The 56200-nt window shown below is 67.8% G+C and carries 52 protein-coding genes and 1 tRNA gene (2 of these 53 cut by a window edge); 32 read left to right on the top strand and 21 right to left on the bottom strand.

Going from position 1 to position 56200, the window contains the following annotated elements; translation table 11 throughout:
* A protein-coding gene (locus GLA29479_RS09510) for a hypothetical protein (protein ID WP_057971441.1) crosses the window boundary here: on the bottom strand, positions 1-677 show its 5' portion. It extends 184 nt beyond the left edge of the window; the window shows 677 of its 861 coding nt (coding positions 1-677); the start codon lies at positions 675-677; the stop codon falls past the left edge of the window.
* Between the two features lie 200 nt (positions 678-877).
* Between GLA29479_RS09510 and GLA29479_RS09505 the strand changes: the two genes are divergently transcribed.
* The 3 genes from GLA29479_RS09505 (at position 878) to GLA29479_RS09495 (ending at position 3653) form a co-directional block, all read left to right on the top strand.
* Positions 878-2209 carry a tryptophan--tRNA ligase gene (locus tag GLA29479_RS09505; protein WP_057916814.1) on the top strand — a complete coding sequence of 444 codons (1332 nt, stop codon included), beginning with the start codon at positions 878-880 and terminating at the stop codon, positions 2207-2209.
* Entirely contained in the window at positions 2206-2529 is a 324-nt protein-coding gene (locus tag GLA29479_RS09500) for a hypothetical protein (protein ID WP_057971440.1), read from the top strand. Before GLA29479_RS09505 ends, GLA29479_RS09500 begins: the two co-directional genes overlap by 4 nt.
* A gap of 161 nt (positions 2530-2690) precedes the next feature.
* Positions 2691-3653, top strand: coding sequence for an MBL fold metallo-hydrolase (locus GLA29479_RS09495; protein WP_057971439.1), 963 nt, complete (start codon positions 2691-2693; stop codon positions 3651-3653).
* A gap of 91 nt (positions 3654-3744) precedes the next feature.
* Here the strand turns inward: GLA29479_RS09495 and GLA29479_RS09490 are convergent, their stop codons facing one another.
* From GLA29479_RS09490 to GLA29479_RS09455, 8 genes are all read right to left on the bottom strand, one after another.
* On the bottom strand, positions 3745-4128 hold the full coding sequence (locus tag GLA29479_RS09490) for a VOC family protein (RefSeq protein ID WP_057971438.1): 384 nt from the start codon (positions 4126-4128) through the stop codon (positions 3745-3747).
* A 114-nt stretch (positions 4129-4242) separates the two neighbouring features.
* Positions 4243-5175: a hypothetical protein gene (locus tag GLA29479_RS09485; RefSeq protein ID WP_144436430.1), complete on the bottom strand. Its 933-nt coding sequence runs from the start codon at positions 5173-5175 to the stop codon at positions 4243-4245.
* Positions 5176-5271: 96 nt separating this feature from the next.
* Entirely contained in the window at positions 5272-6078 is an 807-nt protein-coding gene (locus tag GLA29479_RS09480; RefSeq protein WP_082638465.1) for a M23 family metallopeptidase, read from the bottom strand.
* A 435-nt stretch (positions 6079-6513) separates the two neighbouring features.
* Positions 6514-7869, bottom strand: a complete 1356-nt coding sequence (locus GLA29479_RS09475) for a dihydrolipoamide acetyltransferase family protein (RefSeq protein ID WP_057971436.1) — start codon at positions 7867-7869, stop codon at positions 6514-6516.
* Between the two features lie 126 nt (positions 7870-7995).
* Positions 7996-9027, bottom strand: a complete 1032-nt coding sequence (locus GLA29479_RS09470) for an alpha-ketoacid dehydrogenase subunit beta (protein WP_051885130.1) — start codon at positions 9025-9027, stop codon at positions 7996-7998.
* A complete protein-coding gene (gene pdhA, locus GLA29479_RS09465) occupies positions 9024-10097 on the bottom strand; it encodes a pyruvate dehydrogenase (acetyl-transferring) E1 component subunit alpha (protein ID WP_057971435.1) in 1074 nt (357 codons plus the stop codon). Before pdhA ends, GLA29479_RS09470 begins: the two co-directional genes overlap by 4 nt.
* Positions 10098-10818: 721 nt before the next feature.
* The gene (locus GLA29479_RS09460) at positions 10819-14382 is read right to left on the bottom strand and encodes a Calx-beta domain-containing protein (protein WP_057971434.1); all 3564 of its coding nucleotides are present in this window, start codon (positions 14380-14382) and stop codon (positions 10819-10821) included.
* Positions 14383-14581: 199 nt separating this feature from the next.
* Positions 14582-18148 (bottom strand): lamin tail domain-containing protein, encoded by a 3567-nt coding sequence (locus GLA29479_RS09455; RefSeq protein ID WP_057971433.1) that lies wholly within the window; start codon positions 18146-18148, stop codon positions 14582-14584.
* 171 nt (positions 18149-18319) lie between these two features.
* On the opposite strand from GLA29479_RS09455, the gene GLA29479_RS09450 reads away from it, so the two are divergent.
* Both GLA29479_RS09450 and GLA29479_RS09445 read left to right on the top strand, forming a co-directional pair.
* Positions 18320-19198, top strand: a complete 879-nt coding sequence (locus GLA29479_RS09450; protein ID WP_057916823.1) for a tryptophan 2,3-dioxygenase — start codon at positions 18320-18322, stop codon at positions 19196-19198.
* 504 nt (positions 19199-19702) lie between these two features.
* Complete coding sequence (locus tag GLA29479_RS09445; protein ID WP_057971432.1) at positions 19703-21205, top strand: peptide MFS transporter; 1503 nt, start codon at positions 19703-19705, stop codon at positions 21203-21205.
* An 835-nt stretch (positions 21206-22040) separates the two neighbouring features.
* Here the strand turns inward: GLA29479_RS09445 and GLA29479_RS09440 are convergent.
* Entirely contained in the window at positions 22041-22598 is a 558-nt protein-coding gene (locus GLA29479_RS09440) for a MarR family winged helix-turn-helix transcriptional regulator (protein ID WP_082638464.1), read from the bottom strand.
* 98 nt (positions 22599-22696) lie between these two features.
* On the opposite strand from GLA29479_RS09440, the gene hppD reads away from it, so the two are divergent.
* From hppD to GLA29479_RS09405, 7 genes are all read left to right on the top strand, one after another.
* Entirely contained in the window at positions 22697-23788 is a 1092-nt protein-coding gene (gene hppD / locus GLA29479_RS09435) for a 4-hydroxyphenylpyruvate dioxygenase (protein ID WP_057916825.1), read from the top strand.
* Between the two features lie 38 nt (positions 23789-23826).
* Positions 23827-24324 carry a hypothetical protein gene (locus GLA29479_RS09430; protein WP_057916826.1) on the top strand — a complete coding sequence of 166 codons (498 nt, stop codon included), beginning with the start codon at positions 23827-23829 and terminating at the stop codon, positions 24322-24324.
* A gap of 177 nt (positions 24325-24501) precedes the next feature.
* Positions 24502-25827: a homogentisate 1,2-dioxygenase gene (gene hmgA / locus GLA29479_RS09425; protein ID WP_057919910.1), complete on the top strand. Its 1326-nt coding sequence runs from the start codon at positions 24502-24504 to the stop codon at positions 25825-25827.
* A gap of 152 nt (positions 25828-25979) precedes the next feature.
* Complete coding sequence (locus GLA29479_RS09420) at positions 25980-26612, top strand: hypothetical protein (protein WP_057916827.1); 633 nt, start codon at positions 25980-25982, stop codon at positions 26610-26612.
* Between the two features lie 99 nt (positions 26613-26711).
* Entirely contained in the window at positions 26712-27725 is a 1014-nt protein-coding gene (locus GLA29479_RS09415; RefSeq protein ID WP_057919911.1) for a sodium:calcium antiporter, read from the top strand.
* A 47-nt stretch (positions 27726-27772) separates the two neighbouring features.
* Positions 27773-28999: a Na+/H+ antiporter NhaA gene (gene nhaA / locus GLA29479_RS09410; protein ID WP_144436428.1), complete on the top strand. Its 1227-nt coding sequence runs from the start codon at positions 27773-27775 to the stop codon at positions 28997-28999.
* Between the two features lie 4 nt (positions 29000-29003).
* Positions 29004-29870, top strand: coding sequence for an SDR family oxidoreductase (locus tag GLA29479_RS09405; RefSeq protein WP_057916828.1), 867 nt, complete (start codon positions 29004-29006; stop codon positions 29868-29870).
* A 1012-nt stretch (positions 29871-30882) separates the two neighbouring features.
* Here the strand turns inward: GLA29479_RS09405 and GLA29479_RS09400 are convergent.
* Positions 30883-31770 (bottom strand): DMT family transporter, encoded by an 888-nt coding sequence (locus GLA29479_RS09400; RefSeq protein WP_057916829.1) that lies wholly within the window; start codon positions 31768-31770, stop codon positions 30883-30885.
* A gap of 70 nt (positions 31771-31840) precedes the next feature.
* On the opposite strand from GLA29479_RS09400, the gene GLA29479_RS09395 reads away from it, so the two are divergent.
* Entirely contained in the window at positions 31841-32266 is a 426-nt protein-coding gene (locus tag GLA29479_RS09395; RefSeq protein WP_057916830.1) for a hypothetical protein, read from the top strand.
* 175 nt (positions 32267-32441) lie between these two features.
* Here the strand turns inward: GLA29479_RS09395 and GLA29479_RS09390 are convergent, their stop codons facing one another.
* From GLA29479_RS09390 to GLA29479_RS09380, 3 genes are all read right to left on the bottom strand, one after another.
* Positions 32442-32930, bottom strand: a complete 489-nt coding sequence (locus GLA29479_RS09390; protein WP_057971429.1) for an Mpo1 family 2-hydroxy fatty acid dioxygenase — start codon at positions 32928-32930, stop codon at positions 32442-32444.
* A 55-nt stretch (positions 32931-32985) separates the two neighbouring features.
* Entirely contained in the window at positions 32986-33321 is a 336-nt protein-coding gene (locus tag GLA29479_RS09385) for a DMT family transporter (protein ID WP_057971428.1), read from the bottom strand.
* A gap of 210 nt (positions 33322-33531) precedes the next feature.
* A complete protein-coding gene (locus GLA29479_RS09380; protein WP_057916832.1) occupies positions 33532-34461 on the bottom strand; it encodes a phosphoribosylaminoimidazolesuccinocarboxamide synthase in 930 nt (309 codons plus the stop codon).
* Positions 34462-34657: 196 nt separating this feature from the next.
* On the opposite strand from GLA29479_RS09380, the gene GLA29479_RS09375 reads away from it, so the two are divergent.
* The 5 genes from GLA29479_RS09375 to trpE all read left to right on the top strand — a co-directional run bounded on the left by GLA29479_RS09375 (position 34658) and on the right by trpE (position 39868).
* Entirely contained in the window at positions 34658-34993 is a 336-nt protein-coding gene (locus GLA29479_RS09375) for a J domain-containing protein (RefSeq protein ID WP_057971427.1), read from the top strand.
* Between the two features lie 68 nt (positions 34994-35061).
* A complete protein-coding gene (gene rpe, locus GLA29479_RS09370; protein ID WP_187308471.1) occupies positions 35062-35742 on the top strand; it encodes a ribulose-phosphate 3-epimerase in 681 nt (226 codons plus the stop codon).
* Entirely contained in the window at positions 35739-36212 is a 474-nt protein-coding gene (gene rraA / locus GLA29479_RS09365) for a ribonuclease E activity regulator RraA (RefSeq protein WP_057971426.1), read from the top strand. The genes rpe and rraA overlap by 4 nt, the downstream gene beginning before the upstream one ends.
* 1046 nt (positions 36213-37258) lie before the next feature.
* The gene (gene yegS, locus GLA29479_RS09360; protein WP_057971425.1) at positions 37259-38230 is read left to right on the top strand and encodes a lipid kinase YegS; all 972 of its coding nucleotides are present in this window, start codon (positions 37259-37261) and stop codon (positions 38228-38230) included.
* Between the two features lie 147 nt (positions 38231-38377).
* A complete protein-coding gene (gene trpE, locus GLA29479_RS09355) occupies positions 38378-39868 on the top strand; it encodes an anthranilate synthase component I (RefSeq protein ID WP_057971424.1) in 1491 nt (496 codons plus the stop codon).
* A 392-nt stretch (positions 39869-40260) separates the two neighbouring features.
* Here the strand turns inward: trpE and GLA29479_RS09350 are convergent, their stop codons facing one another.
* Positions 40261-40557: an antibiotic biosynthesis monooxygenase family protein gene (locus tag GLA29479_RS09350; RefSeq protein WP_057971423.1), complete on the bottom strand. Its 297-nt coding sequence runs from the start codon at positions 40555-40557 to the stop codon at positions 40261-40263.
* Between the two features lie 249 nt (positions 40558-40806).
* Here GLA29479_RS09350 and GLA29479_RS09345 point away from each other — a divergent pair, with 249 nt between their 5' ends.
* From GLA29479_RS09345 to GLA29479_RS09335, 3 genes are all read left to right on the top strand, one after another.
* Positions 40807-40992, top strand: coding sequence for a hypothetical protein (locus tag GLA29479_RS09345; RefSeq protein WP_057916838.1), 186 nt, complete (start codon positions 40807-40809; stop codon positions 40990-40992).
* 124 nt (positions 40993-41116) lie between these two features.
* The gene (locus GLA29479_RS09340; RefSeq protein WP_057971422.1) at positions 41117-41791 is read left to right on the top strand and encodes a winged helix-turn-helix domain-containing protein; all 675 of its coding nucleotides are present in this window, start codon (positions 41117-41119) and stop codon (positions 41789-41791) included.
* 97 nt (positions 41792-41888) lie between these two features.
* Positions 41889-43256 (top strand): sensor histidine kinase, encoded by a 1368-nt coding sequence (locus GLA29479_RS09335; RefSeq protein WP_057971421.1) that lies wholly within the window; start codon positions 41889-41891, stop codon positions 43254-43256.
* A gap of 78 nt (positions 43257-43334) precedes the next feature.
* Here GLA29479_RS09335 and GLA29479_RS09330 read toward each other — a convergent pair whose 3' ends face one another.
* Positions 43335-44903, bottom strand: a complete 1569-nt coding sequence (locus GLA29479_RS09330; protein WP_169795637.1) for an endo-1,3-alpha-glucanase family glycosylhydrolase — start codon at positions 44901-44903, stop codon at positions 43335-43337.
* 193 nt (positions 44904-45096) lie between these two features.
* Here GLA29479_RS09330 and GLA29479_RS09325 point away from each other — a divergent pair, with 193 nt between their 5' ends.
* From GLA29479_RS09325 to GLA29479_RS09300, 6 genes are all read left to right on the top strand, one after another.
* Positions 45097-45453, top strand: a complete 357-nt coding sequence (locus GLA29479_RS09325; protein ID WP_144436427.1) for a hypothetical protein — start codon at positions 45097-45099, stop codon at positions 45451-45453.
* A 598-nt stretch (positions 45454-46051) separates the two neighbouring features.
* Positions 46052-46633: an anthranilate synthase component II gene (locus tag GLA29479_RS09320; RefSeq protein WP_057916843.1), complete on the top strand. Its 582-nt coding sequence runs from the start codon at positions 46052-46054 to the stop codon at positions 46631-46633.
* Positions 46634-46675: 42 nt separating this feature from the next.
* Entirely contained in the window at positions 46676-47710 is a 1035-nt protein-coding gene (gene trpD, locus GLA29479_RS09315; protein ID WP_057916844.1) for an anthranilate phosphoribosyltransferase, read from the top strand.
* Between the two features lie 51 nt (positions 47711-47761).
* A complete protein-coding gene (locus GLA29479_RS09310; protein WP_057916845.1) occupies positions 47762-48103 on the top strand; it encodes an antibiotic biosynthesis monooxygenase family protein in 342 nt (113 codons plus the stop codon).
* The gene (gene trpC / locus GLA29479_RS09305; protein ID WP_057916846.1) at positions 48100-48891 is read left to right on the top strand and encodes an indole-3-glycerol phosphate synthase TrpC; all 792 of its coding nucleotides are present in this window, start codon (positions 48100-48102) and stop codon (positions 48889-48891) included. The genes GLA29479_RS09310 and trpC overlap by 4 nt, the downstream gene beginning before the upstream one ends.
* Positions 48888-49634 (top strand): haloacid dehalogenase-like hydrolase, encoded by a 747-nt coding sequence (locus GLA29479_RS09300; RefSeq protein ID WP_057916847.1) that lies wholly within the window; start codon positions 48888-48890, stop codon positions 49632-49634. Before trpC ends, GLA29479_RS09300 begins: the two co-directional genes overlap by 4 nt.
* A gap of 176 nt (positions 49635-49810) precedes the next feature.
* On the opposite strand, the gene GLA29479_RS09295 is transcribed toward GLA29479_RS09300, so the two are convergent.
* Positions 49811-50275, bottom strand: coding sequence for a global regulator CLP-associated N-acetyltransferase (locus GLA29479_RS09295; protein ID WP_169795636.1), 465 nt, complete (start codon positions 50273-50275; stop codon positions 49811-49813).
* 8 nt (positions 50276-50283) lie between these two features.
* Positions 50284-50973 carry a cAMP-activated global transcriptional regulator CRP gene (gene crp, locus GLA29479_RS09290; protein ID WP_082638457.1) on the bottom strand — a complete coding sequence of 230 codons (690 nt, stop codon included), beginning with the start codon at positions 50971-50973 and terminating at the stop codon, positions 50284-50286.
* A 216-nt stretch (positions 50974-51189) separates the two neighbouring features.
* On the opposite strand from crp, the gene speD reads away from it, so the two are divergent.
* Positions 51190-51984, top strand: coding sequence for an adenosylmethionine decarboxylase (gene speD, locus GLA29479_RS09285; RefSeq protein ID WP_031371493.1), 795 nt, complete (start codon positions 51190-51192; stop codon positions 51982-51984).
* A 212-nt stretch (positions 51985-52196) separates the two neighbouring features.
* Here the strand turns inward: speD and coq7 are convergent, their stop codons facing one another.
* Positions 52197-52838 (bottom strand): 2-polyprenyl-3-methyl-6-methoxy-1,4-benzoquinone monooxygenase, encoded by a 642-nt coding sequence (coq7, locus tag GLA29479_RS09280; RefSeq protein WP_057916849.1) that lies wholly within the window; start codon positions 52836-52838, stop codon positions 52197-52199.
* A gap of 37 nt (positions 52839-52875) precedes the next feature.
* A complete protein-coding gene (locus GLA29479_RS09275; protein WP_169795635.1) occupies positions 52876-54048 on the bottom strand; it encodes a (Fe-S)-binding protein in 1173 nt (390 codons plus the stop codon).
* Positions 54049-54219: 171 nt separating this feature from the next.
* Between GLA29479_RS09275 and rplM the strand changes: the two genes are divergently transcribed.
* From rplM to GLA29479_RS09260, 3 genes are all read left to right on the top strand, one after another.
* Positions 54220-54648 carry a 50S ribosomal protein L13 gene (gene rplM, locus GLA29479_RS09270; protein WP_031371496.1) on the top strand — a complete coding sequence of 143 codons (429 nt, stop codon included), beginning with the start codon at positions 54220-54222 and terminating at the stop codon, positions 54646-54648.
* Positions 54649-54658: 10 nt separating this feature from the next.
* Complete coding sequence (gene rpsI / locus GLA29479_RS09265; RefSeq protein WP_031371497.1) at positions 54659-55051, top strand: 30S ribosomal protein S9; 393 nt, start codon at positions 54659-54661, stop codon at positions 55049-55051.
* Between the two features lie 45 nt (positions 55052-55096).
* Positions 55097-55171 (top strand) — tRNA-Gln (locus tag GLA29479_RS09260).
* A gap of 235 nt (positions 55172-55406) precedes the next feature.
* Here GLA29479_RS09260 and GLA29479_RS09255 read toward each other — a convergent pair.
* Positions 55407-55895 (bottom strand): GNAT family N-acetyltransferase, encoded by a 489-nt coding sequence (locus GLA29479_RS09255; protein WP_057971417.1) that lies wholly within the window; start codon positions 55893-55895, stop codon positions 55407-55409.
* A 222-nt stretch (positions 55896-56117) separates the two neighbouring features.
* On the opposite strand from GLA29479_RS09255, the gene GLA29479_RS09250 reads away from it, so the two are divergent.
* A protein-coding gene (locus GLA29479_RS09250; RefSeq protein WP_057971416.1) for an ECF-type sigma factor crosses the window boundary here: on the top strand, positions 56118-56200 show its 5' portion. The gene runs 469 nt beyond the window's last position; the window shows 83 of its 552 coding nt (coding positions 1-83); it begins with the start codon at positions 56118-56120; its stop codon lies beyond the right edge, outside the window.

Here is a 56200-nt window from a genome sequence, read left to right as displayed (position 1 = left end):
AGCGGCGACCATTCGCGCGCGCCGTGGCCGGTGCCGATGGATTGCGCGGCGGCACTGTCGGCGACGGCTTCGCGCGCCTTGCCGGCGGCGGATGCGGGCGCAGCGGGCGCGGCGGCGCCATTGGAGGCGCGGCGTTCGGCTTCGGCCCTGCCCTGGTCGCGGCCGTAGGGTGGCTGCGGGTTGGGGTAGGGATACGGACGCGGCGGCTCGCGATAGATTTCGCGATAAATCGGACGCTCCTCGAACACCGCCACGCCGATCACGCCGACGTTGTCGGGACGCCCGGTGCGCGCGGCGTAACTGTCGGGCAGGTCGGTGAAGACGAACTGGGCGACATCGTCGAGCGATTTGCGCCAGCCGTTGATCTCGGTCGATTGCCAGGCATCGAGCACGTAGCCGGCCTGCGAGGGGCTGGCGGTCTGGCCGCTGACCGCATTGACGCCGTCGACCGAGAGTACGACCAGCACGCGTTGGCCGCTGGTGTTGGTCAAGCGCACCGAGTAGCGGTGGCCGGGCGTGCCGGCGATCCACTGCTGGCCGCGGTGCGGATAGGCCGGCAGCCAGTCGCCGCTGTCGCGGTCGATCACCGCGAGGTCGACCAGCGGACGGCCGTAGGCCGGAGTGCAGGCGGTGGCGGTCAACACGGCACCGGCGAGCAGGGCGAGGGTGCGGAACATGGCGGTGTCTCCTGGGTGGTCGTGCATGCAAACGCACCGGTTCCCGCAATGGGGTTGCTCCGCCCCGGCCGGGGCGACGTGCGGCGCTCAGCTGCCGCTCATGCGCGGCTCATCCACGGCTCAGGCTGGGACCTCCGGACGAGGCGGGCCCCGCCGGGCAGCGGGTACACTGACCGGCCACGTTCCACCCACGATCGGCAATGACCCAGACCCGCATCCTGACCGGCATCACCACCTCCGGCACCCCGCACCTCGGCAACTACGTCGGCGCGATCCGCCCGGCGATCGCCGCCAGCCTCGCCCCGGACGTGGAGAGCTTCTATTTCCTCGCCGACCTGCACGCGCTGATCAAGGTGCAGGAACCCGAGCGCGTGCAGCGTTCGACCCTGGAGATCGCGGCGGCGTGGCTGGCCTGCGGGCTCGATCCGGCCAAGGTCTGGTTCTATCGCCAGAGCGAGATCGTCGAGATCCCGGAACTGTCCTGGTTCCTGACCTGCGTCGCCGGCAAGGGCATGCTCAACCGCGCCCATGCCTACAAGGCCGCGGTCGACAAGAACCGCGCCGAAGGCGAGGACGACGATGCAGCGATCACCGCCGGCCTCTTCATGTACCCGGTGCTGATGTCGGCCGACATCCTGGCGTTCAACGCCAACCAGGTGCCGGTCGGCCGCGACCAGATCCAGCACATCGAAATGGCGCGCGACGTCGGCCAGCGCTTCAATCATCTCTACGGCGAGCATTTCGTCCTGCCCGAGGCGCTGATCGAAGAGAGCGTGGCGACCTTGCCGGGCCTGGACGGCCGCAAGATGAGCAAGAGCTACGACAACACCATCCCCTTGTTCGCGCCGCGCGAAACGCTGAAGAAGCTGATCTATTCGATCGTCACCGACTCGCGCGCGCCGGGCGAGGCCAAGGACACCGAAGGTTCGGCCCTGTTCCAGATCTACCAGGCCTTCGCCAGCGTCGAGGAAACGCAAGCGATGCGTCGCGCCTTCGCCGAGGGCATCGGCTGGGGCGAGGCCAAGCAGGCGCTGTTCGAGCGCATCGACGGCGAAATCGCGCCGCTGCGCGCGAAGTACGAAACCTTGATGGCGCGTCCGCAGGACATCGAAGCGATTTTGGTCGACGGCGCCCGCCGGGTGCGCGCGCAGCACGTCAGCCCACGCATGAAGGCGCTGCGCGAAGCGGTGGGCTTGCGCGACCTGTCGCAGACCGCGACGAAGGCCTCGGCCAAGGCCGAGAGCAAGACGACGTTGCCGGTGTTCAAGCAATACCGCGAAGCCGACGGGCAGTTCTACTTCAAGCTCGCCGACGGCGACGAGGTGCTGCTGCAGAGCCGCGGCTTCGCCTCGCCGAAAGACGCCGGGCAGTTGATCGCCGCGCTCAAAGCCGGCAAGAGCGATGTCGCGGCCTTGCTGGCCGCCGCCGATGCGGTCGACGACGCGCGCCGCGATGCCGTCGCCGCGGCCCTGGCGGCGATCGTCCAAGCCGAAGCCGAGGCGCAGGCGGCGAAGGACAGCGCGACGTCGTGAGTCGGTTCGTCGAACTCAACCTGGCGCTGATCCTGTTCCTGCCCTGGTTCGCGATTCTCGGCGCGCTGTTCTGGTTGTACCCGCGGCAGCCGCGCAATGCCGCGCGGCGCTTGTTCGATGCGGTGTCGTTGGCCGCATCGGTATGCGCGTTCGTGCTGGCGATCCGCTGGGCGCATCGCTACGCCGGCGATGCCTATGGGGCGATGTGGCCGCAGATCTTCGCCACCTCGCTGGGCTACGGCGTGTTCCTGGCGACGCTGAGCATCGCCGGCGTGGTGCGTTGGCGTTGGCTCAGGCGTTTGTCCGACTTCCTCGATTGAAGACGCGCGGCTGAAGGTTTGCACTGCAACGGCAGGTCTGGGCTGCAACCGCGCGGGTCGGACCGGCCTGCCGCGCAAAGTACTGCGACCAAAGCCGCATGCCGCTGCGGCGCCCAGCGCATAGACTGAGCTTCGACTCCGCAGCGCAGTGCAATGCCGTCATGAGCGAATCCCTGGGCATCGTCACCATCGACACCGGCTTCCAGCGGCCGATCTTCGACGCCGCGTATCTGGTCGTCGACAACGGTCGCGGCGCTTTCATCGACTGCGGCACCCAGCATTCGATTCCGGCCTTGCTCGCCGCCTTGCCGGCGCAAGGCCTGACGCCGGCCGACATCGATTGGCTGATCCTGACCCACGTCCATCTCGATCACGCCGGCGGCGCCGGCGCGCTGATGCGGCAGTTGCCGAACGCGCGCCTGGTGGTGCATCCGCGCGGCGCGCCGCACATGATCGACCCGGCGCGCCTGGTCGCCGGCGCGACCGCGGTCTACGGCGCAGAGGAAATGGCCCGCAGCTACGGCGAAATCGTGCCGATCGCGGCCGAGCGCGTGGTCATCGCCCGCGACGGCCACATCGTGCCTCTCGGCGGACGGCCGTTGTTGTGCGTCGACACGCCGGGGCATGCGCGCCATCACCTGTGCGTGTGGGACGAGCGCAGCCGCAGTTGGTTCACCGGCGACACCTTCGGCCTGTCCTATCGCGAATTCGATTCGGCGCGCGGGCCCTTCATCCTGCCGACTTCCTCGCCGGTGCAGTTCGAGCCGGAACCGCTCAAGGCCTCGATCCGCACCTTGCTGGCCAGCGATCCCGAAGCGATGTACCTGACCCACTACGGCCGCGTCGGCGACGTGCAGCGGCTCGGCGCGGAGTTGATCGAACAGATCGACGCGATGGTGCGGATCGGACAAGCGCAGGCCGCCGACGGCGAACGCCATGCGCGCCTGAGCGAGGCGCTGAGGGCGCTGTACACCGAGCGCGCCCTGGCCCACGGCAGCCCGCTCAGCGAGGCGCAGATCCATGCCGCGCTCGCGGTCGATATCGAACTCAATGCCCAGGGCCTGGGGGTGTGGCTGGATCGCCAGGCCGAGCGCTCGGTCTCGACGGCCGACGCGACGGGCTGAACCGCATCCGTGCACCGGGCGAAATCCAGCGGACGCGACCGTCTGGTCGTCGTCGGCCGCTGATTCGTCCCAGCGGGCGCACTCGCTCGCGTCAATCCCAGACGTTCGGCGGCGCGCCCTGCTCGGGATGCTTCATGCGCACGATGCAGAAGCGGTGGCCGGTCGGCGCTTGCATCACCCACCAGCGTTTGACGAAGGCGATGCGCTTGGCGCCAAGCGCTTCCAGGCGCGCGGCTTCGGCGTCGAGATCGTCGCTTTCGATGTCCAGGTGCACGCGCGAGGGATGCGCGACCTTCTGCACTTCGATGTGCAGTTCGGCCGGGCCGTTGGCGAGTTGGGCGTATTGCGCGCCGTCGTCGTCGTAGGTTTCGACCCGGGCCAGGCCGAGCGCGCCGCTCCAGAAATTCGCGGCGTCGTCGAGGTCGTCGGTTTCGCAATCGATGATGAATCCGGCCAGGCGGCTGCGATGGGCCATGGCAGTGCTCCGTGGGAAGGTCGACCGACAGGCAGGGTGCCGCGGCGACCGCGGGCGGGGAAGTGCCGGCGAGGCGACGCGGCGCTCAATCCTGCAGCGAGCGGCCGTCGCGATTCAGTGCAAGGGCAGCGCCTGGCCCCGATCGTCGGCGCGGGCGAGCGCATCCCGATACAAGGCGTATTCGTCGCGATCGAGCGCGAAATTTTGCAAGGCGAACGCGGCCGAGCGGCGCAGGTCGGATTCGGTGCGGGCATCGCCGGCGATATCGAGCAAGGCGATCTTGAGCCGATCCGAACGCGCGCCGGAGGCTTCGATGCCGGCGATGGCGGCGCGGCGCACGGCGATGTCCGGATCGAGCAGAGCCGCCTCGAGGATGGCTGCGTCGTCGCCGCGCTTGTTCCAGCGCACCGATTGCAGCACGGCGCTGGCGCGCACCTCGGCATTGGCATGGCCGCGCAGAGCGGCGAGACGTTCGAGCAAGGGCGCGGCGTCTTCGCTGGCCACGACCGCCGGCGCCAGCATGTCGATGCTTTCCTTCAGCAGGGCCGGGTCGCGTTCGTCGCGCAACTGCTGCGCCAGCGTGTCGCGCACTTCGGCAACGTCTAGAGGAAACGCCTTGAGCAGGGCCAGTCCGCTGCGACGCATGTCCGGGTCGGGGTTGCCGGCGAGTTGCCGGCCGAGTTGCAGCACCTCGTCGTTGGCCACGCCCTGCAGGATCGCGAGCAAGGCGCCGCGCCGGTCGAGATCGGTCTCGAAGCTGTAGCGGCGCAGCAGGTCGCGCAGATAGCCCGGGTCCTGCCCGGCGCGGCGGATATTGCGGTCGAGATCGTCGGCGCCACGGCTGCGCGGGCCGTCGCCGGCCAGAGCGTCGGCCAGGGCCGAGTGCTGCGGCGGCTTCCCGCTGCGGCCCGAGGTTGGCGATGCCGTGGCGCCTTCGCGGCTCCGGGGCGTCGCAGGCGTCATCCACGAGCGGGTGATGGCCGCGCCGAGCAAGCCTCCGATCAGTGCGGACGTCAGCAACGCCACGCCTAGCCGGGCGGGGGTCATATCTGCGAATGCCTGGCGTGGGTCATCGTCGTCCTCGATGCGAAGGAGATAACGGGACGGCGGCCTTGCCGCCGCCCCGTCGTGCTTATCGCCCAATCAACAATCCGGCGCGACGCGGCCGTCGGAACCGGTGTAGGTGTAGGCATCCGGAATATAGCGGTTGCTGCCGCTGGCGCCGATGTTGTTCCACAGATTGCTGGTGCCGTAAGTGCCGCTGACCGATTCGCCGGTTTTCTGGCAACGGATGGTGACGCTGGCGCCGTTGGCGAGCGAGCCGAGGATGCTGTAGCCGGTGCCCGGGCCCGAGCGCACGTTGAGCGGCGAGCCGCTGGTCTTGACCGTGCCGGTGGCGCCGCCGGCGCTGCAGCTGTTGCGGCTCTTGTAGGCGACTTCGTATTGGTCGTAGACGATGGTCGCGCCGTTCCAGACGATCTTCTGGTCGTCGCCGTTGAGGCGCTGCTCGTAGTGCAGGTGCGCGGAGATGCTGTTGCCGGGCCGGGTGGTCTTGCCGAGCGTGCCGATCTTCTGGCCTTGCGACACGCTGGCGCCGTTGCCGACCGAGATGCTGTTGAGGTGGGCGTAGTAGGTCTGCCAGCCGCCGCCGTGGTCGATCACCACCAACCTGCCGTAACCGGTGCCGGGATGCGGGTTGTAGGTGTGGGCGGTGCCGCCGGCCGAGGCGACCACGGTCGAGCCGAGGTCGGCGTCGCTGAGCGGACGCGGCTTGTGGTTGAGGTCGACCGCATAGCGCAGGCCGTGGCCGGGATAGGTGTCGCCGTACCAGGTCTGGCCGCAGGGGAAGGGCATCTGGAAGGCCGGCCGGGCCGCGTTGGCGGCCGGCGCGATCAGGCCGAACGCCACGACTGAAATGCACGACAGCATCGTGCGCAGGGAACGCTTCATTCTGGAACCTCTCGACTGACGATGAGGACGGGAAGGACGGGCCGGGGTTCCGATTGCAGGCGCCCGGCGCCGGGATTGCGGGCCGACGCTAACGTGATTCCTGGTTAATTTATTTAGGGAATTATTTATTCCTAAACGCAATCGAAGCCGCGAGCGTGATGCCTATCGCGATTGCGGGATGAGGGTTTCGGCCGGGCCCCGGGAGGACAGCGGGCAGGCGGCAGCGAGGGCGACCTCGTAGGCGCGGCCGGAAGGTCGGCAGATGGGCTCAGGCGGCCCGGAGCGGGTCAGGGCGGCCATGGGGGGCGCCGCTGCGAAGGCGAGGCCCGATCCGCCAGCACCGCGCGCATGGCCGGCGCCGTGGTGGCCGACGCAGGGGCTTGCAGTGGCCGAACCGCTCCCGCGCGATGCGGGAGCGGTGTTTGTCCGGTGGACTCAGTTCGGACGCGCGAGGTCGTCGATCATCGCCTTGAGGAAGCGCGCGGCTTCGCCGCCGGTGCAGGCGCGGTGATCGAAGGTCAGCGACAGCGGAATCACCTTGTGCGATTCGAAGCCGCCCATCACCGGGGTCATCTGGTGACGGCCCTTGCCGGCGGCGACGATCGCGACCGTCGGCGGCACCACCACCGGCGTCGCGTAGCGGCCGGCGAACATGCCGAAGTTCGACAGCGAGATGGTGTAGCCGCTGAGTTCCGAAGCCGGAATGCTGCGGTCCTCGACCTGCGCGCGCAAGCGGTTGATCGCCTCGCGCACGCCGCGCGAATCGAGCACGTCGGCATTGCGCAGCGCCGGCACGAACAGGCCATCGTCGGTATCGACGGCGATGCCGATGTCGACCTGCGGATGCAGGGTGCGGGTGAGTTTGTCGCCGTCGAACCAGGCGTTGAGCGCGGGCACGGTCTTGCAGGCGACGACGATCGCGCGCACTAGGCGGCCGGTGATGTCGTTGCCGGGCTGCCAGGCGTTGATGTCGGCGTCGTCGGCGAGCGTGGTCGGCACGACCTTGCTGTGCGCATCGGCCATCACCCGCGCCATGTTGCGGCGCACGCCCTTGAGCTGCTCGGGCTGACCGGTGACGGCGACGCCCGGCGGCTGGGTACGCATCGGCCGGCCTGCCTGCGACAGGGTGCTGCGCGACGCGACCGGCGCTTCGGCGACCGGTTCGCGCGCGGCGACGGGTGCTGCAACCGCGGCGGGCGGCGCCGAACCGACCTTGGCCGAACCGTCGGCGGCGGCGCGCTTGACGTCGTCGTTGGTGACCACGCCGTCGTTGCCGGTCGCGCGCACGCGGCTCAGATCGACGCCGAGCTTGCGCGCCAGCGCGCGCACCGCCGGCATCGCCTTGACGCCGCCTACCGCGACCGCCTGTTCGCTGCGCACCGCATCGGAGGACTGCATCGCCCCGACCACGGTACCGCTGTCGGCGCGCTCGGCGGCTTCGGCGGGCTTGGCCGCCGCGGCAGCGGGTTCGGCCTGCGGCGCCGGTGCATGGCCGCCGCCGTGGTGATGGCCGGTGTCCTGGCCATCGGCGCGCTGCGGCAGGTTCGGGTCGATCTCGAACTCGGCCAGCATGGTGCCGGTGACGATCACATCGCCGGCGCCGCCGGCGAGCTTGAGCACCTTGCCCGACACGGGCGAAGGCACTTCGACCACGGCCTTGGCGGTTTCCATCGACACCAGGGTGTCGTCGAGACGGACGGTGTCGCCGACCTTGACCGACCATTCGACGATGGTCGCGTCGGGCAGGCCTTCGCCGAGGTCGGGGAGCAGGAAGGTCTTGGTATCGCTCATGACTCGTTCTCTAGAAGAGGGTGATGAACGAAGGCCCGCACTCGGCCTTCGTCTTGCATGCTGCGCATCGCCGGTCGGCGACCGGACGATGCGATCGTGGGAGCCCGTCGTGTCGAAGCGCGCGCGTCAGCCGTTGGCCATCGCGCGCTTGGCCGCGGCGACGATCTTGTCGACGCTCGGCAGGTACTTCATTTCCAGACGGAACAGCGGGATGTGGGTGTCGTAGCCGGTGACGCGCTCGACCGGTGCGAGCAGGTCGTACATCGACTCCTCGGCCAGGCGCGCGGCGATCTCGGCGCCGAAACCGGCGGTCTTGGGCGCCTCGTGCACGATCACGCAGCGGCCGGTCTTGCTGACCGATTCGGCGATGGTGGCGAAGTCCAGCGGCTTGAGCGTGGCGACGTCGATGACTTCGGCGCTGATGCCTTCGCCGGCGAGCTTGTCGGCCGCTTCCAGCGCTTCCTTGACCTGCGCGCCCCAGGTGACCAGGGTGATGTCGGTGCCGTCGCGCAGGACGTAGCACACGTCCAGCGGCAAGGCTTCGCCGTCGTCGGCGACGACTTCCTTGTACTGGCGGTAGATGCGCTTGGGTTCGTAGAAGATCACCGGGTCGGGATCGCGGATCGCCGCGAGCAGCAGGCCGTAGGCGCGCGCCGGCGACGACGGCAGCACCACGCGCAGGCCCGGCACGTTGGTGAACAACGCTTCGTTGGCTTCGCTGTGGTGTTCCGGCGCGCGGATGCCGCCGCCCCACGGCACGCGCAACACCATCGGGCAGGTCAGGCGGCCGCGGGTGCGGTGACGGAAGCGCGCGGCGTGGCAGATGATGTGGTCGAGCATCGGATAAACGAAGCCGTCGAACTGGGCTTCGGCGACCGGCTTCATGCCCTGCGCGGCCAGGCCGACGGTGAGGCCGGCGATGGTGGTTTCGTCGAGCGGCGTATCCAGCACGCGTTCCGGGCCGAACACCTGCTGCAGGCCGGCGGTGGCGCGGAACACGCCGCCGTTGACGCCGACGTCTTCGCCGAGCACCAGCACGCTGTCGTCGTGGCGCATCTCATAGGCGAGCGCCTGGGTAATCGCTTCGATCAGGGTGATCGCGGCGGGCGTGGCGACCGGCTGCGCGGTATCGACGGTGGTCTTGGTGGCGACGTTCATCGACGGCCCTCCAGAGCGAGTACGGCGGCACGTTGGGCGAGCAGGTCCGCCGGCATGTCGGCATAGAGGTAATCGAACATGGCTTCGACCGGTTGCACCGGCGTTTCCAGATAGGCGTTGATTTCGATGTCGACCTTCTTGCCGCATTCCTCGGCCCAGGCCTTCTCCAGTTCTTCGTTCCACACGCCCTGTTCGGTGAGGTAGGTGCGCAGGCGCGGCATCGGGTCGCGCGTCCACGCGTCCTTGACCTCGGCCTCGTCGCGGTAACGGCGCGCGTCGTCGGCGGTGGTGTGGTCGTGCAGGCGGTAGGTCATGAATTCGATCACGCTGCCGCCTTGTCCGCTGCGCGCCAGTTCGGCGGCGCGGCGCATGCCTTCGAGCACTGCGATCAGGTCGTTGCCGTCGACCTGCAGGCAGTGCAGGCCGCCGGCCAGGCCCTTCTGGGCCAGGGTCTTGGCGCCGGTCTGGGCCGAACGCGGTACTGAGATCGCCCAACCGTTGTTGATCACGCACAGGATCAACGGAAGCTGATAGGCGCCGGCCGAATTGAGCGCGGCGTAGAAGTCGGTCTTGGACGAACCGCCGTCGCCGCAGCAGGCGACCGCGAGATTGGTTTCCTTGCGCAGCTTGAACGCGAGCGCGGCGCCGGCGGCGTGCAGGCACTGGGTCGAGATCGGCACCGACCAGGCGAAGTCCTTGCGCGGACCGGCGAAGTCGTTGCCGCGTTCGTCGCCGCCCCAGTACATCAGCACTTCGCGCGGCTGTACGCCGCGCATGAACTGCGCGCCGTATTCGCGATAGCTCGGCGCGAACACGTCGTCGGGCAACATCGATGCGCCGATGCCGACATGGGTGGCTTCGTGGCCCAGGCAGGCGGCGTAGGTGCCGAGCTTGCCGGTGCGCTGCAGGGCGATGGCCTTGGTGTCGAAGGTGCGCACGAACAGCATTTGCTTGAACAACGGCAGCAGCGTATTGGCGTCCTTGAACGCGGCCGGAATCTCGGCGACGGGTCGACCGTCTGCGCCGAGGTATTGGAGATATTCGATTTCGAACGTCGCGGCGACGGTCATCGGGGGAAGGTCCTCACAGAATAGGGATGAGGTCCGAATCATTCCGGTCCCGGATCCAGTGCCGGGCGCGCTGGTCAGCTTCAGACTGGCTGGGTCCGGATTCTCCATGCGAACGAGGGGATTCCGGGCCGGGCTAAAGCCGCGGCGCCCGGCGGGCCGGGCACTGCGTCATGGCGCGGATGATACCGAAACGCTTGTTAAGCGCCGTTGCGCGCTGCGACATGCATTGCGAGGCGAAACCGGCTAGGCGTCGCACTCGCCGTGTGCGGCGCGCGGGGGTTTCGGCGATCGGATCGGCATCCCCGCGCGCGCGCGCGGCGGTGTTTTTCCGTTGCCGGGTGCGTACTTGCGTGGCCATCCATGCATATGGCCGGGTGGATCGGCGCGGCATCGGTCGCGTGCGCCGCAGTGGGTTGCGGAAACGAAACATCGACCGAGACGAGACGCGCGCCGCGATGGCGTTCACGACTTTGTGCGCCGGCTGGCGCACGAAACGGCGCAGTACGGAGTGTGCCGCGCGCGCTTGCGGCGGTCATTCGCGCAGACGCCCATTCCGGCAAAGCCGCCCGGCCTTGCACCTGCGTCGCGTGCTTGCCTGCTAGCGGCGATACCGGTCGAGTTCATCGCGAGCGCAAACGCCGGGCAAAAAAAAGCGCGGCCGAAGCCGCGCTTTTCTGTTGCCGATCGAATCACCTCGGGCGGCGTGGCGCCGCCCGCGGACTTACCACCACCACGGTCCGGCGAGTTGGACGTGGTGCAGGGCGAAGTCGTTGAACGGATTCGGATCTTCCACGGCCGATGCGGCGAAGCCCAGCAGGGTCAGGCTGCGGTCCCACAGGCGCGGACGCGGTGCGACGATGACGAAGTCGAAACGCTGTTCGCTGCGCGCGGCGAGGCGGGTGCCGTTACAGGTCGCTTCGAAACCATTGCCGTGCGCGGCGACGGTGCAGGTCCAGCCGCTCGGCGCCGCGATCGAGACATTGCCCGCCGGCGCATCGCCGTACAGGTTCAGGCTCGGCAGCACCGCGACGTCGCCGCCGCGGTTGCGCACGGTGACGGCGAACTGGCCGCTCTGGCCGCCACGCAGGGCGCGCGGACCGTCGACGTCGATGGCCAGGTCGGCGCGTGCGGTGGTTTCGATGCTGACGCTGGCGCCGTCGTTGCCCGGCACCGGGTCCAGCGACTGCGACTGCGCCGCGACCGCCAGGGTGGTGGTCTTGCCGATCATCGCTTCGCTGGCGACGGCCGACAGCGCGAACGTCGCCGTTTCGCCGTTGGCCATGCTGCTGCGGTTACAGGCGACGCTGGTCGAACCGTCGACGACGGCCGGGGCATCGCAGCTCCAGCCGGCCGGGGCGAGCACGCTCAAGGCCGGCAGTTCGGCGTTGATGGCGAAGCCGATGCCCGGGTAGTCGGCCTGTTCCGGGCCGGCGTTGTTCAGCGCGGCGCTGAAGTTCACCGGCTGGCCGACGCGCACCGATGCGGTCGAGGTCGAAGCGGTCACCGCGAGATCCGCGCGGCGGCGGAAGTCGATGTAGGTGATGACCGGATCGTGGTCCGACAGGCGCGACGGCGAATCGCCGAGGCTGCGGTTGATCTCCGGGAAGTCGGCGTTGATGCGCGCGTGATCCAGCTTGAGGCCGGTCGCCGCGGCGATCAGGGCCTGGTTGGCCAGGACTTGGTCGATGGTCTGCGCATTGCCGCCGAAGGTGTAGGAGTAACGCTGGTCCGGCGTGGCCAGCTCGCCGAGGTTGCTCAGGTTCGGCTCGACCAGGTCGGCGCCGTCGCCGGGCACCGCGGTCTGGTCGTCCGGCGTCGGCGTGCCGGCGACGGTGTTGATCACGTCGACCAGGCCGTCGTTGAACTCGAACGCGTTGAAGTCGCCGAGGGTGACGATGCGTTCGCCCGGATTGGCCAACTGGCGCTGCTGGATGAAGTTGGCGAGGAACACCGCCTGGGCCTGGCGCTTCATGCGCACGCGATGGCCGGCGTCGGTGTCGAGTTCGCTGTCGATCAGCGAGCGCTGGTGGACCAGGATCACGGTGATCGGGAAGCTGCGTCCGTCGCCGTTATGCACCACCGCTTCGAGCACCAGCGGGGGACGATCGTTGAGCAGGGCGCTGTTGCCGTCCGGCTGGGTCCAGGTGGCGGTCTTGCCGGCCTGGGTGACCGACAACACTTCCACGCGGGCGGTGCCGGTCGCGATGTCGGCGGTCTTGATCAGATAACCGACGTCGATGCCGCCGATGTCGTTGCCTTCCAGCAGGTAAGCGACGTACTTCGGATCGTCCAGGCCGGCGGCCACCGCATCGGCGTTGACGCGCGCGGCGATGTCCTGAGCGGCGCTGATGTTCTCCACTTCGACCAGGCCGAGGATGTCCGGGCGCTGCAGGTAACCGATGCCGAGCGAGATCTTGTTGAGACGGCGCGCATAGGCCTCCGGCGTCAGCACCGGTTCGCCGATCGCCGGGTCGTTGGCGGCGTCGAAGAAGCGCTCGACGTTGTAGGCCGCGACCGTGAACTCGCTCATCTCCGGCAGACGGGCCGCGGTCGGCTGGCGTTCCTGGGTGATCGTGGTCAGTGCGTTCGGATCGCGCAGGATCGTGTAGCGGCGGAAGCCGTAATCGAGCGGGCCGGTCAGGTCGGTCAGCACGGTGCCGCTGGACAGATTGAACGCGGTGCCGCCGATCGCGTCGCTGTCGACGGTGATCAGTTCCGGGTTGAAGTCCCAACGCGGGATCGGCGGAATGCTGCCGCCGCCCGGGGCGTTGTCCGGCGCCTGGATACCGGGTTCGCGGAACGGACGCGCCACGCCGGTGACCACGACGTTGAAGATGCCGTTACCGCTGCCGGTGGCATTGGTTTCGTTCTTCGAGCCCTGGGTCGGCGAGACCACGGTCGCGCTCGGGATGGTCACGCGCATGCCTTCGAGGCGTTCGAGCTGGTCGAGACCGCCGGACGGGTCCGGGAAGGTCGGGCTCAGCGCGATCGCGGCGGGCAAGGTGTTCGGCCCGATCACCGGCGGCACCGAGATCAGCACCACCTGCGGCGCATTGCCGAGCTCGGTGAGCGGCGCCTGGCCGGGGTCGGCGCCGGGTACGAACTCGATCACCGTGGCGTTGACGCGCACGACGTTGCCGACGGCGGCGATGGCCGGCGGCGCGCTGCCGACGAACACGAACACGCCTTCGGAGGTGGCCGGATCGGCGTCGATCTGGTTGTCCGGCGTCTGCAGGAAGAAGCCGTTGCTCTTGCGGCCGGTGACGATGCCGGTGGTGTAGATGCGCTGGCCGAGCAGCGGCGATTGCGCGCCATTGCCCTGGATCGCATGGATCGGCGTGATCGCGACATCGTCGGTGACGATGGTGGCGAGCGCCTCGGCATCGCCGAGGTTGGCGCCGACCGGCGCGCTGAGGCGGACGAAGAAGGTCTCGTCGTTCTCGTTAACGTCGTCGACGGTGACGTGGATGACGATCGTCGCCGAGCTGGCGCCTTCCGGAATCGTCAGCGTGCCGGCGATCGAGGAGTAGTCGTCGCCGCCGGTCGCGGTGCCGTCGGCGGTGGTGTAGGACACGCTGACGCCGCCCGGGCCGGCCGGTTCCGACAAGCTCACGGTGAAGACGAAGTCCGGCGAGGACTCGATCTGGGTGACGTCGGCGATGCTCAGCACCGGCAGGTTGGCGCCGGCGCAGGAGAACGCGACGCTGGCGCGGTTGCGCGGCGCCGGTGCGGCGGTGTCGAAGTCGGCACCGTTGACGTTGTTGTCGGTGCAGCCCTTGCCGGCGCGCACCGCGGCGAGCACCGCGCTGATCGTCGCGGTCGGCTGGCTGCCTTCGGCGCAATTGGCGGCGGTGCCGTAGCCGACGAAGTCGACGTTGCCGAGCGGGCAACTGCCGCTCAAGGCGGTGTTGTGGTTGACCAGCGCGACCTTGCCGGCGCCGGCGGCCATCGGAATCGTGCCGACCGTATCCGGCGTCGGCAGATCGATCGATCCGCCGGTGCCGTCGGCCTGCTTGACCAAGTAGTAGGCGCCTGGCGCGAGGCTGCCACTCAATGCGGTGCGCTGCCAGGTGGTGCCGGCGCTGGAGGCGTACTGCACGCTCCAGCCGCTGAGATCGACGGCGGTGCTGCCGTTGTTGTGCAACTCGATGAAATCGCTTTTCAGTGTGGCGCCGGAATTGCCGCCGCCGCCGTAGACCTGACTGATGACCACTTGCGCCTGCGCCGAACCGGCCGCCGCAAAGGCCAATACCGCCGCCAACAGGCGGCCCCCTAACTTATCCATGTTTTTCCCCATGTGGACGCCTGGATCCCCCCGGAAGCAGACGGAGGGGATTGTGCATCAATGCTCACTTTTTGGCGTTGCAAGGGCATGACGGGCCGGAAAATCGCGACCTGGGTCACTCTCGGCAGGCCCCATCGCCGCCCGGGACGGCCCGGACGGCGGGGAAGCCCACGGCTTGCGCCGGGGCGGGCGATGCGACTCAGGGCTGAGGCGCGCCGCCAGGTGCGAGGATCCGCAGCGTGGTCCGGGCGGCGTTGTCGGCCGGGTCCGGATCGGCCGACGAGGACGTCACCGAGGCGGCGAGCTCGACCGTGCGCCCGGCCATCGAGGCGTCGGTAGCGGCGCGCAGATGGAACCATTGCGAGACATGGCCGCTGCTGTCGACCAGTTCGCCGGTGCAGGCGAGGCTGGTGTGGTCGCCCTCGACCACCGGCGCGCCGCAGCGCCAGCCCGGCGCGACCGCGCTGACCTCCAGGCTCGGCCAGGCCCCGGACAGGGCCAGGCCGAGGCCGATCTGGCGCGCCCAGTCCGGACCGGCGTTGTCGACCGACACCGACAGCTCCAGCGGACGGCCGGCCTCCAGCGTCTCGCCGCCGTTCGTGGGCCCGGCCCAGACCGACAGATCGGCCTGGGTGCGCGGCACCAGCCGCAGATGCAGCGGGTCGACGTCGCCGGCGCGCATCGGCACGCCTTCCGCATCGCGCAGCACCACCGGATAGCCGGCATTGCTGCGCAGGCGCTGGACCTCGATCCGGTCGGTGGCGCCGATCAGGCGCTCGTCGGCGAAGGCGTGCTGCAGTTCCTGGCGGCTGCCTTCGTCGATCGAGGAATAGCGCTCGGATCCGGGCTCGGTCGCGGTGAGGTTGAGCAGATCAGGATCGAAACGGTCGACACCGTCGCCCAGCACCATCGTGCTCACGCCCTCGGTCGGACGGCCGGTCAAGGTACCGACCGGGTCGACCAGGCCGTCGTTGAACGCGTGCGCATCGAAACGGCCGAGCAACAACAGCGGCGGCGCTTCGGGATCGTCTTGCTGTTGCCGCACCCAGCCGGCGATGAACTCGGCCTGCAGATGACGGCGATCGCGCTGGCGTTCGGCCTGTGGCGTGTCGGCCTCGCTGCCGGCCATCGGCGCCAGTTGCACCAGCAGCAAACGCTGGCGGAAACGGTGGCCGTCGATGGACTGGGTGGTGGCATCGACGCTCAGCGGCGCTTGATCGAACAACGGCTCCGAGGGATTGCCGCCGCCGTTCGGCAGCGGCACATCGCGGCCGATCTGGGCGACGCGTTCGACGATCACCCGCGAGCCCCAGCCGCCGACTTGTTCGCTGCGGGCGAGTAGGCCGATATGCGGCTTGAGCGGATCGACGTTGGGCAGAACGATGGCGCGGTATTGCGGGTTGACGCTGCCCGACAGGCTCGCGTCGCGGTTGATGCGCTCGGCCAGGCGCTGCAGCAGGGCCTCGTTCTCGACGCCGGTGATCGCGACCAGGTCCGGCATCAGCAGGTTCTCGCGAAGGCTGCGCGAGATCTTGCCGAGGCGGCGTTCCAACGCCGGCAACGGCGTGCTCGGTTGAGCGGAGTTGGGCGGGCTGTACTCGTCGAAGAGGTCGCCGAGGTCGTAGCTGACCAGCGCGGTCTGGCGCTGCTGCGGGTCGCCCGGTTCGATGCGCGGCGGCGCCGGCAGCGATTCGCGCACGAGCAACTGCGCATCGTGCTGCAGGGCCACGGTATAGCGCCCGCTGCGCTGATCGAGCGGACCGATCACCCCGTCGATGCGGGTGTCGATCGCGACATCGACCGGCGCATGGCCGTCGGCATCGCTGTCGACGCCGATAGCCTCCGGATTGCCGTCCCAACGCGGCAGCCAATCCTGCGGCTGGCCGTGGAAGCTCGACGGGTAGCGTGTGCCCGGCTCGCGCATCGGCGCCGGCTGGTCGTAGGGGCCGAGCGCGACATGGAAGCGGCCGTCGCTGCGGGTACGTTCTTGCATCGCATCGAAACTGCCGCCGGTCGGGCCGACCACGCGCACCTCCGGCAAGCCCACCCGCATGCCTTCGAAGGCTTCGTAGTCGGGCGCGCCGTAGAGCGACGGCCAGGGCAGCAACGGCGCCGGCGGCAGCGGTCGCGGCGAAGTCGTCAGCAGGACGATCGCCGGCGAGCCCGCGATCGCGGTCATGCTGCCGCGCAGCGGATGACTGCCGCTGTCGGACAATTCCGTCACCGTGCCGGTCGCACGCACGCGCAAACCGCGCCATTTCGGATCGGGACGATGGCCGGTCTGCACGAACAGGCCCTGCGAGGTCTGCGGATCGTTGTCGCTCTCGAACTCCTCGCTCTGCAGGTAGAAGCCGTCGTCGCTCAGCGCGGTGACGATGCCTTCGACCGAGACGAATTCGCCGCGCAACGGCGAAACCGCCTCGCGGCCCTGCACGGCCGGAATCGGCACGACACGCAGATCGTCGTCGACGATCGTGGCCAGGCCTTCGAGGTCGATGCCGCCGTTGTCGGCGATCGCGCCGGACAGGATCTGTCCCTTGATCTCGACCGTCTCGTCGCCTTCGTAACGCGTGTCGCCGCGCACGCCGAAGCTGACGTGAGCGCGATCCTGGCCCGGAGCGATCACCGCTTCGTAATCGAACGGCAGATAGTCCTCATGGATCGTCGCCGAACCGCCATCGACCGAACTCAGCCGGACCCGCACGCCGTCGCTGCCGGCGGGACGGTCCAGGCGCAGTTCGATCGGGAACGGCGCGATGTCGGCGTCCGTTTCATTGAGCGCATTGGTATGCAGGGACAGACGCGGCGGCGGTTGTTGCGGATCGTCGTTGACGATGGTCGCCTGGAGGTTGAGGTAGTCGCCGTTGGCGGTGACCGCGCCGGAATGGACTTTGATCTGCAGGTTCACGGTTTCGTCGCCTTCGATCAAGGTGTCGCCCTTGATCTGCAGCACGAAGCTCGCCTCGCTCTGGCCCGGCGCGATGTGTCCAGACGTGTCGATGTAGAGGTAGTCGACATCCGGCGTGGCGCTGCCGCCGTTGGTGAATATGCTCCACGCCACCCCGTCGGGGCCGGCCGGACGATCGAGACGCAAGGTGAACACCAGGTCGGTATAACCGCTATCGCCTTCGTTGCCTGCGCGGGCTTCGACCGATAGCACCGGCGGCGCCGAGGGCATGCACAGCCGCTTGGGCGAAGTCGAATTGCGCGGCGCCGCGGCGGCGACGGCGAAGTCGGCGACATTGAGCTGGGTATCGCTGCAGCCGCCGTTGTTGCGCAGCAGTGCGGTGGCGGCGGCGAGGGGCGAGGCCGGGCGGCCGCCCTCGGCGCAGTCGGCCGGGCCGTAGCCGACGAAGTCGGGCAATCCGGTCGGGCAGGCTGCGGTCAGGGTGGTGTTGTGAGGGACCAAGGCGATCTTGCCGCGCTGGGTGCTCATGGCGACGGTGCCGCCGGCGTTGGCGACGGGCAGGCTGAGGCCGTTGTTGCCGCTGCTTTGGCGGATCAAGTAGTAACCGCCGGCGGCGATGCTGCCGCCGAGCGGAGTGCGCAACCAGGCGCTGCCGCTGGAGGCGTATTGTACGCTCCAGCCGTTGAGGCTGACGGCGTTGCTGCTGTTGTTGTGCAGTTCGATGAAGTCGGTTCGGTAGCGTGCATCGGTGAGGCCGCCGCCGGCGTAGACCTGGCTGACGACGACTTGCGCGTGCCCGGAGCCGGACACGGCCAAAGCGATACCCGCCGCGAGGGCGCGGCTTGCGAGTTTCTGCATGGATTCCCCTGATGGATGCGCCTGCGGGACGTGCTTGGCAGGCCCGGTTATTGTGCGTTTTGGGCGTCGCACAGGCCGCGATTGACGGCGTAACTGCTTGCCGCGATTACGAAAGCCGACCCCGGTGCAGGCGATGCGTTACGCTTTGCGCCCCTGCCGTGAGTGCCGCCGATGTCCGTCGAGAAGAACCAGCGCGAACTGGAAGCCGGTATCCATACCGACCTGTCCGGACGCATCAGCTACGGCGGCTATCTGCAACTCGACCGGTTGCTGTCGGCGCAGCGCGCGCTGTCGGACCCGGCCCACCACGACGAGATGCTGTTCATCATCCAGCACCAGGTCTCGGAGCTGTGGATGAAGCTGATCATCCACGAGCTGAGCGCCGCGCTCGAACATCTGCGCCACGACCAGGTCTGGCAATGCCAGAAAGTCCTGGCGCGCTGCAAGCAGGTGCTGCGTCAGCTGACCGAGCAGTGGTCGGTGCTGGAGACGCTGACGCCGTCGGAGTACATGGGCTTCCGCGAAACCCTGGGGCCGTCGTCGGGTTTCCAGTCGCTGCAGTACCGCACCATCGAGTTCATGCTCGGCAACAAGAACGAAGCCATGCTGCGGGTGTTCGCGCACGACCCGCAGGGCCAGGTCTCGCTGGAGAAGGCGCTGTCGGCGCCGAGCCTGTACGACGAGTTCCTGATGTATCTGTCGCGCTTCGGCCACCCGATCCCGGCGATCCACCTCGACCGCGATCGGCGCCAGCCGCACGTCAGCGACCCGGCGCTGCAGCCGGTGTTCGAGCGCATTTACGAAAACACCGACCTGTACTGGCGCGAGTACGCCTTGTGCGAGGACCTGGTCGACCTGGAAACCCAATTCCAGCTGTGGCGCTTCCGCCACATGCGCACGGTCATGCGCATCATCGGCTTCAAGCGCGGCACCGGCGGCTCCAGCGGCGTGGGCTTCCTCAAGCAAGCGCTGGAACTGACCTTCTTCCCGGAGCTGTTCGAGGTGCGGACCACGATCGGCCCCGCCGACGGCTACGGCGCAGGGACCTGAGGCGGCACGGTTTCGATACCACTGCGTATCGAGTAAGCGTTCTCAAAGGCTGGGAGCCGCGTCACCGGAACGACCGGGCGGCCTTCGGCGGATCGCGCTGTCGTCCCCGCCAGCGCGGGAATGACGCTCGGAGGTTCGCGGCGATTGGAGTTCGGCGGGCCTCGCCGCGCCGCAGCTTCCGGGTAGGAGCGGCGCCCTGTTGGATTTCCCGCGGTCACAAGCCGTGACCGCGAACTCACAGTAATTGCGCCGGCAACATCGACCCGGAGCGCCCAAGCCCTGGTCTCCCAAGAAGCCCAGACCGCCGCAAACCGGCACTTCCAACCGCCGCATCGCGCAAAATTCTCCCCCGTTCAGGGGTTTGTAAGCGTGATTGTTGCGTCGCAGCAAAGCGCAATGCGTGGAATAAAGGTTTGACGGGACCGGTCCGTGCCGGTAAATCTCCCCGACCCGTGCCGTAGGCGTGGGATTTTCATTCAGTTTCGACACGACAGGGGACACCGCATGAGCGGAGCCGCGATACCGACCCAGGGCCAGACGCCCATACCCGAGTTCAAGCAGATGCTGGGGCATCCCAAGCCCTTGTGGATGCTGTTCATGACGGAGTTCTGGGAGCGCTTCGCGTTCTACGGCATCCGCTGGGCGCTGGTGCTGTACATCGTGGCCCAGTTCCACGGCGGCGATGCCGCCGGGGAAGCGCCGGCCAACCGCACCTACGGCGCTTACCTGGCCTTGGTCTATGCCGCGGCGATCTTCGGCGGCTACATCGCCGACCGGGTGCTCGGCTACCAACGCTCGATCCTGCTCGGCGCGGTCATCATGGCCACCGGCCTGTTCCTGATCGCGATCCCGAACGACCAGATCTTCAAGCTCGGCCTGGCCACGATCGTGGTCGGCAACGGCCTGTTCAAGCCGAACATCTCGACCATGGTCGGCAAGCTCTACAGCGTCAGCGATGGGCGCCGCGACTCGGGCTTCACCATTTTCTATATGGGCATCAACGCCGGCGCCTTCATCTCGCCGATCCTGACCGGCCTGCTGGCCGAAAAGGTATTCGGCACCGCGGCCATGCCGGTCTACAAGATGGTGTTCATCGCCTCGGGCCTGGGCATGATCGCCAGCCTGGTGTGGTTCTGGTTCGGTCGCCGCCAGCTCGAAGGCATCGGCCGCCCGCCGAACGACAGCGCCGGTAAGCAGAAAGTGCTGTACGTGTTCCTCGGCGCGTTGGCCGCGATCCCGGTGGTGTACTTCCTGCTCGCCGTCGGCGCGACCACCCTGCAGTGGGTGCTGCTGGCGATGTTCATCGCCCTGTGCGCCCTGTTGCTGGTCGAAGGCTTCCGCGAGGGCAAGGTGCAACGCGACAAAGTGATCGCGATGCTGATCATCTTCACCTTCAACATCCTGTTCTGGATGTTCTTCGAGCAGGCCGGCAGCTCCTTCACCTTCCTCGCCGACAAGATCGTGGATCGCCAGCTCGGCGACTTCCTGTTCCCGAACGCCTGGTTCCAGTCGGTGAACTCGCTGGCGATCATCACCCTGGCGCCGATCATCGCCCTGATCTGGGTCAAGATGGGCTCGGCCAATCCGTCGATTCCGCGCAAGTTCGGCCTCGGCCTGATCTTCAACGGCCTGGCGTTCGCGCTGTTGATGTTCGCCCTGTCGAGCCTGGTCAACGACGCCGGCAAGATCCCGTTCTGGACCTTGTTCATGGTCTACGTGATCCAGTCCGTCGGCGAGCTGTGCCTGTCGCCGATCGGCTTGTCGATGGTGACCAAGCTGGCGCCGGTGCGCCTGGTCGGTTTCGGCATGGGCGGCTGGTTCCTCTCGACCGGCATCGGCAACAACCTGTCGGGCATTTTCGCCGGCGCGGTCAGCGGCGAAGGCGGCATGACCACGACCTCGGCCCTGAGCGGTTACACCTTCGGCTTCTACGCCCTGGTAGGCGCGGGCGTGCTGTTGTTCCTGATCGCGCCGTTGGTGCAGAAGTTGATGCACGGCGTGAAGTGATCGCTCTGCCGCGCTTGGCGCGCGGCGATACGGCGAACGAAAGACGACGGCTACGGCCGTCGTCTTTTTTTGTGGGTCGCCGGCGGCGATGTTTGGGCAGCGATCGCGATGCGATTGGGCGTTGTCGCAAACCGTTCGGCTTAACGGCTGCTGCTGCCGTTGCCGCCGTTGCTGTCGTTGCTGTTGCTGTTGCTGTTGCTGTGCGCCGAGCCGCACTCGCGAAGGCAACAGAAGACCCGGAGGGCGGCGCGCAAGGATGCGCGCCGTTTTTCATCGGGACAGGGATGTCCCGTATGAAAAAGCCCTGCGTCAGCACCGCTCGTGCGGGCCTGTGATTCAAAGAAAAGCATTTTTCTTTGGTTACCTTTCTTTTGTTGCTTATGACAAAAGAAAGTAACCCGCCGCTTTAGTGGCGGAAGCTTTTGGCGTTTGATCTAGATCTTTGAGAAGCCTCAAGCAAGAGCAGAGCTTCCGTCCGCTGACGCGGCCGGGTTACTTTCTTTTGCTGGCCCAAAAGAAAGATAACCAAAGAAAAGGCCTTCCTTGCAAGGGCACAGGCCACGAGTGCGGTGCTGTCGCCGGGATTTTCCGATAAGACGTCCCTGTCTTATCGGAAAACGGCGCACGTCCTGTGCGCCGCCCTCCGGGTCTCCACTTGACCGGTAAAGCGGCAAAGCAGATCAAAATCTCGGCAACGGCAACGGGGTGCTCCTAGGGTAGGAGCGGCGCAAGCCGCGACCGCGGGACTGCGGGCTTGCCGCGCAAACGACCGCGCAGCGCTGCGCAACGGCACCAACCCGCCCCAAGACCACCGCGACCTACGACATCGACCCGCCTACCGCGTCGTCGCCGCCATCTCCGCCTCGGCCTGCATCTCCAACTCGTCGAGACGGTCCAGCAACCGGAACAACGCCTCGCGCTCGGGGGCCTCGATGCCGATCAGCAGGCGCTGCTCGAAGGCCAGCGCCATCGGCGCGACCTCGTCGTAGATCTTGTAGCCGTCCAGCGACAACTGCAGCACCGAGCGGCGGCGGTCGTCGTCGTGGGTGTCGCGCTCCAGGCGGCCGGCTTCGATCAGGCGAGCGACCGCGCGGCTGACCGCGACCTTGTCCATCGCGGTGCGCTGGGCGACCTCGTTGGCCGACAGGCCGGGGTAGCGGCCCAGGACCGCCATCACCCGCCACTCGGTCACGCTGAGGGCGAAGCGCTCGGAATAGACCCGCGCGATCGCGCTGCTGACCCGGTTGGACAGGACCGAGAGGCGGTAGGGCAGGAAGTGTTCCAGGTCCAGTTCGGCATGGCGCGGCCCGCCGGGCTTGCCGATCGGCGCGGTCTGGGCGCCGGAGGGGGCTGTTTCGGGGGCCGCATCGGGGTCGGATTGAGATCGATTCATGTTGCACTGTGCCTTGCTTATGGTTTCATGTGAAACTATAACGACCCTTTCGACAAGGCCGTCCGCAGCGGACCCGGCCGCCACCTGAGAACAATGCCATGAATGCGCAGCCCAACCTCGGCATGCAGGTCACCACGTTTGAGAATCCGCTCGGCATCGACGGGTTCGAGTTCGTCGAGTTCGCCGCCCCGAAGGGCCGCAGCGACCTGCTCCACGACTATTTCCGCAAGCTCGGCTTCAGCGCCGTGCTGCGCCACAAGACCCGCCCGATCACGGTCTACCGCCAGGGCGGGGTGAACTTCCTGGTCAACGAATCGCCCGACAGCTTCGCCGCGGCGTTCGCCGAGGCGCACGGCCCCTGCGCGGCGGGCTTCGCGATCCGCTTCAAGAAGCCGGCGAACGAGGTCTACGAGGCCGTGCTCGGCAACGGCGGCGAAGCGGTGACCGAGCGCGCCGACACCCGCGCGATCGACGCGCCGGTGGTCAAGGGCATCGGCGACTGCATGCTGTACCTGGTCGACCGCTACGGCGACAAGGGCACGGCGTATGAAGACTACGAGCCGATCCCGGGCGCCGAGCAGAACCCGACCGGGTTCGGCTTGACCTTCATCGACCACCTGACCCACAACCTGTACTTCGGCAACATGCAGAAGTGGTCGGACTATTACGAGCGTCTGTTCAACTTCCGCGAGATCCGTTACTTCGACATCAAGGGCGCCAAGACCGGCCTGGTGTCGAAGGCGATGACCGCGCCGGACGGCGTCGTGCGTATCCCGCTCAACGAATCCAGCGACCCGAAGAGCCAGATCAACGAGTACCTGGACGCCTACAAGGGCGAGGGCATCCAGCACATCGCCTGTTTCACCGACGACATCTACGAGACCGTCGAGGCGATGCGCGCGCAGGGCGTGGACTTCCTGGACACCCCGGATACCTATTTCGAAGTGATCGACCAGCGCGTGCCGAACCATAACGAAGACGTGGCGCGCCTGGCCAAGAACAAGATCCTGATCGACGCCGACCGCGAGACCCATCAGCGCAAGCTGCTGCAGATCTTCACCACCAACGCGATCGGCCCGATTTTCTTCGAGATCATCCAGCGCAAGGGCAACGAAGGTTTCGGCGAGGGCAATTTCCAGGCCCTGTTCGAGAGCATCGAGCGCGACCAGATCAAGCGCGGCGTACTATAACGGCCGGCCAAGACGGCCGGCCAAGCCAGGGAATGCGCATGCTCAGGGAACTCGTCGATCTGCTGACTTTCCGCGAACTCGAATCCGAAGAGGTGGATTCGCTGGTCGCTTCCATCGAGGGCGCCGCGGACGATCCGGAGTTCGGATGGATGGAAGACCCGGAGCCCGACGAGCTGAGGCAGACCGCGCTGGTGTTCAAGCTCATGCAGCACTTCGCGGTCGGCGACAAGATCGACGAGGTGCATGAGCTCATCAGCGAATGGTTCGACGAGCCCCTGGCGGATTTTCCGGAGAACCCGGGCGGGCCGAAGCTGTTGGTGAGCGAGTATTTCGCCTGGCTCGACCCGCTGCTGGCCGAACGCGAGGACAACGGCGGTTATGAGGCCTTGGTGATCGACGACCGGGTCAGCGACAACTTGAACGTCATCATGGTGTGGCGCGCGGATACGCCGCGGATCCTGGAGCTGGCGACGCAACTGGCGCTGGTCGTCGACCGATCGCACCCCTACGTGCTCAGTCGCGCCCTGGGCCTGTAAGAGGCGCCGGCCTCCCTGGGGCCGGCGGGCTCGTATCGATTCATCGCGGCACCGATTTGAAACTGCGTCCTTGAACCTGTGTCACGTCCCGCACGCGCGCCGCCCACGGCGCGGCGTCCAACAGCCCAGCGAGCCCGTATGAGCACCGCAGCCAACGACATCGACAACGTCATCCCGATGCCCAGCACCGACGCTCAACGCCAGCGTCCGCGCGGCTACATGAGCGGCTTCGGCAACGAATTCGCCAGCGAAGCCGTCGCCGGCGCTCTGCCGCAGGGGCAGAACTCGCCGCAGCGCGCGGCGTTCGGCCTGTATGCCGAGCAGCTCAGCGGCACCGCGTTCACCGCGCCGCGCAAGGAGAACCGGCGGAGTTGGCTGTACCGCATTCGCCCGGCGGCGATGCACGGCACCTTCGTGCCCTACGGTCAGCCGCGTTTCCACAACGACTTCGGCAACGGCCCGGTGTCGCCCGACCAACTGCGCTGGGACCCGCTGCCGCTGCCGGAAGCGGCGACCGACTTCGTCGACGGCCTGTACACCATGGCCGGCAACGGCTCGTCGGCCGGCCAGCACGGTTGCGGCGTGCATCTGTACGCGGCCAACCGTTCGATGGAGGGCCGCTACTTCTACAACGCCGACGGCGAGCTGCTGATCGTGCCGCAGCAGGGGCGTCTGTCGATCGCCACGGAGTTCGGCGCGCTCGAAGTCGAGCCGCTCGAAGTCGCGGTGATCCCGCGCGGCGTGCGCTTCCGCGTCGAACTGCTCGATGGCCCCTCGCGCGGCTATGTCTGCGAGAACTTCGGCGCCTTGTTGCGTTTGCCCGACCTCGGCCCGATCGGCGCCAACGGCCTGGCCAACGCGCGCGATTTCCTGACCCCGCACGCGTCCTACGAGGACCTCGAGGGCGAGTTCGAGCTGATCGCCAAGTTCCAGGGCCATCTGTGGCGCGCCGACATCGGCCATTCGCCGCTCGACGTGGTCGCCTGGCACGGCAACTACGCGCCGTACAAATACGACCTGCGCCGCTTCAACACCATCGGTTCGATCAGCTTCGACCATCCCGACCCGTCGATCTTCACCGTGCTGACCTCGCCGAGCGATACGCCCGGCACGGCCAACATCGACTTCGTGATCTTCCCGCCGCGTTGGCTGGTGGCCCAGCACACCTTCCGGCCGCCGTGGTTCCACCGCAACATCGCCAGCGAGTTCATGGGCCTGATCCACGGCGCCTACGACGCCAAGGCCGACGGCTTCGCGCCCGGCGGCTCGTCCCTGCACAACTGCATGACCGGCCACGGCCCGGATGCGCAGACCTTCGAGAAGGCCTCGGCCGCGGACCTCTCGCAGCCGCACGTGATCGTCGACACCATGGCCTTCATGTTCGAGACGCGCGCGGTGATCCGTCCGGCCGCGCAGGCTTTCGACGCCGCGCATCGCCAGCGCGACTACCAGGCTTGCTGGGCCGGCTTGCGCAAGCATTTCGACCCGTCCAAGCGCGACTGAGCGCCGGCTTCATCGCTGTATCCTCGCGCGGCTTCGGCCGCGCGAGACGCTTGCGCGGTCCTGTCGGCCGCGGCGTTTCGCACCGCATTCACGCAAAACGGCTAGGCTGCAGCGGCCACCCGAACCGCGCCCCGCGCGCCGGAGTCCTGCCGATGAAACAGCTGAGCCTGTCCGCCTTGTTGCCCCCGCTGCTGTTGGCCCTGGCCTTGAGTGCCTGCCAGCGCGAGGCCGCCGGCCCGAACGACACCGCGACGGCGCAGACCCCGCCGGCCAACGATCAGCCCGCCGAAGACGTGCCGCCGGCGACCGCACCGGTGGTCACGCCGCCCGCGAGCGACACCCTGGCGCGCTTCGACGGCTACGGCGACCTGCGCTTCGGCATGAGCGCCGATGAAGCCAAGAAGGCCTGGGGCGGCGAGCTCAGGGGCGAGGCCGCGGCCGACGGCGGTTGTTATTACCTGCGGCCGATCTGGGCGCAGAACGCGGCCGAGTTCGGTTTCATGATCGAGAACGGCAAGTTCGCCCGCGTCGACGTCGGCAACGACAAGGAGACCGCACCCGGCGGCGGCAAGCGCGGCATGAGCGCGGACGAGATCCGCAAGCTCTACGCCGGCCGGGTCGAGGAGCAGCCGCACAAGTACGTCGACGGCGGCAAGAACCTGCGCATAAGCGACGCCGGCGGCGCTGCCGGCGCCCTGGTGTTCGAGACCGATGCCGCCGGCAAAGTCACGGCCTGGCGCATCGGCGTGCCGCCGCAGGTCGACTATGTCGAAGGCTGCTCCTGAGGCCGGCAACGAACGAAGCGGCCGCCGCGAGGCGGCGAAAGCGCAACCTGGCCCGGCCTGAGCATAGAATCGGCCATTGACCGCAAGGGGATGATCGTCATGTTCGAAGCCGTCGGCTTATTCGTACTCGGCCTGGTGTTGCTGGCCCTGGGCGGCGATTCGATCGTCAAGGGCGCCTCGGGCCTGGCCCAGCGCTTCGGCGCCTCGCCGTTCGCGGCCGGCCTGGTGTTGGTGGCGTTCGGCACTTCGCTGCCGGAACTCGCGGTCAACCTGCAGGCGGTGGTGCGCGGCCAGCAGGCGCTCGCGCTCGGCAATGCGGTCGGCAGCAACGCGGTCAATTTCGGCCTGACCCTCGGCCTGGCCGCGCTCGCCGCGCCGCTGTTGGTGCGTTGGCGCGCGCTGGCGCCGCTGTTGCTGGTGCTGTTGCTCGGCACCCTGGCGGTGATCGGCCTGGGGCTGGACGGCGTGCTCAGCCGCGGCGAAGGCATCGTCATGCTGCTGGCGTTCGTCGCGGTGGTCGCCTATGCGATCGCGCGCACCCGTCGCGAGGCGCCGGAGCTGCAGGACGCCATCGCCGCCTTCGCCCAGACCCAGACCCACCTCGGCCTGAATCTGGTGCGGGTGCTGATCGCGCTGGCGCTGATGCACCTGGGCGCGTACCTGATCATCGGCGGCGACGGCCTGTGGAGCCTCGGCGCCTCGCCGGCGGCGGCGGCCGGTTTCGGTTCGCCGAATGCGGCCATCATCGGTGCCGCGATGGGTCTTTCGCCGCTGCTGACCGGTCTGCTGCCGGTGGCGATCGGCACTGCGCTGCCCGAGGCCATGGCCGCGGTCGCCGCGGCGCGGCGCGGGCAGGGCGACATCGTCGTCGGCCACGTGGTCGGCTCGAGTCTGTTCAATCTGCTGATCGTGATCGGCGGCATGGCGGCCTGGCACAGCGTGCCCCTGCCGGCCTCGTTCGTGCGTTTCGAGCTGCCGGCCGCGGCGGTGTTCGCCCTGATGCTGTACCCGATGCTGCGGGGCGACCTGCGCGTGAGCAAACGCGAGGGCGCGATCCTGCTCGTAGGCCTGCTGGGCTGGATCGGCTTCGAAGTGCTGATGCTGCTGCGCTGATCGGCCATTGACGCGGGGCGGACGGTTGCCGTCGATATAATGGCCGGATGAGCGAACTCACCCCCACGCGCTTGCCGCGACGCGCGTTGCGCGCGCTGAGCGAATTCTTCCGCCTGGAAGCCGCCGGCGGCATCGTCCTCATCGTCGCCGCGGTGCTGGCCCTGATCGCCGCCAATTCGCCGCTGCAGGCCGCATATGAGGCCTTCCGCGAGATCCCGGTGCAGGTGCGCATCGGCGCGCTAGACATCGCCAAGCCCTTGTTGCTGTGGATCAACGACGGCCTGATGGCGATCTTCTTCCTGGTCGTCGCCCTGGAGATCAAGCGCGAGGCCCTCAGCGGCCAACTGGCCGAGCGCTCGCAACTGGTGCTGCCGATGGTCTGCGCCGCCGCCGGCGTGATCGTGCCGGCCCTGCTGTTCGTCGCGCTCAACCGCGGCGATGCCGCGGCGATGCGCGGCTGGGCCGTGCCGACCGCGACCGACATCGCCTTCGCCCTCGGCGTGCTCGCCCTGCTGGGCTCGCGCGTGCCGGTGGCGATGAAGCTGCTGCTGTCGACGATCGCGGTGGTCGACGACCTGATCGCCATCCTCATCATCGCCTTCTTCTATTCGCACGGCCTCTCGGTCGGCGCGCTGATGTGGGCGGCGCTCGCGCTGGCCGCCATGTGGGTGCTCAACCGCCGCGGCGTGACCTCGCTGGGGCCTTATCTCGCGCTGGGTGTGGTGCTGTGGGTGTGCGTGCTGAAGTCCGGCGTGCACGCGACCCTCGCCGGCGTCGCCACCGGCCTGGTGATCCCGCACGTCGACAAGCGCAATGCGATCGACGACGAGCACGAGCATTCGCCGCTGGAAACCCTGGAGCACGCGCTGCATCCGTGGGTGGCCTACGCGATCCTGCCGTTGTTCGCCTTCGTCAACGCCGGCCTGTCGCTGAGCGGAGTCAAGCTCGAAGACGCGACCGCCGCGTTGCCGATGGGCATCGTGCTGGGTCTGGTGGTCGGCAAGCCGGTCGGCATCGTCGGCGCGGCGCTGCTGATGCGCGTGCTCGGCTGGGCCCGTTTCCCCGCCGGCATGGACCTGCGCGCGATGGTCGGCCTGGGTTTGATGTGCGGCATCGGTTTTACGATGAGTCTGTTCATCGCTTCGTTGGCTTACCAAGACCCGTTGCGCTACGAAGAGGCCGTGCTCGGCATCCTCGGCGCGTCGCTGCTGTCGGCGGTGGTCGGTTATTTCTGGTTGCGCGCGGTGCTGCCGGCGCGGAGTGCGCAGGGCTGAACGCATGAGACACGCTTTGGTTTTGGGGGGCAGCGGCCAGATCGGCGTGCCGCTGCTGCAACGGCTCTATCACGCCGGATGGCGGGTCACCGGGGTTTCGCGCCACGAACAGCACGACCGCCCCGGCCTGCATTGGCTGCAGGGCGATCTGTCGTCGATGCCGGCGTTGCCGGCGCGCGTCGATGCGATCTTCAGCTGCGGTCCGCTGCTGAAGTTCGCCAAGTGGTACGAACAATCGGGCATCGAGGCCTCGCGCGTGATCGCGTTCGGTTCGACCAGCGCCGAGACCAAGCGCGGCTCGGCCGATGCCGACGAGCGCCGCGTCGCCCAGGAGTTGCGCGAGGGCGAGGCTGCCTTGTTCGCCGCGGCGGTACCGCGCAAGGATGCGGTGACCGTGTTGCGCCCGACCCTGATCTACGGCGCCGGCCGCGACGCCACCCTGACCCGGATCGCGCAACTGGCCCGCCGCCTGCGCTACTTCCCCTTGCCGCGCGGCGCCAACGGCCTGCGCCAGCCGGTGCACGTCGACGACCTCGCCGATGCCGCCTTTGCCGTGCTCGACGTGCCGGCGACCTTCGGCCAGGTCTACGCCGTGCCTGGCGGCGAAGTGCTGAGCTACCGCGACATGGTCGCGCGCACCCTGGCCTGCCTGCGCCCGCCGGTGCGCCTGATCGAGCTGCCGTCGCCGCTGTTCAACCTTGCGCTGCTTGCTGCGCAGGCGACCGGCCGCGCCTCCGGGCTCGGCGAAGCCGCGGTGCGGCGGATGCGTGGCGACATGACCTTCGATTTGGGGCCGGCGCAGCGCGATTTCGGCTACGCGCCGCGGGCGTTCCGGCCGAGCGCGGAGATGTTCGAGCCGCCGCGGGAGTAGTCGTGATGCTGCGATCTCGCGTCGTTCCCCTTGTAGGAGCGGCGTGAGCCGCGACCGCGGAACGCGCAGAGGTAACAGCGCCGACGTCACCGATCGAAGCCGCGAACTGACGCGAGGGTAGGAGCGGCGCAAGCCGCGACAGCGTCGTATCCCGCTGCGGCGCCTGTGGCCGTAAGGCGATGAAGCAACAGCAACAGCAACTGCAACTGCAACTGCAACTGCAAAGCTTCCGCCCCCTAAAGGGTGCGGGTTACTTTCTTTTGCTAAGCCCAAAAGAAAGGTAACCAAAGAAAAGGGCTCTCCTTGCAAGGGCACAGGCCACGAGTGCGATGCCCGCGCCGGGATTTTTCGATAGGACATCCTTGTCCTATCGAAAAACGGCGCACGTCCTGTGCGCCGCCCTCCGGGTCTCCGGTTGACCGGCAAAGCGGCAAAGCAGATCAAAATCTCGGCAATAGCAATCGGAGCGGTTGCCGGTTTGCGCTTGCTCTTAGGGTAGGAGCGGCGCGAGCCGCGACCGCGAATCTTGGCTGACGAAAATCCCTCGAAGCCATTTCGATCCAAGGCCTTAGTTCTGGCTGTGCGCCGCCGAGCACTTGCGAAGGCAATCGAAGACCCAGAGGGCGGCCCGCAGGGATGCGGGCCGTTTTTCATCGGGACAGGGATGTCCCGTATGAAAAATCCCTGCGTATGCACCGCTCGTGCGGGCCTGTGATTCAAAGAAAAGCATTTTTCTTTGGTTACCTTTCTTTTGTTGCTTATGACAAAAGAAAGTAACCCGCCGCTTTAGTGGCGGAAGCTTTTAGCGTTTGATCCTGATCTTGATCTTGATCTTGATCTTGCTTGAGCGAAACGCCGCAAACCCGTTACAGCGCGGTCGCGGCTTGTGACCGAAGGAAATCCAGTAGGACGCCGCTCCTACCCCGCGACAGCACGCCGCTTCGGCGGATGATTTCGGCATTGCCTCTGCGCGTCCCGGGGGGCGCGGCTCGCACCGCTCCTCCCCCTTTGCTCACGCATCCGTCGCCGACGCCGGCGTGCGCGACTTCGCCAGCGAACGCAGGGCGATGATCAGCACGCCGCCCAGCACCATCGCGCCGCCGATCCACAGCCGCGGGCCGGGGCGATCGCCCCAGAAAGCGACGCCGAGGGCGATGGCGAATACGGGCACCAGCAGCAGCCACGGGGTGACCTTGGCGACCGGGTGGCGCTGCACCAGCACGTAATACAGGCCGTGGCCGAGCAGGGACGAGACGAACGCGGCATACACCACGCCGAGCCAGGCGACCCAGCTCACCGAGCCGAGTGCGGCCAGCCCGCCGGGCTCGACGGCGATGCTGAGGCCGATCAGCGGCAGCACCGCGATCAGCGCGGTCCAGCCTTGCTGGCTATAAGCATCGAGACCGCGCAGGCCTTTCATCAACACCGTGCCCAGGGCCAGGAACGCGGCCGAGACCAGCATCAGCACCACCGCCATCGGCTTGTCGAGCACCAGCGGGTCGAAGCCGAGCACCAGCACGCCGGCGAAGCTCAAGCCGATGGCGATTCCGGTGCGCCAGGCGAAGCGCTCGCCGAGCAGCCACCAGGCCAGCACCGCCGTCATCGGTACATAGCTTTGCAGCACGATCGCCGGCGAGGACAGGTCGCCGGCGGCTTTGAGCGCGCTGAAGCTCAGGCCGAAATGCAGCACGCCGATGCACAGGCAGACCGCGATCAGGCGCGGCCACTGGCCCGGCGCCGGGCGTTTGACGAAGAACGCCAGCGGCAGGGCGAGCAGGGCGAAACGCAGGCCGGTGAACAGCAGCGGCGGGATCTCGCGCAGCGCATAGGCCGAGGTCAGGAAGTTGAGCGCCCAGGACAGGACGACGAGCAGCAACAGGACGATGTCGCGAACGGGCATGGGGGAGGTCGATTGGGCTATCGTGACGGCCGCTCGAGCGGGTCGCGAATGGCGTGACGGGAGAAGTATTGTGAAGCAAGCGTTGCAGGCCGCGGGCCCGTTCGTCTGGGGGATGTTGGCGATCGCGGCCTTGGTGTTCTGGCTGATGCCGAGTGCGTGGTTGCTGCGCGGCTGGGTATCGCAGCTGGTCAAGGCGCGGCCGGCCTATGGCGCGGCGTTGTGGTCGGTGGTGTTCGCCCTGGTGCTGTGGGCGATGTTGGCGGTGACGGCGATGATCGTCCTGCACGGCCAGGCCGCCAGCTCCGGCTGGCCGTTCGCGGCGATCGCCTTCGCGCTGTCGTGCCTGGCCCTGGCTTTCAGCGTGCGCATCCATCTGCCCGGCCCCGACGGGCTGCGCTTGAGCTGGTCGCGGGCTTTGTCGGTGTCGGCGCCGACCTGCGCGGTGCTGTGGGCGCAGGCGGGGCTGTGTGTGTATCTGCTGGGCGGTATTACCTGAAGTCGTTGTGATGCGGCGGGATGCCGGGCTGCCTTAAGGAGCTGCCTTAATTAGGGGCGCCATGCGATCGCAAACCGTGGCCGGCGAGATCGTCGCCACGGTGCGGTCGCGGCTCGGGACCGAAGGGAATCCAGTAGGACGCCGCTCCTACCGTAAGCGTCGCGCCGCGGATCGCTCAGTACGACCAGCCGAACTTACGGTACAGCTTCGACAGCACCCAGGCCGGGCCGATCAGCAGATAAGTCAGGTCGGTCAGGAAGCTCGGCTTCTTGCCTTCGATCTTGTGGCCGATGAACTGCGCGATCCAGGCCACCACGAACACGGCGATGGCGGTGTAGAGCAGCACGGTGATGCCGAAACCTTGTGCGATCCAATGCGCGATCAGCGACAACACCACGAACTGCACCAGCATGCCGAAGCCGAGCTTGCGCGAGGCCCGGTAGTAGAACAGCAGCGCGGCGAACATCGCCAGCGCGGCCCAGGCGCCCGGGCGAAAGTAGGTGCCCGGGGCGGGGATGCACCACAACAAGGCGATGACGCTCCACAGGATCGCCGGCACCGCGACGACGTGGATGCTCTGGTTGGTGGCGTTGCGATGGTCGCCGGAATAACTGGCGAACCAGCGGTCGATGGGGCGTTGCGACGACTCGGCGACGGTGCTCATGGTCGACTCCCGTTGCGGCGGGGCGGACGCAATGTCCGCGGTTGGGTGCCTGCGGCTAGTGCGCCGCGGACTTCGAGAATAGCTGGATCACCGCCACCCCCGCCACGATCAGGCCGATGCCGACGAGCGCGCCGGCGTCCAGGGTCTGTTTCATGAACAGCCAGCCGATTGCGGCGATCAGGACGATGCCGACCCCGGACCAGATCGCATAGGCGACCCCGACCGGGACCGTGCGCAGCACCAGCGAAAGGAAATAGAACGCGGTCGCGTAGCCGATGCCGACGATCAGCGAGGGCACGGTGCGGGTGAAACCTTCGGAGGCTTTGAGCGCGCTGGTCGCCACCACTTCGGCGGCGATGGCGATGGTCAGGTACAGGTAACCGATATTCATGCGGTACTCGCGAGAGAGACGATCGGGCCAGAGTAACGCGCATGGCGGCAGGGCTGAATCCGTGGTCGGGCCCCGAGTGTGGCGCGGATCGCGCGGCGCATGAGGCGCGCGAAAGCAGGTTGGCCGCGCCTGCGCACGCGATTGGCCGGGCAGGCCCCGGTGGGGGGCGCTTAAAACCGAACCGGCCCGCATGTGCGGGCCGGTGGGGTGTCAGTCGATCGAGATGCCGGCGAGTTTCTGCAGCGCCTCGGCGTATTTGGCGCGGGTGCGCTCGATCACTTCGGCCGGCAGGTTCGGACCCGGCGGGGTCTTGTCCCAGCCCAGCGTCTCCAGGTAGTCGCGCACGAACTGCTTGTCGTAGCTCGGCGGGCTGGTGCCGACCTGGTACTGGTCGGCCGGCCAGTAGCGCGAGGAGTCCGGCGTCAGCATTTCGTCCATGACGTAGAGACGGCCGTCGGCATCGGTGCCGAACTCGAACTTGGTGTCGGCCAGCAGGATGCCGCGCTCGGCCGCGTAGTCGGCGGCGTAGCGGTACAGGCGCAGGGTCGCGTCGCGCACCGCTTCGGCGAGCCCGGCGCCGACCGTGCGCACGGCGGTGTCGAAGTCGATGTTCTCGTCGTGGTCGCCGACGGCGGCCTTGGTCGAGGGGGTGAAGATCGGCTCGGGCAATTGTTCGGCCTGGCGCAGGCCGCTCGGCAGGGCGATGCCGCTGACCCGGCCGGTGCGCTGGTAGTCCTTCCAGCCGCTGCCGATCAGATACCCGCGCGCGATGCACTCGATCGGCACCGGCTTGAGCCGTTTGGTCACCACCGTGCGCTTGGCGTAGAGCCGGGCGTCGACGCCCTCGGGCAACACCGCGGCGACGTCGATCCCGGTCAGGTGGTTGGGAATGATGTGCGCGGTCTTGCCGAACCAGAAGTTGCTGATCTGGCAGAGCATCTCGCCCTTGCCCGGAATCGGGTCGGGCAGCACGACGTCGAAGGCGCTGAGGCGGTCGGTGGCGACCATCAACAGACAGTCACCGCCCGGGGCGGCGCCCGCGGGCAGGCGATCGGCCGGAAGGTCGAAGACATCGCGGACCTTGCCGCGGTGGCGCAAGGGCAGGCCGGGCAGTTCGGATTGCAGCAGTGTGGTCGTCAACGTGGGGACCCCTGATGGCGGCGGCATAGATGATTCCCCCCATCGCTTCGCGCCGCCGGAGCCGGACGGCTCGCGCGCGCAGGCGCGACGGGGCCGGGCAGTGTACGCCGGCTGGCGTCCGCGTGCAGGTAGACTGGGGTCCGGCGGCCCGCACGGGCCTGGGCGGGCCGCGAACGGCCCGGGACGATGGGTGCGGATGAAGCGCTGGTACGGCAAATTGCTGGGTTTCTTCGCCGGCGCGGCGCTGCTGCGCGGCAACCCCTTCCTGGGGGCCATCATCGGCCTGCTGATCGGCCACGCTTTCGATACCGACTGGTTCAAGCTGCGCGGCGACAACCCCTATGCGGTGCTGGGCCTGACCACCGAGGCCAGCGACAGCGAGGTCGACCAGGCCTACCGCCGGCTGATGGCGCAGTACCACCCGGACCGAGTGACCCAGGCCGCCCCGGAACTGCGCAGCCAGGCCGAGCAGCGCGCCCGCGAGATCAACCGCGCCTACGACCGCATCAAGACCCTGCGCCAGCGCCGCTGATCCGTCCGCGCTTGGCCCCCCGGCTGGGGGAGGCGACAATGGCCGCCTGTCCGTACCGGCCCCGTCGCATGTCCCTGCAATCCACCGTCATCGCCCCTTCGATCCTCTCGGCCAACTTCGCCAAGCTCGGCGAGGAGGTCGACAACGTCCTCAAGGCCGGCGCCGACTGGGTCCATTTCGACGTCATGGACAACCATTACGTGCCGAACCTGACCATCGGCCCGATGATCTGCGAGGCGCTGCGCAAGCACGGCGTGACCGCGCCGATCGACGTGCACCTGATGGTGGAGCCGGTCGACCGCATCGTCCCCGATTTCGCCAAGGCCGGCGCCAGCATCATCAGCTTCCATCCCGAAGCCAGCGGCCACGTGCACCGCACGATCCAGTTGATCAAGTCGCACGGCTGCCAGGCCGGCCTGGTGCTGAATCCGGCGACCCCGATCGAAGTGCTCGACTGGGTCCTGGAAGACCTGGACCTGGTGCTGCTGATGTCGGTCAACCCGGGCTTCGGCGGCCAGAGCTTCATCCCCTCGGCGCTCGACAAGCTGCGCCGCGTGCGCGAACGCATCGACAACAGCGGCCGTGCGATCCGGTTGGAGATCGACGGCGGGGTCAAGACCGACAACATCGCCGAGATCGCCGCGGCCGGCGCCGACAGCTTCGTCGCCGGTTCGGCGGTATTCAACGCGCCCGATTACGCCGAGGTGATCGGCAAGATGAAGGCAGCGGTCGCGGCGGTGCGCGGATGAACACCTGCGACCTGTGCGATCTGCATGAGGCACGGGTTCGCATATTGGACCTGCCGTTGCGCGACTACGGCGGGCGCCTGGCCTTCGATGGCCTGGTCAGCACGATCAAGGCCTACGAAGACAATTCGTTGGTGCGCGAAGCCGTGGCCGAAGCCGGCAACGGCCGCGTGCTGGTGATCGACGGCGGCGGCTCGATGCGCCGCGCGATGCTCGGCGATCTGTTGGCGGCCAAGGCCGTCGAGAACGGCTGGGCCGGCGTGGTCGTCTACGGCGCGATCCGCGACAGCGGCGCGATCGGGGCGATGGCACTCGGCGTCAAGGCGCTGGGCACCTGCCCGCGCAAGACCGACAAACTCGGTCAGGGTGCGCGCGATGTGGCGGTCGAGATCGGCGGTCTGGTCATTCGCCCCGGCGATTGGCTGTGCGCGGATGAGGATGGGGTGGTGTTGGCGGACGAAGTCTTGCGTTGAGCTGACGCGCACCGTCGCGCTGGCGTACCCAAGGATAGGCGCGGCGCAAGCCGCGACCTCAAGATCTGAATCTCGTGTCTTTTTCTCATGGCGGCGGTGTAGGTCATGCCTGCAGGCGCTCGTGGCGCCTTGATGGCGATCGCCCTCCCGAACGATGGCCTTGCCATGGTTTTGATCTGCTTTGTCGCTTTACCGGTCAACTGTAGACCCGGAGGGCGCCGCACAGGACGTGCGGCGTTTTCCGATAAGACAGGGACGTCTTATCGGAAAATCCCGGCGACAGCACCGCACTCGTGGCCTGTGCCCTTGCAAGGAGAGCCCTTTTCTTTGGTTACCTTTCTTTTGGGCTTAGCAAAAGAAAGTAACCCGGCCGCGTCAGCGGACGGAAGCTCTGCTCTTGCTTGGCGCTTTTGCAGAGCAAAGATCAAACGCCAAAAGCTTCCGCCACTAAAGCGGCGGGTTACTTTCTTTTGTCATAAGCAACAAAAGAAAGGTAACCAAAGAAAAATGCTTTTCTTTGAATCAAAGGCCCGCATGAGCGATGCATACGCAGGGCTTTTTCATACGGGACATCCCTGTCCCGATGAAAAACGGCCGGCATCCTTGCCGGCCGCCCTCCGGGTCTTCTATGGCCTTCGCTAGTGCGAGGCGGCGCACAGCAACCGCAAAATCTTTACGGCAACGGCAACGGCAACGGCAACGGCAACGGCAACGGCAACGGCAACGGCAACGGCAACGGTCGGCGATGCGGGGCGACGGCGAATGGGGCGGGGCGTTTCGAGCCCAGCGCAGCGCCCCAAAGCAAAGGACGCGGGCCTTGCGGCCCGCGTCCCGGAATAATTGGAGGCAATCCAGCCTCCGCCCGTCGTCCCTGATATGGCCTCCTATACTCCGGATCAACCATGACCGGTGTGTGACAAAAGTGGCGGATTCGGACTTTTGTGCGCCCAGCATCGGCGGTCGGATGTCCGCCGCCCCGCCGGTGTTCACCGGTAGTTCCCCCAAGACTGCTAGCCTCGCGGGCTCCGTCCGGGACTCACTTCTCCATGCCCAAACCTCGTTGGCGCTTGATTCTCAACGGCAAGTCCGCCGGCGACGACGACTTGCGCGAGGCCGTGGTCGCGATACGCGAGCGCGGTATCGACCTGGATGTCCGCGTCACCTGGGAGGGCGGCGACGCCGAGCGCTATGTGGCCGAGGCCATCGCCGACGGCGTCGATACCCTCGTCGCGGCCGGCGGCGACGGCACCCTCAGCGAGGTCGCGACCACGCTGGCCCATCGCGACGAATCCGCCGACGTGCTGCCCTCGCTCGGGCTGGTGCCGCTCGGCACCGCCAACGATTTCGCCAGCGCTGCGCTGATTCCGAGCGACCCCACGCTGGCGCTGGATCTGATCGCGCGCCGGCCGCCGCAGCCGATCGACCTGATCCGTCTCGAAGCGCCCGACGGCCTGCACTGGGCCGCCAATCTCGCCAGCGGCGGCTTCGGCACCCAGGTGACCATCGAGACCGACGCCGGCCTCAAAAAAATGCTCGGCGGCCTGGCCTATCTGGTTACCGGGATTTCCAAACTCGGCCGTATCGAGCCGATGCGCGCCCGTATCCACGGCGAGGGCTTCGAGTGGGAGGGCGACTTCATCGCCCTCGGCATCGGCAATGGCAAGCAGGCCGGCGGCGGCCAGGTCCTGTGCCCGGACGCCCTGATCGACGACGGCCTGCTCGACGTCACCGTGGTGCCCGACCTGTCCGGCGAAGTCGGCGCGACCGTGCGCACCCTGTTGACCGAAGGCAAGCATGCCGCGCTCGATCGCGTCGCCACCCGTGTGCAGTTGCGCTGGGTCGAGATCGAATCGCCGCGGGCGCTGACCCTCAACCTGGATGGCGAACCGGTCTGCTCGCACCACTTCCGCATCGACTGCGTGGCCGGCCGCGTGCGCATGCACCTGCCGGTCGCCTGCCCGCTGCTGTCGGCCATGGCGCCGACGTTGCAAGAATCGTCCCGGGCGGTTGCCGGCTGAGGCCGTCGCGCGGCGCCGGCGAAGCGGCTACAGTAGCGTCCATGAAAGCCTGGGCGAACCCGCATTTCCTTTGTGCCGACGTGGGTTGGCGATGGTGGCCGTCGGCCATCGTCGCTCCTGCCCACTCGTCCATGAAGGAACTGCCGCGTGATTTCGCACGAACTCTTCCAGCAACAGGCCGCTAACGGCTACACCCGTATTCCGGTCGTACGCGAGGTCCTGTCCGACCTCGATACCCCCCTCTCGGTCTATCTCAAGCTCGCCGACGGCCCGCACACTTACCTGTTCGAGTCGGTCGAGGGCGGCGAACGCTTCGGCCGCTATTCGATCATCGGCTTGCCCGCGCAGCGCGTGTACGCCTTCGCCGGCCACACCTTGTTCGTCACCGAGCACGGCGAGCTGGTCGACAGCCGCGTCGTCGACGACCCCCTGGCCGAAGTCGAGCGCCTGCGCACCGAATACCGGGTGCCCAAGATCGACGGCCTGCCGGGATTCACCGGCGGCCTGGTGGGCTGGTTCGGTTTCGAGTGCATCCAGTACATCGAGCACCGGCTGGCCGGCCCGCAGTCCGACGGCGTGCACAAGCCCGACGAACTCGGCACTCCCGACATCCTGCTGATGCAGAGCGAGGAGATCGCGGTATTCGACAACCTCAAGGGCCGCCTGTACCTGATCGTGCACGCCGACCCGCGCGAGCCGCAGGCCTTCGCCCGCGCCAACCGCCGTCTCGACCAGCTCGTGCACCGGCTGCGCATCGGCGGCGCGAGCTACCCGGAAACCTTGGACCCGGCCGGGCTCGAAGAAGGCGATTTCGTATCCGGTTTCACCCGCGAAGGCTTCATCGACGCGGTCGAGAAATCCAAGGAACTGATCCGCGCCGGCGACATCTTCCAGGTCGTGCTGTCGCAGCGGCTGAGCGTGCCGTTCAAGGCGCGGCCGGTCGACGTCTACCGCGCGCTGCGCGCCTTGAACCCATCGCCGTACATGTATTTCCTCGACGTCGGCGGCACCCAGGTGGTCGGATCGTCGCCGGAAATCCTGGTGCGTCTGCAGGACGGGGAAGTCACCGTGCGCCCGATCGCCGGCACCCGTCCGCGCGGCAAGACGGTCGAGGAAGACAATGCGCTCGAAGCCGAATTGCTGGCCGACCCGAAGGAGCGCGCCGAGCATCTGATGCTGATCGACCTCGGCCGCAACGACGTCGGCCGCGTGTCCGAACCCGGCACGGTGGAAGTCGGCGAGCAGTTCGTGATCGAGCGCTACAGCCACGTCATGCACATCGTCAGCGAAGTGACCGGCCGTTTGAAGGCGGGCATGAGCTACATGGACGTGCTGCGCGCGACCTTTCCGGCCGGCACCGTCAGCGGCGCGCCGAAGATCCGCGCGCTCGAAGTGATCCGCGAACTCGAGCCGATCAAGCGCAACGTCTATTCCGGCGCGGTCGGCTACATCGGCTGGCACGGCGACGCCGACACCGCCATCGCGATCCGCACCGCCGTGATCCAGGACGGCCGCCTGCACGTGCAAGCCGGCGCCGGCATCGTCTACGACTCCGACCCGCAGAAGGAGTGGGAAGAGACGATGAACAAGGGCCGCGCCCTGTTCCGCGCCGTGGGCGAGGCTGCGCGCGGGTTGTAAGCGCGCGAATCCGCTTTGGGGTCGGAGCGGCGCAAGCCGCGACCGCGCCGGCAGGCGAAGTGTCGCGGTCGCAGCTTGCGCAGCTCCTACAAAGAGCTGCGCTGCCGTTGTCGTCGTTTATTGCCCGGTCGCCCGAATCCGCTTTGGGGTAGGAGCGGCGTGAGCCGCGACCTGCGCCGGCGGGCGAAGTGTCGCGGTCGCAGCTTGCGCAGCTCCTGCAAAGAGCTGCGCTGCCGTTGTCGTCGTTTTTGCCCGGTCGCTCGAATCCGCTTTGGGGTAGGAGCGGCGCGAGCCGCGACCTGCGCCGGCGGGCGAAGTGTCGTGGTCGCAGCTTGCGCAGCTCCTACAAAGAGCTGCGCCGGCGTTTTCGCCGGTCGACTGATCGAGCGGGTTCACACCACGCTGTAGTGCTGCACCAGCGGCTCGAATTCGAGCAGGAAATCCCGGTCTTCGTCGTAATACTTGGCCTGCAGCAGATGCTCGCCGGCGAAGGCGCGGATGGCGGCTTCCGATTCCCAATGGGTGACGGTCAGGAAATGAGTCACCTCGCCCTCTTCCCGTCGCAGAATCTGTACCTGCAGATTGCCGGGCACCGAACGGTAATCCGCCACCGCGCGCTGCTGCAGGAAGGCGGCGTAGGCGTCGGCTTGCGAGGCGTGGGTACGGCCATGCCAGATGCGGCAGATCATGGGTCGGCTCCTATAGGCGGTGAGTTTCGCCCGCATCATGCCCGAGACCGATGGAGCTGTAGCCGTATGCGGTGGCGATCCGGCGCCGACGAGCCGCGCGGCCGGTGTCGCTTTCCCACGCCGGGCCACATTACAAAAAGTTCATGCAGCGGAAAGCTCGCGGCGAGGCCCGCCGGCGCAACCTGTCTTCGCGATGGGGACGCCCCCACCGGCAGGAATCCCAATCCAATCGTTTCCAGGAGCCCACAGATGAACGTCCGCAATGCCCTGATCGCCGTCGCTCTCACCGCGTTCGCCGGTTCCGCGTTCGCCGCCGCGCCGGCGACGACCGCTTCGAGCGCCGCCCCGGCCGCCAAGACCGCCAAACACAAACACCACCAGGCCAAGAAGGCGACGAAGACCGCTTCTGCCGCGGCGGCGCCTGCCGCCAACTGATCCTTCGCCCGCTCCCCCGAGCCCCACGCATCGTCGGCGTGGGTTCCTTGCCCCGCCGGTGCGAGCCGGCGGGGTATTCTTTTTCAGTCCCGCCTCACGCACCGTCCGCGATTCCGGAGTCGGCATGCGCGTCCTGCTCGTCGAAGACGATCCCCACACCGCCGGCTTCATCGCCAAGGGCCTGCGCGAGGACGGCCATGCCGTCGACCAGGCCGGCAACGGCAAGGACGGCCTGTTCCTGGCCACCACCGAGCACTACGACGCGCTCGTGCTCGACCGGATGCTGCCCGGGCTCGACGGCCTGGTGGTGCTGCAGACCCTGCGCGGCGCCGGCAACCGTACGCCGGTGCTGTTGCTGACCGCACTCGGCGAAGTCGACCACCGCGTCGAAGGCCTGCGCGCCGGCGCCGACGACTACCTGGTCAAACCCTTCGCTTACGCAGAACTCAGCGCGCGCCTGGACAGCATCCTGCGGCGCGGCCAAGCCGGCGGCAGCGAACCGACCCGCTTGCGCGTGGCCGATCTCGAACTCGACCTGCTCAGCCGCGAGGCGCGTCGCGGCGACAAACGCATCGAGCTGCAGCCGCGCGAATTCCGCCTGCTCGAGTACCTGATGCGCCAGGCCGAGCGGGTGGTGACCCGGACCATGTTGCTGGAAGCGGTCTGGGACTATCACTTCGATCCGCAGACCAACGTCATCGACGTGCACATCAGCCGCCTGCGCCAGAAGATCGACCAGGGCCACGCGCGGCCGCTGCTGCACACCGTGCGCGGCGCCGGCTATCGGCTCGGCGCATGAGCGCGTCCTGCGTGTCAGCGCTGAACGCTTCAGCTCTGAACTCCCCCCTTTGCAAAAGGCGGGCAGGGGGGATTTGCTCTTCGTGCGGGCACGGCACATGCGCCTGAGCCCGCGTTCGACCAGCGCGCGCTTGGCGCTGGCGGTGACCGCCTCGTTCCTGCTCGCCTTCGTGCTGCTCGGCATCGGCGTGCACTACGCGGTCTCGGCGATGCTGACCCAGGACGCGCGCGAACTGGTGCGGGTGGACGCCGCCGGCCTGGTCGAGGTGTATCGCGACGAAGGCCGCGCCGCCTTGCTCGGCGAACTGCGCGAACGCATCGCCAACGACGAAGATCCGGATGCGGTGTACGCGCTGACCGCCACCGACGGCCGTGTCGTCGCTGGCGACTACCGCGACCTGCCCACGCATCGCCAAGGCGCGCGCTGGGTCGAGTTCACCGAACACGGCGGGGACGGCGACCTGCGGGTGGTCGCGCAACTGCAACGCCTGCCCGACGGCACCACGTTGCTGACCGGCACCCGCACCCGCAGCCAGGATCGTTTTCTCGCGCTGATGCTGCGCACCGCCTTGGCGGCCTTGCTGGTCGCGGCCACGCTGGGCGCGCTGATCGGCTGGCTGACTTCGCGTTGGGTCTCGCGCCGGCTGCGCCACCTCGACGACACCGCGGTGCGCGTGGGCAGCGGCGAACTCGGCCTGCGCGCGCGACTCGACGGCAGCGACGACGCCTTCGACCGGCTCGCGCGCCGCTTCAACGGCATGCTCGACCGCATCGAGGAATTGCTCGGCGGCGTGCGCCATGCGACCGACCATATCGCCCACGACCTGCGCACGCCGTTGACCCGCCTGCGCAACCGCCTCGAAGAGCTGCGCCGGCGCCACGGCGCGGGCGAAGCCGATACTCAGCTCGACGCGGCGATCGGCGAAACCGACCAACTGCTTCATTCCTTCGGCGCCCTGCTGCGGCTGGCGCGGATCGAGGCGCAACCGCCGGTGCACGACGAGCCGGCGCTGGACTTGTCCGAGTTGGTGCGCGACGCGGTCGAGCTGTACACGCCGATCGCGGCCGAACGCGGCATCGCGCTCAGCGCGGACCTGGCCGGTGCGGGCGAGGCGCGTTTGCGCGGCGATGCCGATCAGTTGTTCCAGATGTTGGTCAATCTGCTCGACAACGCGGTCAAGTACGCGCCAGTCGCGAGCGAGGTCGCGCTGAGCCTGCGGCGGGAGGGCCAGAACCTGGCCGTGAGGATCGACGACCGCGGCCCCGGCATTCCCGAGGCCGACCGCGAACGGGTGTTCGACCGGTTCCAGCGCATGGAGACGCATCGCGGCTCGCCCGGCACCGGCCTGGGCCTGAGCCTGGTTCGTGCGATCGTGCAGCGCCACGGTGGCCAGGTCGGCCTCGGCGACAACGCGCCGGGATTGCGGGTCACGCTGGTGCTGCCACTCGATCCGGGCCTGCGCTAGGCATTCATGATCGTGTCTGCGGCGCGGCCTTCGCGCCGCGCCGCAGACGACCGCCAAGTCGGCAAGCTTTGGATGCGGCTACAACGCACGCGCGCACTCGATGCTGCCGCCGGCGTAGTAGGTCATGTCCTGGTAGTCCACCGACGCCTGGACCGGCGTTGCGCTGGTCAACGACTCGACCACTTGATTGCCGCGGCTGAGCTCGAACTGCGGCGTCGTGCCCGCGACCAGGGGCGCCTTGAACGAGGTCATGCCGGCCGGGGCCGACAAGGTCCGCAGATCGCTGCCCTGGCGGATGCTGAGCACGCCGGGCTCGGTCAGGAACGCGAGCAGTTCGACCTGGTTCTCGGCGACCGGGCCGGACGGAATGGTGAACGGGCCCGCGGTCTGTTTGCCGGTGTCGTAGGGCGCGTCGGTCCGGTGCTTGCGATGGAAGTAGTACAAAGCGTCGCGGGCGATCGGCGGCGCCTGGCCGGTCTTGAACCAGGTCGTGTAATAGGCCAGCAGATCGGTCACCGCGTAGCCGCGATCGCGCGACGGAGCGACCTGGGTTTCGCCGTAATCGTTCCAGGTGAGGATGTTGAGCATCTGCGCATCGCTCTCGATGGCTTTCTCGAACAAAGCGCGCAGGGTGACGCTGTTGGACGACTCCCAATGGCGCAGTTCGACTTTCTCGGCACTCTTGCGCACGCGCATGTCCTGGAACGCGACCCGCGCGATCCAGTCCAGCCCGTATTTGCGCGCGTCCACCGCCTCGCTGACGTTGGATGCGGCCTGGCTGGCGGTCTTGCCTTCGAAGATCGAATAGCCGGCCATGGTCGCGCGCCACTCGGCCAGGTTCGGGATCGAGTTCATCGCCGTGCGCGACAGGAACATCGGATACCAGGCCGGCTCGACGCCTTGCGCGCGCAGCAGGTCGAGCAATTGTTGCCACCACAGGATCGGCTTGCCGCCGTCCTTGGCCGGCCGCTCCGGCGAGAACGTCGCCAGCGGCACGCGGCCGTCGGGCAGGCGGAACACCGAAGGGTGGTCGATCACCGCCAACAGGGTCTGCGCCAGTTCGTCGGGCGTGTCCTGCGCGCCCTTTGGGAAGCCGGGCGCGAGCAGGATGCGGAACTCCGGGTCGACCGCCTTGGCCGCGGCCAGCATGTCGCGCACGCGATTGAAGCGGTCGTCGGAATGGACCTGCCGGTACGACATTTCCAGGATGAAACCGTCGAGCCCCATGGCGATGGCCTGGCGGATCTCGACCTCGAAGTTCAGCTGTTTCCAGTTCGGCTCCGGACGTTTCGGCATCGGCAGCGGGCGGTCGCGCAGCAGTCCGCCGGTGCTGAGGTATTCCAGGTTGCCGCTGCTGGCGCCGGTCGGGCTGAGCCAGCGCTCGTACCAGTTTTTGCTGTCGAGCTCGTTATGGGTCGAAAGCTGGAACGGCGGGAAATACCAGGCGAACACTTTCTTGCCCGAGGCGCGCAGGAGTTGCGGGCTCGGTTGTACGAAGGGATAGCACAGCGCCGAGGCGGCGGCGTCGCCGGGCGCCAGCAGCGGCGAGCGGATCCGGTCCGGGCCGCGCGCGATCGCGCTGGGGACGATGACCAAGGTCGCCAGAAGAATCGCGCAGCGAAGTAACGAGGAGCGTGGAGCGTGCATGACGTCCATCCTTCAGTAGGGATCGGGTTGCGGAGCGCAACGGAGGTGCCGGAGCGATGCCGCGCAGAGCGGCCGGCGGCACTCACGCTATCGGTCCGCCCGGTCGGAGACTGCTTCGTTTCTTGCTATTGCCAACTGGCACACACTCGGGCGGCAGGGGCAGGGCGTCGGTGGTCGCGAGTCGGGCAGACCGATGCGCAGTGCGATGGCGGCGCTCGGGCTATGCTCTGCGCTCGCGTGCCCTTCGCCGCGCTATCGAAGCCCAGGCATGTCCGCATCAACACTCAATCGACCCGGCGCGCCTCGAACCCGGTTGCGATGGGCAACGGGCGTCGCGATCGCGACCGCATTGGCGGCCGGCCTGTGGACGATCGTCTTCGTGCGCATCGGCACCGGCGTGTACTGCGGAGAGTCGCCGGCGGTGCGCTGGCGGCTGGCGATCTATGCCGGCGAATGCGACGCCGAAACCGGCTGCCACTTTATCAGGCAGGACGATACCGGCGCGGCCGAATACTTCGGATTCAAGCCGATTCCCTGCGGGCGCGGGTGAGCGGGTTCCGGGCTGGTGCGGCCATTGCGAGGGGCCGCGACCTCCGCCCCGCCGGCGGCCCGAGCCCGGCCATCGCCCGCCGGCGGGGCCGATCCCGCCGCCCTCGCACAGACCGGCATCCAGCGGTTACAGTAGCCGCATGATCGTTCGCGCAATCCCGCAGAACTCCCCGAAAGCCGGCCAGGCTTGGCGATGGTGGCGTGCCGCCGTCGTCCGTTTCCTGCCGCCCTACGAGGACTCCCTGCGTGACCCCGCCTACGATCAAATGCTTCCCGGCCGCTGAGCGCGGCTTAGGTTTACCGGCCGCTCCGCGCGGCCGATGCATTCCAGCCGTTGAGCGCGGCAAATACCTTTCGGCCGCTAAGCGCCGCCTAGGCCTCCCCGACGCGGGAGCGCTTTTCCGGTCCCGCCCCCTGTCTGCGGCCTCATCGAGGCGGGATAATCGTGGGCTGTCGCCTGCGGGCGCGGCCGGGCCGTACCGCTGCGCACGGCCGCAGGCGAGTGCGCCGCATCTCCCGCAACACGTCACCGGCACGATGGCGGGCCCATGGCCCGCGATCGCGCAGCTTTCCGGTATTCCCCGTATTCGAGGCGCGTCATGTCCGTTCTGATGATCGACAACTACGACAGCTTCACCTACAACCTCGTGCAGTATCTGCAGGCGCTCGGGGCGGAAGTGAAGGTGATCCGCAACGACGACCTGAGCGTGGCGGAGATCGACCGCTTGGCGCCGGAACGCATCATGATCTCGCCCGGGCCGGGCACGCCGAACGATGCCGGCGTGTCGTTGGACGTGATCCGCGAGCTCGGCCCGCGCGTGCCGATCCTCGGCGTCTGCCTCGGCCACCAGAGCCTCGGCCAGGCCTACGGCGGCGACGTGATCCGCGCCCAGACCATCATGCACGGCAAGACTTCGCGCATCCGCCATGAAGGCCGCGGCGTGTTCGCCGGCCTGCCGGACGCCTACCAGGCCACGCGCTATCACTCGCTGGTGGTGTCGCGCGACAGCCTGCCCGACTCGCTCGAAATCACCGCCTGGACCGAGAACGAGGACGGCAGCTTCGAAGAGATCATGGGCCTGCGCCATCGCGAGTATCCGGTCGAGGGGGTGCAGTTCCACCCCGAGTCGATCCTGACCGAGCACGGCCATGCGCTGCTGAAGAACTTCCTGACCCGATAACCCGCCGCGGCGCGGCCCGCGCCTGCCAGGACACGAATCACGATGCCTCTCACCGCCCAAGAAGCCCTGCAACGCACGATCGAGCACCGCGAGATCTTCCACGACGAAATGGTCGATCTGATGCGCATGATCATGCGCGGCGAGATCTCGCCGACCATGACCGCGGCGATCCTCACCGGCCTGCGGGTCAAGAAGGAAACCGTCGGCGAAATCGCCGGCGCGGCGACGGTGTTGCGCGAATTCGCGCGGCCGGTGCAGGTCAACGATCGCACCCATCTGGTCGACATCGTCGGCACCGGCGGCGACGGCGCCCACACCTTCAATATTTCCACCGCGAGCATGTTCGTGGTCGCCGCGGCCGGGGCCAAGGTGGCCAAGCACGGCAATCGCAGCGTGTCGTCGAAGTCGGGCAGCGCCGACGTGCTGGAAGCGCTGGGCGCAGCGATCGAGCTGCAGCCCGAGCAGGTCAGCCAGTGCATCGACCGCGCCGGCATCGGCTTCATGTTCGCGCCGGTGCATCACCCGGCGATGAAGGTGGTCGCGCCGGTGCGGCGCGAGATGGGCGTGCGCACTCTGTTCAACATCCTCGGCCCGCTGACCAACCCGGCCGATGCGCCGAGCATCCTGATGGGCGTGTTCCATCCCGACCTGGTCGGCATCCAGGTGCGCGTGCTGCAGGAAATGGGCGCGCAACGCGCGCTAGTGGTGTGGGGGCGCGACGGCATGGACGAGTTGTCGCTCGGCGCCGGCACCCTGGTCGGCGAACTGCGCGACGGCGTGGTGCGCGAGTACGAAGTGCACCCGGAGGATTACGGCATCGCGATGGCGGCCAGCCGCAACCTGCGCGTCGCCGACGCGGCCGAGTCGAAGACCATGTTGCTGCAGGCGCTGGAGAACCGCGACGGCCTGCCGCGCGAGATCGTCGCGCTGAATTCCGGCGCCGCGCTGTACGCCGCGGGCGTGGCCGAGAGCATCGCCGACGGCATCGAACGCGCACGCACGGCGCTGGCCTCCGGCGCCGCGCGCGCCAAGCTCGACGAGTTCGTCGCGCTGACGCGGGAATTGGCGGGGGCGTGATGGGGACGCGGCTTTTGACTGTCGACTTTTGAACCAACCCCGGGAGCCAGCATGTCCGCCCGCTTCGCCGAACTACCGCAACCGCCGTATTACGCGGTCATCTTCAGCTCGCAGCGCAGCGACGGGGACGACGCCGGCTACGGCGAGGCGGCCGAGCGCATGGTCGAGCTGGCCGCGCAGCAGCCGGGCTTCCTCGGGGTCGAGTCGACCCGAGGCAGCGACGGCTTCGGCATCACCGTAAGCTATTGGTCCGACGAGGCGGCGATCGCCGCCTGGAAACGGCAGGCCGAACACGCCGCCACCCGCGCCTACGGGCGCGAACATTGGTATCGACATTTCGAGTTGCGCGTGGCCAAGGTCGAACGCGCGTACGGGAGCAAGGGCAAGGCATGAGCGACATCCTCAACACCATCCTCGCGCGCAAGCACGAGGAGATCGAACAACGCAGCCGGGTGCGCTCGCTCGCCGACCTGCGCGCGCGCGCGGCTTCGCAGGCGCCGGCGCGCGGTTTCGTCGACGCGATCAAGCGCAAGCACGCTGCCGGCGAGGCCGCGGTCATCGCCGAGGTCAAGAAGGCCAGTCCGTCCAAGGGCCTGATCCGCGCCGACTTCAAGCCGGCCGAGATCGCCCGCAGCTACGAGGCCGGCGGCGCGGCCTGTTTGTCGGTGCTGACCGACGTCGATTTCTTCCAGGGCAGCAACGCCTACCTCGGCGAAGCCCGCGGTGCCTGCTCGCTGCCGGTGCTGCGCAAGGACTTCACCGTCGACCCGTACCAGATCTACGAAGCGCGCATGATCGGCGCCGACGCGATCCTGCTGATCGTCGCCGCGCTCGAGGACGGGCCGATGATCGAGATGGCCGGGCTGGCGATGGAGCTGGGCATGGACGTGTTGGTCGAGGTCCACGACATCGACGAGCTCGAACGCGCGCTGCAGACCGATTGCGAGCTGATCGGCGTGAATAACCGCAATCTGCGCACTTTCGAGGTCTCGCTGGACACCACCATCGCCTTGCGCGCCGCGGTACCGCGCGACCGCACCCTGGTGACCGAAAGCGGCATCGCCACGGCGGCCGACGTCGAGCGCATGCGCGGCGCCGGCGTCGAAACCTTCCTCGTCGGCGAAAGCTTCATGCGCGAACGCGACCCGGGCGCGGCGCTGCGGCGGTTGTTCGCGGCGTGAGCGCGGTCCGTCCCGCGCGTTTTCCGCCGGTGCGCGCGGACGCGCCGCTGATCGTGTTCGATTTCGACCACACCCTGTACGACGGCGACTCCGGCAGCCATCTGTTCGCCTGGCTGATCAAGCGCTCGTGGTGGCGGATGCTGCTGGCGCTGGCGATCGCGCCGGTCGCCGGGCCGATGGTGGCCTGGCTGAAGACGCGCCGCCTCGGCATCTCGGCCTTCGTCTGGGTCGGCACCATCGGCATGCACCGGGTCGGCTCGCTCGACGCGATGATCGACCGCTACGTCGCCCTGCACACCGCGCAGATCCGCGAACGGCTGTTGCCGATCGCGCTCGACGTGCTGCATCACCACCGCGAGCAGGGCGATCACGTGGTGATCGCGACCGGCGCGCCGCCGGAACTGGCGCGCGCCATCCTGGCCTTCGTCGCCCACGAGGACGTGCCGGTGGTCGGCACCCTGGTCGGCCCGCGTCTGGGCGCGCTCGGCGCCCGCCGCCATTGCCATTCCGAGATGAAGATGCGGATGCTGCGCGAGTCCGGCTTCACCGGGCCGGTCGAGGCCGCCTATTCCGACAGCAGCGCCGACCTGCCGCTGCTCAAGGCCGCGCGCAAGCCGGTGGTGGTCAACCCCAAGCCCGCGCGGGTGGAGATGTTCCGGCGCGTGTTGCCGGCCGGCACGCCGATCCTGAACTGGGGTTGCCCGGGGCGGGGCGGGGATGCGGTGTCGTCGGCGGCGAAGTAGCCGCCGGATGCCCGGTTTTCGGCGGCACGAGGCAGGGCGTGGTCGCGGCTTGCGCCGCTCCTACTCCCTGCTGCGCGGCTCTTGGGTAGGAGCGGCGCGAGCCGCGACCGCCATCCAGCCGATGCCGCGCGGTTTCGATGTTGAGATGAATACGGCGAGGGCCGTAGCCCTTCGCCTCAATCGCCCAGCATCTTCACGAACTTGACCGACGAGCCGTCGGAATAGCCGCAGGCGCGGTAGAAGTCGTGGGCGTCGGTGCGGCGGATGTTGCTGGCGACCTCGACCCGGCCGACCCCATCGCGGCGGGCGCGGCGTTCGACCTCGCGCAGCAACAGGCGGCCGATGCCCTGGCGATAGCAGGACTGGGCCACCACCAGGGCGGTGATGCGGGTCAGCAGGTTGCCGCGGGTCAGCGAATAGCGGGTATGGCTGGCGATCAGGCCACAGGCGTGGCCGTCGAGTTCGGCCAGCAGCAGGTCGTGGCGTGGGTCTTCGCGCAGCACGGCGATGCGCTCGATGGCCTCATCGCGGGTGCAGGGATAACCGAGCTGGCTGAGCAGCTCGGCGACATCGCTGGCATCGCCCAGCTCCGCGAGCCGCACCGTCGGTGCGGTCTCGGAGGAGGGCGCGATGCGTCCCACCGGGGCCCTTAACGGGTCCCGTAGAGGACGACGGTCTTGCCTCGGGCGTGCAGCTTGCCGTCGGCCTGCAGCTTCTTGAGCACGCGGCCGGCCATCTCGCGCGAGCAGCCGACCAGGCGCGAAAGCTCCTGGCGCGACACCCGCAACTGGGTGCCCTGCGGATGGCTCATGGCCTCGGGTTCCTTGGCAAGGTCGTGCAGGGCACGGACGATGCGGTCGGTGACGTCGAGGAAGGCCAAGCGGCCGGCCTTGCGGCTGGTGTCGAGCAGGCGCCGGGAAATCTGCGCGCCGATCGCATACAGCAGCTTGGGCGCGTCCAGCGAGAGCCGGGTCAGCAGCAGGTCGTAGAGGCGCTCGTGTCCGATTTCGGCCAGTTCGCAGGTGCTGCGCGTTCGCAGGATCACCTCGCGATGGTCGCTCTCGATGAACAGGCAGAGCTCGCCGACGAACTCGCCGGGGCCGAAATAGCCCAGGACCAGTTCACGGCCGTCCTCTTCCTCGGTGATGATGCTCACCGAGCCTGAGACGACGTAATACAGCGTGCTGGCCGGATCCCCGGGGCGAAACACCTCCGTGCGGGACGGGTAACGACGACGGTGGCAATGGGCCAGGAAGCGTTCGATCGTTGCGCCGTCCGGCAACAACGGGCTATTGGTTCTGCGTAATGCAGTCAAGGGGGCTACCGGGTTGGCGGACATTGGGAATGGGCTTTTGGCTTTCGGCCGAGCTTAGGGCGATACGGCCGCATGAGCAAATCCTGCCGTTGAAAATCCCGGTCCGATAGAGAGCGATGATGGAAGCGCAGAGACCGTCACGCTTTTGTAATCGACGCAGTCCAAAACCTAGCTGCGTTTCCCCCCGGGGCCAATTGCCTCATAATCGCGGCCCTCGCCGTCCGTCCGGATATTCCTACAGTGGTCAAGCCGTTGCCGCGCCTGCGGTTGCAGGGTTTTAACAACCTCACCAAGGCCCTCTCGTTCAATATCTACGATGTTTGCTTTGCCGCCTCGGAAGACGAGCGCGGGCGCTATATCGAATACATCGACGAGGCGTACAACGCCGACCGCCTCACCCAGATCCTCACGGATGTGGCGGAAATCATCGGCGCCAACATCCTCAATATCGCCCGCCAGGACTACGACCCCCAGGGCGCTTCGGTGACGATCCTGATCTCCGAGGAACCGGTGATCGACAAAAAGGCGGCCGGCAAGGAGATCATCTCCGACGCCGTGGTCGCCCACATGGACAAGTCCCACATCACCGTCCACACCTATCCGGAGACCCACCCGGACAGCGGCATCGCGACCTTCCGGGCCGATATCGACGTGGCGACCTGCGGCGTGATTTCGCCGCTTAAGGCCTTGAATTACCTGATCGAAAGCTTCCAGTCCGACATCGTGGTGATGGACTACCGGGTGCGCGGCTTCACCCGCGACATCAAGGGCAAGAAGCACTACATCGACCACAAGATCAACTCGATCCAGGATTACCTGGCCAAGAACATCAAGTCGCGTTACGAGATGATCGACGTCAACGTCTACCAGGAAAATATCTTCCACACGAAGATGCACCTGAAGGAATTCGACCTCGACACCTACCTGTTCGAGGAAAAGGCCAAGAACCTCTCGTTCAAGGAGCGCATGAAGATCGAGGCGCGTCTGCGCCGCGAGATCGAAGAGCTCTACCACGGCCGCAACCTGGTCGACTGAGCCTTTGCGCGCATGCGAAAAGGCCGGCGAAAGCCGGCCTTTTCGTTGCGGGGCGGGCGCGGCCCGGCTTGTTTCCGCTCTTCTGCCCGCGGCAGGCGGGGCTCCAGCGAGTGAGTCCGGCTCGCTTGTCCCCCTCTCCCGCCTGCGGGAGAAGGCCGGGGTGAGGGCGCGAATCCTCCTCGGAGCCCCTCAGGCCCGGCGGGGCCCGAACCTCAGACCCGGTAAGCCACGGCCTTCATCAGCTTGGATGCCGCCGCCATCAGCGCCGGCACCGGCATCGGCAGGATGCGTGCGCCGGCGGCTTCGGCGTTCTCGGCATGGCGGGCTTCGTCGGCCTTCATGGTCCGCAGGATCGCCCGGCTGCGCTGGTCGCCTTCGGGCAGCGACTGCAGGTGCTCGTCGATGTGGGCCTCGACCTGGCGCTCGGTCTCGACCACGAAGCCCAGGTTCCAGCCGTCGCCGCGCAGCCCGGCGAGGGCGCCGATGGCGAAGCTGCCGGCGTACCACAGCGGGTTCAGCAGGCTCGGGCGGCTGTCGAGTTCGCGCAGGCGATCGGCGCACCAGGCCAGGTGGTCGGTCTCCTCCTGGGCGGCTTCGAGCAGGTGGCCGCGGGTGGACTCGTCGCGGGCGACCGCGGCCTGGCCGCAGTACAGGGCCTGGGCGCAGACCTCGCCGACGTGGTTGATCCGCATCAGGCCGGCCGAATGACGGCGCTCGTCGGGTTCGAGCACCAGTTCGGCGGTGTTGCCGGCAGGGTTCGGGCGTTCGGCGCCCGGGGCGCCGAATACGGTATCGAGCGCGCGCTGTGCTTCGCTGAGCACGCGGTCCAGGGGGCTGAGTTCGCGGGTCGTCATGGCGCCGATTCTAAGGCGAGGCCGGCGTAGAAGTCGGTTAATCGACCGCCGGCTCGCTCGCGCCGTCGTCGAGCAGGCCGGCCAGGAACTCGAGCGGGTGCTGGACCGGGATCGCAGTGCCGCCGCCCAGATGCAGGCGGCAGCCGATGTTGGCGCTGAGGAGCAGCGAGGCGCCGCTGTGCGCCAATTGTTCGAGCAGCGGAGCGCGGTATTCGGCCGCACGCGCCGGGTCGGTCAGCATCTGGCTGCCGGCCGCGCCGCAGCAGCCGTAGCCGGCGTCGAGTTCGACCACCTGTAATCCGGGCACCCGCGCCAGCAAGCGCCGCAAGGCCGGGACCGACTTGACCACGTTGCGCTGGGTGCAGGGCAGGTGCACGGCGATGCGTTGCTGGGACGGGCGGAAGCGCATGCCGGCGCCGGACTGGTCGAGGTAGGCGATGGCGTCGATCACTTGTGCCTGCGGCGCGAGCGAATGCGCCAGCGCGGTGTGGCAGCCGCTGGCCAGGCTGAGCACGGTAGTGTGGGCCGAGAAGGCGCTGCGGTTGGCCTGGGCCAGGTCCTGGGCCGCGGCGGCATTGCCGGCGTGCTCGTGCAGGGCGCCGCAGCAGCCTTGGCCGGCGACCGGGTCGAGTTCGACGCCGAGCGAGGCGCATAGCCGCACCGTGGCGGCGCGCACGGCGCTCTCGTAGGAACCGGCCACGCAGCCCACGAACAGTCCGGCGCGGGCCTGTGCGGCCGCCTGGGGGCGTGTTGCCGGCATCGGCAGCCGTCGTGGCGGGCGCGGCAACGAGCGCCAGGCTTCAGGCAGCCAGGGATGGCCGATCCGGTACAGGGACAGCGCCGCAGCCAGCCAGCGCGGCCGCGCCGCCAGGCCTTCGATCAGGCGCTGGCGCCAGACCGGCGGCCGGCGATCGCGCTGGCGGGTACGGGCCAGGACCAGCAATCGGCCATAATCCACGCCGGCCGGGCACACCGACTCGCAGCTGCGGCAGCCCAGGCAGTGATCGAGATGGGCGTCGGAGGTCGGGGTTGGGGCAATGCTGTCCAGGGCCCAGGCCCGGGCCAGGGCGATCCGACCCCGCGGGGACTCGGCTTCGAGCCGGTCGCGACCGTAAGTGGGACAGGAGGGCAGGCACAGCCCGCATTGCACGCAGCGGTCGGCCAGAGCCACCAGGGGATCGGCGGAGGGCGGGCGACGGTCGTGCGACATGACCATCGATGCTAGCACGGGCAAAACCCAGGCTTGCACGATCCCGGACTGCCCGCTATCATTCCGCCTCTTTCGTTCCGCAATCACAACGCGAGGCGACGTTCCGACGCCCTTCCCGCACCGGGAAACGGCGGAACCAGCCCGACCACTGTGCCCACATAAAGAGTTGTCATGAAGACTTTTACCGCCAAGAACGAGACCGTCCAGCGCGACTGGTACGTCGTCGACGCGTCGGGCAAAACGCTCGGCCGCTTGTGCTCCGAACTCGCGCGTCGTCTGCGCGGCAAGCACAAGCCCGTCTATACCCCTCACGTCGATACCGGCGATTACCTGGTGGTGATCAACGCCGAGAAGATCGCCGTCACCGGCAATAAGCTGCAGGACAAGATGTACTACCGGTTCACCGGTTACGTCGGCAACCTGAAGAGCGAGACGCTGGGCCAGGCGCTCGAGCGCCACCCGGAACGCGTCATCGAGATCGGTGTCAAGGGCATGCTGCCGAAGAATCCGCTCGGCCGCGCCATGTATCGCAAGCTCAAGGTCTACAAGGGCTCCGAGCATCCGCATACCGCCCAGCAGCCGCAGCCGCTCGACATCTAAGGTAAAGACCATGGCTATCCAGCAGAATTACGGCACCGGCCGCCGCAAGTCTTCCACCGCTCGCGTGTTCCTGCGCAAGGGCGACGGCAAGATCACCATCAATCAGCGTACGATCGAAGAGTTCTTCGGCCGCGAAACCGCGCGCATGATCGTCCGCCAGCCGCTCGAGCTGACCCAGTCGACCGACAAGTTCGACGTCAACGTGACGGTCGCCGGCGGCGGCATCACCGGCCAGGCCGGCGCGATCCGTCTCGGCATCGCCCGCGCGCTGGTCGAGTACGACGAAACCCTTAAGGGCGAACTGCGTAAGGCAGGCTTCATGACCCGCGACGCTCGTGAAGTCGAGCGTAAGAAGGTCGGTCTGCACAAGGCTCGCCGCGCAACGCAGTTCTCGAAGCGCTAATAGTTCTTTTTTCGCATCGCGTTTTTGCGTTAATATCGGTACCATAGCCCCGTCGCCAAGCGGTAAGGCACCTGACTCTGACTCAGGCATTCGGTGGTTCGAATCCATCCGGGGCTGCCACATCCAAGTCCGATTCCTGCTCAACGGCTCGAATCGGCGACCTGAAACCCGCCGTAAGGCGGGTTTCTTGTTTTACGAGGTATGAGCCCGCCGCAAGGCGGGTTTCTTGTTTTTTAGGTATGAGCCCGCCGCAAGGCGGGTTTCTTGTTTTGTAGGGGACGAGCCCGCCATCAGGCGGGTTTCTTGTTTCTGCGACTCGCGCCGCCCCGTTGAAGCATCGTCGCCATGCGTGTCTTCAGTCCGCGCCCAAGCCCCTGATCAGGCTGATCTCATCGCGCAGCGGGATGCCGTGCCGCCCCAGCAGGGGGATGGCCGGGTCGGCCTCGCGTTCCAGATCGATGGCGCCGGCGGCGAGCCGGTGCAGGCGGAAGCCACGGCGCTGGTAGAAACGCAGCGCATCGAGGTTGTCGTTGGTGGTGCGGGTCAGCAGCCGGTTCAGTCCGAGTGCGCGTGCGCGTTCGGCCGCGAGTTCGAGCAGACGGGTGCCCAGGCCGGCCTGGGCACGCATCGCGTCGAGGGTGACGATCTCCGACTGGACCGCGTCGTCGAGCAAGGTGACCAGGCCGGCGATGGCGCCGCCCGCATCCACGCCGATGAAGCCCGGCAAGGCAGCGGCGTCGATCGCGCGGCCGTCGAGCATGATCGTCGGGCCGCCCCAACGCAGCTCGAGGAAGGCGCGGATGCGTTCGCGGTCGTTGGCTTCGATGGTGCGGGTTGTCGGCATGGCGTTCCCAGGCGTGCGGGGTTCAGCACGACACTGTAGTGCCCTCACCGCTGCAATTCCTGGCCGATGCAGGGCGGCGCCTGCCCGGACCCGCGGCAGCGTCGGCCAGACAGTGCCGGCCGTCGCGACTGATCTCAGCTGTGACCGCTTGGTCTCCGCAGTTCGCGCTACTCGGCTACCATCCGCGGCGCAGGGGCCGCGTAGCGGCGTTGGGGAGCGCGCATGAGCGAGGATCTGACTCGGTTACTGCATGACTGGCGCGGCGGCGACGTCGCTTCGCGCGACCGCTTGTTCGCCCTGGTCTA

It is taken from the genome of Lysobacter antibioticus (genome assembly GCF_001442535.1).
In the GTDB taxonomy this organism is placed as follows: domain Bacteria; phylum Pseudomonadota; class Gammaproteobacteria; order Xanthomonadales; family Xanthomonadaceae; genus Lysobacter; species Lysobacter antibioticus.
The sequence above is the reverse complement of the archived record's forward strand: the minus strand, read 5'-3'. Positions and strand labels throughout refer to the sequence as shown.

Coding starts and splice junctions, on each gene's coding strand:
- yegS (WP_057971425.1), top strand. CDS start 37,259: ATGCCCAAACCTCGTTGGCGCTTGATTCTCAACGGCAAGTCCGCCGGC.
- GLA29479_RS09485 (WP_144436430.1), bottom strand. CDS start 5,175: ATGACCCCCGCCCGGCTAGGCGTGGCGTTGCTGACGTCCGCACTGATC.
- GLA29479_RS09310 (WP_057916845.1), top strand. CDS start 47,762: ATGTCCGCCCGCTTCGCCGAACTACCGCAACCGCCGTATTACGCGGTC.
- crp (WP_082638457.1), bottom strand. CDS start 50,973: ATGTCCGCCAACCCGGTAGCCCCCTTGACTGCATTACGCAGAACCAAT.
- GLA29479_RS09480 (WP_082638465.1), bottom strand. CDS start 6,078: ATGAAGCGTTCCCTGCGCACGATGCTGTCGTGCATTTCAGTCGTGGCG.
- nhaA (WP_144436428.1), top strand. CDS start 27,773: ATGAGCGAACTCACCCCCACGCGCTTGCCGCGACGCGCGTTGCGCGCG.
- rpe (WP_187308471.1), top strand. CDS start 35,062: ATGTCCCTGCAATCCACCGTCATCGCCCCTTCGATCCTCTCGGCCAAC.
- GLA29479_RS09255 (WP_057971417.1), bottom strand. CDS start 55,895: ATGCCGACAACCCGCACCATCGAAGCCAACGACCGCGAACGCATCCGC.
- GLA29479_RS09340 (WP_057971422.1), top strand. CDS start 41,117: ATGCGCGTCCTGCTCGTCGAAGACGATCCCCACACCGCCGGCTTCATC.
- GLA29479_RS09385 (WP_057971428.1), bottom strand. CDS start 33,321: ATGAATATCGGTTACCTGTACCTGACCATCGCCATCGCCGCCGAAGTG.
- GLA29479_RS09330 (WP_169795637.1), bottom strand. CDS start 44,903: ATGCACGCTCCACGCTCCTCGTTACTTCGCTGCGCGATTCTTCTGGCG.
- GLA29479_RS09430 (WP_057916826.1), top strand. CDS start 23,827: ATGCTCAGGGAACTCGTCGATCTGCTGACTTTCCGCGAACTCGAATCC.
- GLA29479_RS09415 (WP_057919911.1), top strand. CDS start 26,712: ATGTTCGAAGCCGTCGGCTTATTCGTACTCGGCCTGGTGTTGCTGGCC.
- GLA29479_RS09420 (WP_057916827.1), top strand. CDS start 25,980: ATGAAACAGCTGAGCCTGTCCGCCTTGTTGCCCCCGCTGCTGTTGGCC.
- GLA29479_RS09275 (WP_169795635.1), bottom strand. CDS start 54,048: ATGTCGCACGACCGTCGCCCGCCCTCCGCCGATCCCCTGGTGGCTCTG.
- trpD (WP_057916844.1), top strand. CDS start 46,676: ATGCCTCTCACCGCCCAAGAAGCCCTGCAACGCACGATCGAGCACCGC.
- GLA29479_RS09400 (WP_057916829.1), bottom strand. CDS start 31,770: ATGCCCGTTCGCGACATCGTCCTGTTGCTGCTCGTCGTCCTGTCCTGG.
- GLA29479_RS09325 (WP_144436427.1), top strand. CDS start 45,097: ATGCGCAGTGCGATGGCGGCGCTCGGGCTATGCTCTGCGCTCGCGTGC.
- GLA29479_RS09495 (WP_057971439.1), top strand. CDS start 2,691: ATGAGCGAATCCCTGGGCATCGTCACCATCGACACCGGCTTCCAGCGG.
- GLA29479_RS09475 (WP_057971436.1), bottom strand. CDS start 7,869: ATGAGCGATACCAAGACCTTCCTGCTCCCCGACCTCGGCGAAGGCCTG.
- GLA29479_RS09470 (WP_051885130.1), bottom strand. CDS start 9,027: ATGAACGTCGCCACCAAGACCACCGTCGATACCGCGCAGCCGGTCGCC.
- GLA29479_RS09505 (WP_057916814.1), top strand. CDS start 878: ATGACCCAGACCCGCATCCTGACCGGCATCACCACCTCCGGCACCCCG.
- rplM (WP_031371496.1), top strand. CDS start 54,220: ATGAAGACTTTTACCGCCAAGAACGAGACCGTCCAGCGCGACTGGTAC.
- GLA29479_RS09455 (WP_057971433.1), bottom strand. CDS start 18,148: ATGCAGAAACTCGCAAGCCGCGCCCTCGCGGCGGGTATCGCTTTGGCC.
- GLA29479_RS09390 (WP_057971429.1), bottom strand. CDS start 32,930: ATGAGCACCGTCGCCGAGTCGTCGCAACGCCCCATCGACCGCTGGTTC.
- GLA29479_RS09335 (WP_057971421.1), top strand. CDS start 41,889: ATGCGCCTGAGCCCGCGTTCGACCAGCGCGCGCTTGGCGCTGGCGGTG.
- GLA29479_RS09350 (WP_057971423.1), bottom strand. CDS start 40,557: ATGATCTGCCGCATCTGGCATGGCCGTACCCACGCCTCGCAAGCCGAC.
- GLA29479_RS09445 (WP_057971432.1), top strand. CDS start 19,703: ATGAGCGGAGCCGCGATACCGACCCAGGGCCAGACGCCCATACCCGAG.
- GLA29479_RS09375 (WP_057971427.1), top strand. CDS start 34,658: ATGAAGCGCTGGTACGGCAAATTGCTGGGTTTCTTCGCCGGCGCGGCG.
- GLA29479_RS09345 (WP_057916838.1), top strand. CDS start 40,807: ATGAACGTCCGCAATGCCCTGATCGCCGTCGCTCTCACCGCGTTCGCC.
- GLA29479_RS09405 (WP_057916828.1), top strand. CDS start 29,004: ATGAGACACGCTTTGGTTTTGGGGGGCAGCGGCCAGATCGGCGTGCCG.
- rpsI (WP_031371497.1), top strand. CDS start 54,659: ATGGCTATCCAGCAGAATTACGGCACCGGCCGCCGCAAGTCTTCCACC.
- GLA29479_RS09450 (WP_057916823.1), top strand. CDS start 18,320: ATGTCCGTCGAGAAGAACCAGCGCGAACTGGAAGCCGGTATCCATACC.
- hmgA (WP_057919910.1), top strand. CDS start 24,502: ATGCCCAGCACCGACGCTCAACGCCAGCGTCCGCGCGGCTACATGAGC.
- GLA29479_RS09460 (WP_057971434.1), bottom strand. CDS start 14,382: ATGGATAAGTTAGGGGGCCGCCTGTTGGCGGCGGTATTGGCCTTTGCG.
- rraA (WP_057971426.1), top strand. CDS start 35,739: ATGAACACCTGCGACCTGTGCGATCTGCATGAGGCACGGGTTCGCATA.
- GLA29479_RS09490 (WP_057971438.1), bottom strand. CDS start 4,128: ATGGCCCATCGCAGCCGCCTGGCCGGATTCATCATCGATTGCGAAACC.
- GLA29479_RS09320 (WP_057916843.1), top strand. CDS start 46,052: ATGTCCGTTCTGATGATCGACAACTACGACAGCTTCACCTACAACCTC.
- pdhA (WP_057971435.1), bottom strand. CDS start 10,097: ATGACCGTCGCCGCGACGTTCGAAATCGAATATCTCCAATACCTCGGC.
- hppD (WP_057916825.1), top strand. CDS start 22,697: ATGAATGCGCAGCCCAACCTCGGCATGCAGGTCACCACGTTTGAGAAT.
- coq7 (WP_057916849.1), bottom strand. CDS start 52,838: ATGACGACCCGCGAACTCAGCCCCCTGGACCGCGTGCTCAGCGAAGCA.
- trpC (WP_057916846.1), top strand. CDS start 48,100: ATGAGCGACATCCTCAACACCATCCTCGCGCGCAAGCACGAGGAGATC.
- GLA29479_RS09440 (WP_082638464.1), bottom strand. CDS start 22,598: ATGAATCGATCTCAATCCGACCCCGATGCGGCCCCCGAAACAGCCCCC.